General features: G+C 37.9%; 66 protein-coding genes and 10 pseudogenes (1 of these 76 running past the window's edge). 34 read left to right on the top strand and 42 right to left on the bottom strand.

Going from position 1 to position 56357, the window contains the following annotated elements:
- Both JCM13188_RS19295 and JCM13188_RS12855 read right to left on the bottom strand, forming a co-directional pair.
- Positions 1–214 carry the 5' portion of a hypothetical protein gene (locus JCM13188_RS19295; RefSeq protein WP_369405023.1) on the bottom strand. 32 nt of this gene lie to the left of the window's left edge, so the window shows 214 of its 246 coding nt (coding positions 1–214); its start codon is at positions 212–214; the stop codon falls past the left edge of the window.
- A gap of 605 nt (positions 215–819) precedes the next feature.
- The gene (locus JCM13188_RS12855; RefSeq protein ID WP_054754496.1) at positions 820–1239 is read right to left on the bottom strand and encodes a S41 family peptidase; all 420 of its coding nucleotides are present in this window, start codon (positions 1237–1239) and stop codon (positions 820–822) included.
- A gap of 245 nt (positions 1240–1484) precedes the next feature.
- Between JCM13188_RS12855 and JCM13188_RS12850 the strand changes: the two genes are divergently transcribed.
- Positions 1485–2381, top strand: coding sequence for a nuclease-related domain-containing protein (locus JCM13188_RS12850; RefSeq protein WP_369405028.1), 897 nt, complete (start codon positions 1485–1487; stop codon positions 2379–2381).
- A gap of 252 nt (positions 2382–2633) precedes the next feature.
- On the opposite strand, the gene JCM13188_RS12845 is transcribed toward JCM13188_RS12850, so the two are convergent.
- The 4 genes and pseudogenes from JCM13188_RS12845 to JCM13188_RS12830 form a co-directional block, all read right to left on the bottom strand.
- Complete coding sequence (locus tag JCM13188_RS12845) at positions 2634–3206, bottom strand: hypothetical protein (protein WP_054754494.1); 573 nt, start codon at positions 3204–3206, stop codon at positions 2634–2636.
- Positions 3182–3412 carry a hypothetical protein gene (locus JCM13188_RS12840; RefSeq protein ID WP_054754493.1) on the bottom strand — a complete coding sequence of 77 codons (231 nt, stop codon included), beginning with the start codon at positions 3410–3412 and terminating at the stop codon, positions 3182–3184. The genes JCM13188_RS12845 and JCM13188_RS12840 overlap by 25 nt, the downstream gene beginning before the upstream one ends.
- A 21-nt stretch (positions 3413–3433) precedes the next feature.
- Entirely contained in the window at positions 3434–4390 is a 957-nt protein-coding gene (locus JCM13188_RS12835) for a FecCD family ABC transporter permease (protein WP_369405022.1), read from the bottom strand.
- Positions 4391–4473: 83 nt separating this feature from the next.
- Positions 4474–5471 (bottom strand): annotated as a pseudogene (locus JCM13188_RS12830) (FecCD family ABC transporter permease).
- Between the two features lie 211 nt (positions 5472–5682).
- Here JCM13188_RS12830 and JCM13188_RS12825 point away from each other — a divergent pair.
- Together JCM13188_RS12825 and JCM13188_RS12820 are read left to right on the top strand one after the other, a co-directional pair.
- A pseudogene (locus JCM13188_RS12825) lies at positions 5683–6676 on the top strand (ABC transporter substrate-binding protein).
- A 325-nt stretch (positions 6677–7001) separates the two neighbouring features.
- Entirely contained in the window at positions 7002–7364 is a 363-nt protein-coding gene (locus JCM13188_RS12820; RefSeq protein ID WP_369405021.1) for an RNase H family protein, read from the top strand.
- 58 nt (positions 7365–7422) lie between these two features.
- Here JCM13188_RS12820 and JCM13188_RS21225 read toward each other — a convergent pair whose 3' ends face one another.
- The 11 genes from JCM13188_RS21225 to JCM13188_RS12780 all read right to left on the bottom strand — a co-directional run bounded on the left by JCM13188_RS21225 (position 7423) and on the right by JCM13188_RS12780 (position 14232).
- Positions 7423–7623, bottom strand: coding sequence for a hypothetical protein (locus tag JCM13188_RS21225; RefSeq protein WP_369405020.1), 201 nt, complete (start codon positions 7621–7623; stop codon positions 7423–7425).
- Positions 7598–8176, bottom strand: coding sequence for a Na+/H+ antiporter NhaC family protein (locus JCM13188_RS21220; protein ID WP_369405019.1), 579 nt, complete (start codon positions 8174–8176; stop codon positions 7598–7600). Before JCM13188_RS21220 ends, JCM13188_RS21225 begins: the two co-directional genes overlap by 26 nt.
- Positions 8170–8733, bottom strand: coding sequence for a Na+/H+ antiporter NhaC family protein (locus JCM13188_RS21215; protein ID WP_369405027.1), 564 nt, complete (start codon positions 8731–8733; stop codon positions 8170–8172). The genes JCM13188_RS21220 and JCM13188_RS21215 overlap by 7 nt, the downstream gene beginning before the upstream one ends.
- Before the next feature lie 244 nt (positions 8734–8977).
- Positions 8978–10003: a TDT family transporter gene (locus JCM13188_RS12810; protein WP_054754492.1), complete on the bottom strand. Its 1026-nt coding sequence runs from the start codon at positions 10001–10003 to the stop codon at positions 8978–8980.
- Between the two features lie 92 nt (positions 10004–10095).
- A complete protein-coding gene (locus JCM13188_RS12805; RefSeq protein WP_054754491.1) occupies positions 10096–11508 on the bottom strand; it encodes a glycoside hydrolase family 18 protein in 1413 nt (470 codons plus the stop codon).
- Positions 11509–11584: 76 nt separating this feature from the next.
- Positions 11585–11962 carry a hypothetical protein gene (locus JCM13188_RS12800; protein ID WP_054754490.1) on the bottom strand — a complete coding sequence of 126 codons (378 nt, stop codon included), beginning with the start codon at positions 11960–11962 and terminating at the stop codon, positions 11585–11587.
- Positions 11963–12241: 279 nt separating this feature from the next.
- Positions 12242–12427: a hypothetical protein gene (locus JCM13188_RS12795; protein ID WP_279401820.1), complete on the bottom strand. Its 186-nt coding sequence runs from the start codon at positions 12425–12427 to the stop codon at positions 12242–12244.
- 274 nt (positions 12428–12701) lie between these two features.
- Positions 12702–12968, bottom strand: coding sequence for a hypothetical protein (locus tag JCM13188_RS12790; RefSeq protein ID WP_279401819.1), 267 nt, complete (start codon positions 12966–12968; stop codon positions 12702–12704).
- Positions 12949–13710 carry an ATP-binding cassette domain-containing protein gene (locus JCM13188_RS12785; RefSeq protein WP_369405018.1) on the bottom strand — a complete coding sequence of 254 codons (762 nt, stop codon included), beginning with the start codon at positions 13708–13710 and terminating at the stop codon, positions 12949–12951. Before JCM13188_RS12785 ends, JCM13188_RS12790 begins: the two co-directional genes overlap by 20 nt.
- On the bottom strand, positions 13682–13852 hold the full coding sequence (locus JCM13188_RS21210) for an ATP-binding cassette domain-containing protein (protein ID WP_369405017.1): 171 nt from the start codon (positions 13850–13852) through the stop codon (positions 13682–13684). Before JCM13188_RS21210 ends, JCM13188_RS12785 begins: the two co-directional genes overlap by 29 nt.
- Positions 13849–14232, bottom strand: coding sequence for a GntR family transcriptional regulator (locus tag JCM13188_RS12780; RefSeq protein ID WP_054754487.1), 384 nt, complete (start codon positions 14230–14232; stop codon positions 13849–13851). The genes JCM13188_RS21210 and JCM13188_RS12780 overlap by 4 nt, the downstream gene beginning before the upstream one ends.
- Before the next feature lie 193 nt (positions 14233–14425).
- On the opposite strand from JCM13188_RS12780, the gene JCM13188_RS12775 reads away from it, so the two are divergent.
- Positions 14426–14803 (top strand): FixH family protein, encoded by a 378-nt coding sequence (locus JCM13188_RS12775; RefSeq protein ID WP_054754486.1) that lies wholly within the window; start codon positions 14426–14428, stop codon positions 14801–14803.
- Positions 14804–14937: 134 nt separating this feature from the next.
- On the opposite strand, the gene JCM13188_RS12770 is transcribed toward JCM13188_RS12775, so the two are convergent.
- Positions 14938–15390 (bottom strand): chemotaxis protein CheW, encoded by a 453-nt coding sequence (locus JCM13188_RS12770; protein WP_054754485.1) that lies wholly within the window; start codon positions 15388–15390, stop codon positions 14938–14940.
- A gap of 115 nt (positions 15391–15505) precedes the next feature.
- On the opposite strand from JCM13188_RS12770, the pseudogene JCM13188_RS12765 reads away from it, so the two are divergent.
- A pseudogene (locus JCM13188_RS12765) lies at positions 15506–15984 on the top strand (YaiI/YqxD family protein).
- On the opposite strand, the gene JCM13188_RS12760 reads toward JCM13188_RS12765, so the two are convergent.
- Positions 15943–16263, bottom strand: coding sequence for a hypothetical protein (locus JCM13188_RS12760; RefSeq protein ID WP_054754484.1), 321 nt, complete (start codon positions 16261–16263; stop codon positions 15943–15945). The pseudogene JCM13188_RS12765 and the gene JCM13188_RS12760 overlap by 42 nt on opposite strands.
- Positions 16264–16552: 289 nt before the next feature.
- Here JCM13188_RS12760 and JCM13188_RS19290 point away from each other — a divergent pair, with 289 nt between their 5' ends.
- The 11 genes and pseudogenes from JCM13188_RS19290 to JCM13188_RS12715 all read left to right on the top strand — a co-directional run bounded on the left by JCM13188_RS19290 (position 16553) and on the right by JCM13188_RS12715 (position 29438).
- On the top strand, positions 16553–16693 hold the full coding sequence (locus JCM13188_RS19290; protein ID WP_279401818.1) for a hypothetical protein: 141 nt from the start codon (positions 16553–16555) through the stop codon (positions 16691–16693).
- Between the two features lie 235 nt (positions 16694–16928).
- Positions 16929–17672: a S8 family peptidase gene (locus JCM13188_RS12755; protein WP_439646643.1), complete on the top strand. Its 744-nt coding sequence runs from the start codon at positions 16929–16931 to the stop codon at positions 17670–17672.
- Between the two features lie 104 nt (positions 17673–17776).
- Positions 17777–18852: pseudogene (locus JCM13188_RS21955) on the top strand (S8 family peptidase).
- Positions 18853–18890: 38 nt separating this feature from the next.
- Entirely contained in the window at positions 18891–20021 is a 1131-nt protein-coding gene (locus tag JCM13188_RS12745) for a S8 family peptidase (RefSeq protein ID WP_054754483.1), read from the top strand.
- Positions 20022–20392: 371 nt separating this feature from the next.
- Complete coding sequence (locus tag JCM13188_RS12740; protein ID WP_054754482.1) at positions 20393–20719, top strand: hypothetical protein; 327 nt, start codon at positions 20393–20395, stop codon at positions 20717–20719.
- Positions 20716–20856, top strand: coding sequence for a hypothetical protein (locus tag JCM13188_RS19285; protein ID WP_279401817.1), 141 nt, complete (start codon positions 20716–20718; stop codon positions 20854–20856). Before JCM13188_RS12740 ends, JCM13188_RS19285 begins: the two co-directional genes overlap by 4 nt.
- Positions 20857–20989: 133 nt before the next feature.
- Positions 20990–24640, top strand: coding sequence for a S8 family serine peptidase (locus tag JCM13188_RS12735; RefSeq protein ID WP_369405025.1), 3651 nt, complete (start codon positions 20990–20992; stop codon positions 24638–24640).
- Positions 24641–24654: 14 nt separating this feature from the next.
- Entirely contained in the window at positions 24655–25215 is a 561-nt protein-coding gene (locus JCM13188_RS12730) for a carboxypeptidase-like regulatory domain-containing protein (protein ID WP_279401816.1), read from the top strand.
- A complete protein-coding gene (locus JCM13188_RS12725) occupies positions 25209–25619 on the top strand; it encodes a hypothetical protein (RefSeq protein ID WP_054754479.1) in 411 nt (136 codons plus the stop codon). Before JCM13188_RS12730 ends, JCM13188_RS12725 begins: the two co-directional genes overlap by 7 nt.
- 20 nt (positions 25620–25639) lie before the next feature.
- Positions 25640–29203: a carboxypeptidase regulatory-like domain-containing protein gene (locus JCM13188_RS12720; RefSeq protein WP_054754478.1), complete on the top strand. Its 3564-nt coding sequence runs from the start codon at positions 25640–25642 to the stop codon at positions 29201–29203.
- A gap of 10 nt (positions 29204–29213) precedes the next feature.
- Positions 29214–29438: an Ig-like domain-containing protein gene (locus JCM13188_RS12715; RefSeq protein WP_054754477.1), complete on the top strand. Its 225-nt coding sequence runs from the start codon at positions 29214–29216 to the stop codon at positions 29436–29438.
- Positions 29439–29454: 16 nt separating this feature from the next.
- Here JCM13188_RS12715 and JCM13188_RS12710 read toward each other — a convergent pair whose 3' ends face one another.
- Positions 29455–30591, bottom strand: coding sequence for a DmpA family aminopeptidase (locus JCM13188_RS12710; RefSeq protein ID WP_369405015.1), 1137 nt, complete (start codon positions 30589–30591; stop codon positions 29455–29457).
- An 81-nt stretch (positions 30592–30672) separates the two neighbouring features.
- Positions 30673–31263: a CBS domain-containing protein gene (locus JCM13188_RS12705; protein ID WP_279401814.1), complete on the bottom strand. Its 591-nt coding sequence runs from the start codon at positions 31261–31263 to the stop codon at positions 30673–30675.
- 97 nt (positions 31264–31360) lie between these two features.
- Here JCM13188_RS12705 and JCM13188_RS12700 point away from each other — a divergent pair, with 97 nt between their 5' ends.
- Positions 31361–31675 carry a CHY zinc finger protein gene (locus tag JCM13188_RS12700; RefSeq protein WP_054754476.1) on the top strand — a complete coding sequence of 105 codons (315 nt, stop codon included), beginning with the start codon at positions 31361–31363 and terminating at the stop codon, positions 31673–31675.
- Positions 31676–31711: 36 nt separating this feature from the next.
- On the opposite strand, the gene JCM13188_RS12695 is transcribed toward JCM13188_RS12700, so the two are convergent.
- The 5 genes and pseudogenes from JCM13188_RS12695 to JCM13188_RS12675 all read right to left on the bottom strand — a co-directional run bounded on the left by JCM13188_RS12695 (position 31712) and on the right by JCM13188_RS12675 (position 34839).
- Complete coding sequence (locus JCM13188_RS12695) at positions 31712–32005, bottom strand: efflux permease Rv1217c-related protein (RefSeq protein WP_279401813.1); 294 nt, start codon at positions 32003–32005, stop codon at positions 31712–31714.
- Between the two features lie 7 nt (positions 32006–32012).
- Complete coding sequence (locus JCM13188_RS12690; protein WP_054754474.1) at positions 32013–33314, bottom strand: ABC transporter permease; 1302 nt, start codon at positions 33312–33314, stop codon at positions 32013–32015.
- Positions 33314–34209, bottom strand: a pseudogene (locus JCM13188_RS12685) (ABC transporter ATP-binding protein). The gene JCM13188_RS12690 and the pseudogene JCM13188_RS12685 overlap by 1 nt, the downstream one beginning before the upstream one ends.
- Before the next feature lie 15 nt (positions 34210–34224).
- Positions 34225–34503 (bottom strand): hypothetical protein, encoded by a 279-nt coding sequence (locus JCM13188_RS12680; RefSeq protein ID WP_279401812.1) that lies wholly within the window; start codon positions 34501–34503, stop codon positions 34225–34227.
- Between the two features lie 84 nt (positions 34504–34587).
- Complete coding sequence (locus JCM13188_RS12675) at positions 34588–34839, bottom strand: TetR/AcrR family transcriptional regulator (protein ID WP_054754472.1); 252 nt, start codon at positions 34837–34839, stop codon at positions 34588–34590.
- A 124-nt stretch (positions 34840–34963) separates the two neighbouring features.
- Between JCM13188_RS12675 and JCM13188_RS12670 the strand changes: the two genes are divergently transcribed.
- Positions 34964–35329 (top strand): hypothetical protein, encoded by a 366-nt coding sequence (locus JCM13188_RS12670; RefSeq protein ID WP_054754471.1) that lies wholly within the window; start codon positions 34964–34966, stop codon positions 35327–35329.
- A 50-nt stretch (positions 35330–35379) separates the two neighbouring features.
- The gene (locus JCM13188_RS12665) at positions 35380–35925 is read left to right on the top strand and encodes a hypothetical protein (protein ID WP_279401811.1); all 546 of its coding nucleotides are present in this window, start codon (positions 35380–35382) and stop codon (positions 35923–35925) included.
- A 70-nt stretch (positions 35926–35995) separates the two neighbouring features.
- Here the strand turns inward: JCM13188_RS12665 and JCM13188_RS19280 are convergent, their stop codons facing one another.
- The 3 genes from JCM13188_RS19280 to JCM13188_RS12655 all read right to left on the bottom strand — a co-directional run bounded on the left by JCM13188_RS19280 (position 35996) and on the right by JCM13188_RS12655 (position 37502).
- Complete coding sequence (locus JCM13188_RS19280) at positions 35996–36607, bottom strand: alpha-helical endospore appendage domain-containing protein (protein WP_279401810.1); 612 nt, start codon at positions 36605–36607, stop codon at positions 35996–35998.
- Positions 36608–36718: 111 nt separating this feature from the next.
- Positions 36719–36877 (bottom strand): hypothetical protein, encoded by a 159-nt coding sequence (locus JCM13188_RS19275; protein ID WP_279401809.1) that lies wholly within the window; start codon positions 36875–36877, stop codon positions 36719–36721.
- Positions 36867–37502 (bottom strand): alpha-helical endospore appendage domain-containing protein, encoded by a 636-nt coding sequence (locus JCM13188_RS12655; RefSeq protein WP_054754469.1) that lies wholly within the window; start codon positions 37500–37502, stop codon positions 36867–36869. Before JCM13188_RS12655 ends, JCM13188_RS19275 begins: the two co-directional genes overlap by 11 nt.
- Positions 37503–37641: 139 nt before the next feature.
- Between JCM13188_RS12655 and JCM13188_RS12650 the strand changes: the two are divergent.
- The 6 genes and pseudogenes from JCM13188_RS12650 to JCM13188_RS12630 all read left to right on the top strand — a co-directional run bounded on the left by JCM13188_RS12650 (position 37642) and on the right by JCM13188_RS12630 (position 41735).
- A pseudogene (locus tag JCM13188_RS12650) lies at positions 37642–38214 on the top strand (DUF2087 domain-containing protein).
- Positions 38215–38304: 90 nt separating this feature from the next.
- Entirely contained in the window at positions 38305–39519 is a 1215-nt protein-coding gene (locus tag JCM13188_RS12645; RefSeq protein ID WP_054754468.1) for an MFS transporter, read from the top strand.
- A gap of 135 nt (positions 39520–39654) precedes the next feature.
- A complete protein-coding gene (locus tag JCM13188_RS12640) occupies positions 39655–39861 on the top strand; it encodes a hypothetical protein (RefSeq protein WP_054754467.1) in 207 nt (68 codons plus the stop codon).
- The gene (locus JCM13188_RS12635; protein WP_054754466.1) at positions 39842–40165 is read left to right on the top strand and encodes a heavy metal-binding domain-containing protein; all 324 of its coding nucleotides are present in this window, start codon (positions 39842–39844) and stop codon (positions 40163–40165) included. The genes JCM13188_RS12640 and JCM13188_RS12635 overlap by 20 nt, the downstream gene beginning before the upstream one ends.
- Before the next feature lie 92 nt (positions 40166–40257).
- A complete protein-coding gene (locus tag JCM13188_RS21195; protein ID WP_369405014.1) occupies positions 40258–40434 on the top strand; it encodes a hypothetical protein in 177 nt (58 codons plus the stop codon).
- Complete coding sequence (locus JCM13188_RS12630; RefSeq protein ID WP_369405013.1) at positions 40431–41735, top strand: spore germination protein; 1305 nt, start codon at positions 40431–40433, stop codon at positions 41733–41735. Before JCM13188_RS21195 ends, JCM13188_RS12630 begins: the two co-directional genes overlap by 4 nt.
- Positions 41736–41864: 129 nt before the next feature.
- On the opposite strand, the gene JCM13188_RS12625 is transcribed toward JCM13188_RS12630, so the two are convergent.
- The 9 genes and pseudogenes from JCM13188_RS12625 to JCM13188_RS12590 all read right to left on the bottom strand — a co-directional run bounded on the left by JCM13188_RS12625 (position 41865) and on the right by JCM13188_RS12590 (position 48313).
- Entirely contained in the window at positions 41865–42794 is a 930-nt protein-coding gene (locus JCM13188_RS12625) for an IS3 family transposase (RefSeq protein ID WP_279401826.1), read from the bottom strand.
- Entirely contained in the window at positions 42692–43252 is a 561-nt protein-coding gene (locus JCM13188_RS12620; RefSeq protein ID WP_054754465.1) for a helix-turn-helix domain-containing protein, read from the bottom strand. Before JCM13188_RS12620 ends, JCM13188_RS12625 begins: the two co-directional genes overlap by 103 nt.
- Positions 43253–43323: 71 nt before the next feature.
- Positions 43324–44521: pseudogene (locus tag JCM13188_RS21855) on the bottom strand (DUF819 family protein).
- Positions 44522–44570: 49 nt separating this feature from the next.
- Positions 44571–45140, bottom strand: coding sequence for a class I SAM-dependent methyltransferase (locus JCM13188_RS12610; RefSeq protein WP_279401808.1), 570 nt, complete (start codon positions 45138–45140; stop codon positions 44571–44573).
- A 75-nt stretch (positions 45141–45215) separates the two neighbouring features.
- The gene (locus JCM13188_RS12605; protein WP_054754464.1) at positions 45216–45659 is read right to left on the bottom strand and encodes a ferritin-like domain-containing protein; all 444 of its coding nucleotides are present in this window, start codon (positions 45657–45659) and stop codon (positions 45216–45218) included.
- 358 nt (positions 45660–46017) lie between these two features.
- Positions 46018–46341 carry a carbonic anhydrase gene (locus tag JCM13188_RS12600; protein WP_279401807.1) on the bottom strand — a complete coding sequence of 108 codons (324 nt, stop codon included), beginning with the start codon at positions 46339–46341 and terminating at the stop codon, positions 46018–46020.
- 92 nt (positions 46342–46433) lie between these two features.
- Positions 46434–46919: a hypothetical protein gene (locus JCM13188_RS12595; RefSeq protein WP_054754463.1), complete on the bottom strand. Its 486-nt coding sequence runs from the start codon at positions 46917–46919 to the stop codon at positions 46434–46436.
- A gap of 48 nt (positions 46920–46967) precedes the next feature.
- Positions 46968–47198, bottom strand: coding sequence for an FAD-dependent oxidoreductase (locus tag JCM13188_RS19270; RefSeq protein WP_279401825.1), 231 nt, complete (start codon positions 47196–47198; stop codon positions 46968–46970).
- Positions 47199–47206: 8 nt separating this feature from the next.
- Complete coding sequence (locus tag JCM13188_RS12590) at positions 47207–48313, bottom strand: FAD-dependent oxidoreductase (protein ID WP_054754462.1); 1107 nt, start codon at positions 48311–48313, stop codon at positions 47207–47209.
- 152 nt (positions 48314–48465) lie between these two features.
- On the opposite strand from JCM13188_RS12590, the gene JCM13188_RS12585 reads away from it, so the two are divergent.
- Together JCM13188_RS12585 and JCM13188_RS12580 are read left to right on the top strand one after the other, a co-directional pair.
- Entirely contained in the window at positions 48466–49302 is an 837-nt protein-coding gene (locus tag JCM13188_RS12585) for a manganese catalase (RefSeq protein ID WP_054754461.1), read from the top strand.
- A gap of 166 nt (positions 49303–49468) precedes the next feature.
- Positions 49469–50124: pseudogene (locus JCM13188_RS12580) on the top strand (type 1 glutamine amidotransferase domain-containing protein).
- Positions 50125–50252: 128 nt separating this feature from the next.
- Here JCM13188_RS12580 and JCM13188_RS12575 read toward each other — a convergent pair.
- Together JCM13188_RS12575 and JCM13188_RS12570 are read right to left on the bottom strand one after the other, a co-directional pair.
- Entirely contained in the window at positions 50253–50696 is a 444-nt protein-coding gene (locus JCM13188_RS12575) for a 3D domain-containing protein (RefSeq protein ID WP_279401806.1), read from the bottom strand.
- The gene (locus JCM13188_RS12570; RefSeq protein WP_054754460.1) at positions 50644–51099 is read right to left on the bottom strand and encodes a LysM peptidoglycan-binding domain-containing protein; all 456 of its coding nucleotides are present in this window, start codon (positions 51097–51099) and stop codon (positions 50644–50646) included. The genes JCM13188_RS12575 and JCM13188_RS12570 overlap by 53 nt, the downstream gene beginning before the upstream one ends.
- 204 nt (positions 51100–51303) lie before the next feature.
- On the opposite strand from JCM13188_RS12570, the gene JCM13188_RS12565 reads away from it, so the two are divergent.
- Positions 51304–51810 (top strand): GNAT family N-acetyltransferase, encoded by a 507-nt coding sequence (locus JCM13188_RS12565; protein ID WP_054754459.1) that lies wholly within the window; start codon positions 51304–51306, stop codon positions 51808–51810.
- 17 nt (positions 51811–51827) lie between these two features.
- Positions 51828–52925 (top strand): mechanosensitive ion channel family protein, encoded by a 1098-nt coding sequence (locus JCM13188_RS12560; protein ID WP_054754458.1) that lies wholly within the window; start codon positions 51828–51830, stop codon positions 52923–52925.
- Between the two features lie 118 nt (positions 52926–53043).
- Here the strand turns inward: JCM13188_RS12560 and JCM13188_RS12555 are convergent, their stop codons facing one another.
- On the bottom strand, positions 53044–53379 hold the full coding sequence (locus tag JCM13188_RS12555) for a DUF3888 domain-containing protein (protein WP_054754457.1): 336 nt from the start codon (positions 53377–53379) through the stop codon (positions 53044–53046).
- Positions 53380–53492: 113 nt separating this feature from the next.
- Here JCM13188_RS12555 and JCM13188_RS12550 point away from each other — a divergent pair.
- The 5 genes and pseudogenes from JCM13188_RS12550 (at position 53493) to JCM13188_RS12540 (ending at position 55978) form a co-directional block, all read left to right on the top strand.
- Positions 53493–54749, top strand: a pseudogene (locus JCM13188_RS12550) (catalase).
- An 8-nt stretch (positions 54750–54757) separates the two neighbouring features.
- Positions 54758–54901, top strand: a pseudogene (locus tag JCM13188_RS21850) (catalase-related domain-containing protein); the annotation flags it as partial.
- Positions 54902–54913: 12 nt separating this feature from the next.
- Complete coding sequence (locus JCM13188_RS21845; RefSeq protein WP_439646641.1) at positions 54914–55042, top strand: hypothetical protein; 129 nt, start codon at positions 54914–54916, stop codon at positions 55040–55042.
- A gap of 310 nt (positions 55043–55352) precedes the next feature.
- A complete protein-coding gene (locus JCM13188_RS12545) occupies positions 55353–55643 on the top strand; it encodes a hypothetical protein (RefSeq protein ID WP_054754456.1) in 291 nt (96 codons plus the stop codon).
- On the top strand, positions 55613–55978 hold the full coding sequence (locus JCM13188_RS12540; RefSeq protein ID WP_054754455.1) for a hypothetical protein: 366 nt from the start codon (positions 55613–55615) through the stop codon (positions 55976–55978). Before JCM13188_RS12545 ends, JCM13188_RS12540 begins: the two co-directional genes overlap by 31 nt.
- On the opposite strand, the gene JCM13188_RS12535 is transcribed toward JCM13188_RS12540, so the two are convergent.
- Positions 55945–56202: a hypothetical protein gene (locus JCM13188_RS12535; protein ID WP_054754454.1), complete on the bottom strand. Its 258-nt coding sequence runs from the start codon at positions 56200–56202 to the stop codon at positions 55945–55947. The genes JCM13188_RS12540 and JCM13188_RS12535 overlap by 34 nt on opposite strands.
- Positions 56203–56357 lie beyond the last annotated feature (155 nt).

Below are 56357 nucleotides of genomic sequence, written 5' to 3'. Positions count from 1 at the left end.
AATCTAAAGCATGTTCCAGATCGACATCCCGTGTTAAGTGTTCTGGTGTCCACGGTATATATACATCTGGTAAAATACCTATGCCTGTCATGCCTTTACCTTCATCAACCCTTGTTAGTTTGGATGTAGGGTATAATAGCTCAAACTGGTTATCCCATCTCATACGGGCTAAGTTAGAGTAGTCGTTAACTCCCGCTGTACCGCGTCCAATCACGGTTACTTTGTTTGAAAATTTACAGAACTCAACGAAGACGCTCCTGCACTCCCGCAATATACATCACTAAGAACTGCTACTTTTTTTGGATTAGATTTACCCTCTATTAACTCTGGCTCTGGATTTAAATCTTGGTCAAATACAACAAAACCTTTACCTCGGTACTTTTTCCAAGTATCTATAAATGACTGTGCGTTCTTTTTTTACTTGTGGATCTTCAACGTTAGACATAAATTCCTGGACAGATCGAATAGTCAAATCAGAGCTGCGGTCAGTCGCATTGAATATTTGTGTATAGTTTTTCGCTAAATCTAGTTTTGTTTTACCTTCTGGAAATAGAAACGGAATTAGGGCCTGAAAAGCGGAATCTGAACCACCTAAATTTTTCTAACATCGAGAATTAAATAATCTGATGTGTTTAGTTCATGTTCGTGTTTCTGTATTAATTGATTGATCGAGTCAGGGTTTAAGAAATCCGTCATTTTAATGTAGCTCGTATCTGGTTTTAATTTTTCAAACGAATATTCAGGTTTATAGTCAGATTTAACATATCGTCGAATTCTAATCTGTTTTATATCTCCATTGGATTTTTTATAGTTGCTTCATTATACTTTTTTAAGAACCGGAAGCCAATTCTCACGTTCAGAAGGTTTGTCGTATAAATATTTGCTATAGATTTCAGATATTTCATTTATCCTAAGTTGGTCTAAAGCGACAATTCGATCACCTATCTCCAACCTTGTTTCACCTATTAGCTCAGTAACGTATAAGGCATTTTCATATCGACGCACCTTAAAACCGATGTCCAGCGCTTTTTCCTCTCCTATTAGTCTAAAGAACATATGTGGATCCTTTAAATCAGCTATATATTCTTCAACTAGTTCTACAAACTCATGAGCAGTAAGATTTTGATTGTATATTTTTTCTCTATACTTCTCTGGGTCATCCCACCCTCGTTTATCCTCACATCCTGCATAATCATGGTGTATGATGTTAACAATTTCTTCAAAAATTTGTTCATACATCATAACTCCCCCTCATTTAACCATTATCTTATCATAATTTGTCATATTTTTCTTAAAATTAACTTAAAAATTGAGTTTTCTTAAGGGGAAAGGCGTTTTGACAGATTAAAAGAAATTCAGTTTAATTTTATTAAAAAAGGAGTTAAGAGTAATGATTGTTAAGACAGATGATATTCCAATTCCTTTACTTCAACTAGCTGGTCTAAAAAAAGCGCGTCGAATCCGCACATCCTCAGTATCCAGTTATTATTGATGATCACGCTATTAACCAGTCCGGATACCGAGGAGAGTTAGCCTTCAATTACTACTTAAAAGCGGTTGATGACGATAACACCGCGATACTAAATGGCCTTCGGGTTCCTGGTCCTAACCCATTTCAAATGGACAACCTAATTTTGAACCCTTACTTTTTCACGATCGCAGAAGTGAAGAATTTTTCTGGGACCATTGAATTTGATCATGAATTCGGGCAAATGACTCAACATACAAACGGACGCACACGATCCTTTAAAGACCCAATTAATCAAGTCGATACACAAATTTTTCATTTACAAAACTGGCTCATGCAACATGGTTACTCCGCCATCCCCATCGTCGCCCTCGTCATTTTCGTCAGCAACCATGTTCATCTAACGAGAACAGACGCCAATGATGTCGACCCGCGCATCATACGACCAGGGAAATTTATCGAGAAATATCAAGAGTTGAAGCAGAAATATACGACTAAAATCCTAAGTGAACAGCAACTTCTTAACCTCTCCCGATTTTTAAAACAGCATCACCAACCATTGCGACTAGACGTATTAAAGAAGTATCACTTAACAGCAAAGGACATAAAACCCGGCGCACCATGTCCAGAGTGTTATTATTTACCGATTATACGCAACTACGGTAGGTGGTATTGTCCTCGTTGCAAAAAGATAAATAGAGAATCCCATCTATTTGCTTTTAAAGATTTTCAACTCTTGTATAAGAATTGTATCACCAACAAAGAAGCTCGATGGATGTTACAAATAGATGATTCGCATGTCGTAAGTAAAATTTTAAAAAGAGAAGGCTTTAAGTATAGCGGCAAGTTTAAGGACAGAGTATATTCATTAGATTTTGACTATCAAACGGATTACTATTATTTGATGAATTGAGTTTTGTCTAGTATTTCAAAAAATCTTCTAGTTAATTTTAAATTTTGTCTAGTAAATTTGCAGTTTTGTCTAGTAAAATCTTAAATTTGTCTAGTAGAATCGTGATTTTGTCTAGTACAACCCATAAATTGTCTAGTATACAGCAAAATAGTCTAGTAAAAATGCATCTCATCTAACTATAAACAAAAGCTTTTGCGCCTCTGCGCAAAAGCTTCCTGTTAGGAACCCCCCCGCGCTTACGCAGGGGATGTCTTATTTTTTAACCGTTTCAAACGGCAGTGGTTTAGATAGGTCTTCTTTTGCTTTCGGGCATGTCTTACAGCATTTACGATCGGAGTTAGCTCCGTAGTAAAAGCAGCAAGTACGGCGGATGCGGGTTCCATCTTCTTTGATTCGGCGTCCCCAGTAAAAGTTCGTGAGCTGGTTACAGTCGTCAGAAAATATATCTGATGACATGCCGAAGATTAAATATTGGTAATCAGAATCGACTCGTTCAGCCACCTCAGCAAAGCGTTCGTCTTTTAATTTCTTCTCGTATAACCAATAAACATAAATGGAGATGTTTTCCCATAAGTTCGGTTTAGGCACTCGTGATACCTTGTTAAACACATTGACTAGCTGATCCATTTTAGCAAAAAGTTCTTCCGTCAACTTGCGACGTTCATCTTCACGTAAAGATGGTTCAATGAGTTCAACTTCAAGGTCGTCCATATATAAGTTCGGAAGCCATTTGTCACCGACCCTATTTGGCACAATTGCAGCTCGGTTAAATGACAGATTAAGCTTCATATCATGAACGGTTAAAAGGTAAAGTGTTGGTAACACGATATTAAGCCTAATCGCTTCATGAGCTGCGACCCTGCAACAAATATGCTCTCTGTATTAAATTCACTTTTAATATCTTTTAAATACTGAAGTAAAAATTCCTCATCTAATAATTGATCAAGCGTAACCGTTACGTCTTCAGCATAATCAACCATCCTGAAATTGTCTTTGAGATAAATTTTTTCTGACTTCATCAGTTGTGTCACGTTAAACACCTCAGTTATTGGTTATTTGCGAGTTTTAAATAACAAGTAAATGAAATATGGTGCACCAATCAACGATGTGAACACCCCAGCTGGGATTTCAAGTGGTGCGAATGCCGTGCGTGCAATTAAATCTGCTACTAACACAATTAAACCGCCAATTAAGGCTGAGACTGGAATTAATGAACTAAAGACTGACCCCACTAAGCGTCTGGCGATATGTGGTGCCATCAGGCCGACGAATCCAATCCCACCGGCAAATGCTACGGATCCGCCCGCTAAAGCAGTCGCAAGAACTAATAATACTAAGCGATCACGTTGGACTCTCGCACCAGCATTAGTCGCAATGTCATCACCTAAGCCTTGCATGTTTAGCTGGGTTGTATAAAACATCAATATAATTCCTAGGCCAACAACCCATGGCGTGATTGTTCCAACTTGTTCCCAGGTGGCGCCGTTTACACTTCCTGTTAACCAAATATTAGCTCTGGCTGCTGTATAAATCGGTCCAAACGTCATAATCATGGTGGTGACTGCTTCAACCGCAGCAGAAAGTCCTACACCAATTAAAACCAATTTAACAGGCTGGACACCATTGCGGTTTGTTGCCAGCAAGTATACAAAGAATCCCATTAATACAGCACCAATTAAAGATGCTAATGGTAACCACTGAATACTTACAGTTAATGAACTACTACGGTCGCTAAATACCACTAAAAATCCTACAGTTGATAATGCAGCTCCAGCCGTAATACCGATAATGTCTGGTGATGCAAGTGGATTTCGTATAATTCCTTGTAAAATCGCACCCGACATAGCTAGTCCTGCACCAGCTAAGACGGCAAGCAAAATCCTTGGCATACGGAAGTCATTGACAACCAGCTTGTGCATTTCTTCACCATAACCAAAAATGGCTTTCACCACATCTATTGGCCATATAACCATTTGTCCAATACCCAAGCTAACAACGATGGCAGCCATGATAAGAAGTGTTAATGTAAAATAATCGCAAACGATTTTTGTTTATTAAAAAGCGTGAGCTTCCTAGCTTTAATTCCCAATACTTACTCATTTATGCCCCTCCTTGCGATGAAAATGAAGAAAGGAGCACCAATAAATGCCGTCATCACACCGATTGGTACTTCTGCTGGCATGATGATATAACGAGCACCAATATCAGCTGCTAGTAATAAGACTGCGCCGAGTAATCCGCTGTACGGAATTAACCAGCGATAGTCATAGCCAACTAACCAGCGCGCCACGTGCGGAATAATTAAACCGACAAACCAATTGGTCCCGCAATCGCTACGGACCCACCAGCTAAAAGTACAATGACTAATGCACCAATGACTTTAACTAGCCAAGTCTTCTGCCCTAACCCAACGGCTACATCTTCTCCCATGGTTAGCACATTCATCTTTTTACCTATAAAAAGAGACATAATCCATCCGGCTAATAAATAAGGTAAAACCCCAAGTAGTAATTCCAAATCTCGGCCTTGAACGGCTCCAGCAAGCCAAAATAAAACTTGATCTAAGGCTTGTTCATCTAAAGTTAAAATACCTTGAGTCATAGACGAGAATAAAGCGGCAATCGCTGCCCCGGCTAGGGTTAATTTGACAGGTGTTAGTCCGTCGGTCCCAACAGAGCCAAGCATGTAGACAACTACTGCGGCAATCGCTGCTCCGATAAACGCTAACCATGTAAAACCTGTAATAGATGTTACACCGAAAAAGCTAACACCTAATACGACAAAGAAACTAGCACCAGCATTAACCCCAAATATACTTGGAGAAGCTAATGGGTTTTTGGTTAGTCCTTGCATAATCGCACCAGCAATAGCCAAACTAGAGCCAACAGCTGCTGCTATTAATGCCCGTGGTATACGAGCGGATTGTATAATGATATGTTCATTTGATTCATCAAAATTTGTAAATGATTCTATGACCATTTGCGTATTTATTTTCGTCAAACCTAGGATCACACTCGCCCACATAAGGACAAGCACTGAAATGATGCCTATGATGATCCCAAAGGTCCGAGTAGACGTTTTCGTCAGCATAGTTTGTAATACCTTTCATTCCCTATATGTTGCTGCTTTTAGTCTAATCTAATTGATAATCATTGTCAATGAACTTGAGAATCGTTTTCAATTAATTGAGAAAAACCTATTGACTTTATAATTGATAACTATTATCATTTGTAATGTGATTGAAAATCATTCTCAATCAACTCAATTTAAATAAAAATTACATATTAGGAGGAGCGCAACTATGTTTAAATCAAACATTTGGAAGTTATCATTACTTCTTGTTGCCTTAGTGTTTGCATTAGCTGCTTGTGGCGGCGGATCAGATGACTCAGAAGAGACAACTGGTAACGAAAGTGAAGAAAATACAGGTGAAGTACAAGCTGAAACATATACGATTGAACATTCTATGGGAGAGACAACAATTGAAGGTCAGCCTGAACGTGTTGTTGTTTTAACGAACCACGGAACAGAAGCGTTATTATCATTAGAAATTAAACCTGTTGGTGCCGTTCAGTCATGGACTGGTGACCCTTGGTACGATCATATTACGAAAGATATGGAAGGCGTTGAAGTTGTCGGTACAGAAAGTAGCATTAACTTAGAAAAAAATTGCCGAATTAAAACCAGATTTAATTATTGGTAACAAAATGCGTCAAGAAGAGCACTACGAAAAATTAAGTGCCATTGCTCCTACTGTCTTTGAAGAGACTCTACGCGGAGATTGGAAAGTAAACTTCGAGTTAATCTCTAAAGCAGTTAATAAAGAAGAAGAAGGTCAGCAAGTTTTAGACGATTATCAGAAACGAGTTGAAGATCTTCGTGCGAAGTTAAAAGAAGCTGGAAAATTAGATACTAAAGTATCTATGGTGCGCTTCATGCCATCAGATGTTCGTATTTATCATAAAGATTCATTCTCAGGAATTATCCTTGAGGAAATTGGTTTAGCACGCCCTGAATCACAAGATGTTAATGACTTTGCAGCAAAAGGTGTAACGAAAGAACGTATTCAAGAAATGGATGGAGACGTCATCTTCTACTTCACGTATCAGCCTGAAGGTGAAGATGGTGAATCTGTTGAAAGTGAATGGGTGAATGACCCATTATGGAATAACTTAAGTGCTGTTCAAGAAGGTAAAGCTTATGAAGTAAGTGATACCATTTGGAATACAGCAGGCGGCGTTCGTGCTGCAAACTTAATGTTAGATGACTTAGAAGAAAAGCTATTATCTGAATAATTGTTATAACACTTTTAACCCCCTCGTTATAAATGAAAGGCTCGCGCATAGGTGCGCGAGCCTTTTTTTATCCCCTTCATGCCCATGCATCCAGTTAAAAATAAAACAAATACTAACATCATTATTCTCATTCAAACCCCTCCCATGATTGTGACGTATCATAAGAAAAAAGTTACATACCATTTCATCTCACATGTCTTTAACCTATAATGTTCTCAAAGGGGATGTTCACACGCGCGAGATAAAAGATTTTGAAACTCAACATTTTTAAAGAACAGAACCACAACTGGTTTTCTAGAATTAGTCTAAAAAGGAGCGTTCATGATTGATAGAAGTATATGTAGATGGAGCCTCGCAAGGTAACCCTGGATTAAGCGGAGCAGGTATTTATATAAAAGCTCATGGTAAGCAGCTCGAATTTGCTGAACCTTTAGGTGTCCATACAAGCCATAAGGCAGAGTTTTTAGCCGCCATCAAGGCATTGGATATATGTATGAATCAATATCCAGATGAGATTTTATCATTTCGGTCAGATTCTCAAATTGTTGTCGATGCTGTTGAAGCAGGATATACGAAAAATCCTTTGTTTCAACCTTTACTAAGCGAAATTATTGAAAAAGGCAATCAATTTCCTTTGTATTTTTCAAGTGGATTCCTAGTAAACAAAATCACCATGCGGATCGCTTAGCTAAGCAGGCGATTCACAAAAAAAGCTGACTCGCAAGTGAGTCAGCTTTTTTAAATCATTATCCTTCGTAATCTTCAGGCTTTACCTCTTCTCCATTTTTACCGTGGTAACGTAATCCCCATCCAGTAATGGCAGCGATTAGCATCACAATGAGTAAGCCCCAACCTTGGAATACAAATGGGAATACTTCAATTGGGTTCACCCCAGGAATACCATATTCATCCACGATACCATTAACTGTTGTATAGGCTAATAACACACCACCACTCCACGGGAATATGTACTAACGCAGAACTCACGGTATCTAAGAAGTTGGCACGACGATAAGGGTGAAGATTTGAGTTCTTACCAATCCTACTTACAAATGGAGCAGCTGCGATTTCTGCTGCTGTATTGATTGTAATAAATGAGTTTAAGAACGCTACAATCGCAAAGATTGATAACTCCGCACGTCTTGTAACACCTTTAATAATTTTGATGAAGAAGTCCATGATCCTATCCATTGTACCAGCTAATTCTAATAAATAAGAGGCCGATAAAATGAATAAAATTAAGATCGCCATGTTAAAGTACCCACTTAGACCGCCCATTAAGGCACCTTCAACAACGGCTCCTCCTTCACCTTCATAAATGTGAATAACTTCTGTAAATGGAATACCTACTACGAAGAATAGTGCAATGGACGCAACGATTCCCCAAGTTAAAGATGTCAGTAGGTGATGTCCAATTAAAGCGAGAACGAGCACAATCACGAATGGTATTAGGAATATGAGGCCGTTTGCCGTTACCTCCTGTTGTAATTCATTCAGCACTTGCTGTTCTCCTGCTGACGTGGAAGCGCCACCAAAATGACAAACAAAATTAAAGCTGGGATCGCCGCTGCAATAGAATATTTAAAACGCGAACGGACAACTCCTGGCACATCTGCTTCCTGCGTCGTAGCAGAAACGATTGTTGTATCTGATACAGGCGCTAAGTTATCACCAAACACCGCTCCGGATAGAATCGCAGCTAACATCATCGTCGGATCAGCACCTAACACAACACCTGCTGGATACATTAAAATACCAAACGCTGATACTGTTCCATATCCTGTACCAACTGCACTTGAGAATAATGCCGCTAAAACAAAGGTTAAACCTACAAACCAGCCCGCTTCAAATCCCGTTTGGAAACCAAACCAAATCAGACCATCTACTAAGCCGCCAGCCTGCAATAGTGTTGCGAACATCCCTGCCCAGAACCAGGCAATGATGGCCACGACACCAATAGGTTGTGACATTCCATCAAATAACCCTTGGGCGTAATCGCCCCATTTCGATTTTGTTAATAATAAACCTAAAATTAATCCGATGACCATTCCTAAAATTAGAGCTTGTTCTGATACTAAGCCCGTTACACTTAGGACAACTGCCCAAATAATGAAAAAGACTAGTGGAATGGTTGCTACAAATGGACCACCTCTAAATTCAAGCTTTTCGACTTTTTTTCGAGGCCGTCGCTTCGTTTAATTCTTCGTTGTTATTCCCCATAACATGTCCTCCTCTCTGAATTACTACATATTATACAAGATGTTCACAGAATATACAAAATTATTTTAAAAAAGCAAAAACTTATGAAAGATCTAATAAATCGACATTTTTTCGCGAAGTGGTTATAGAGTAAAATGACAACCAGATCTCTAATATAAGTGTTAATAAAACGACCTTAGCCCATAAAGGAAGCAAGATTAATTGAAAATGAATGAAGTATTCAGGAAAATTATAAACAGAGTTCAAGTTCATCGCTAACGTAAATGCGAAGAACATGCCAAATGTAAAGTTTCTAGACCACTGAGAAATATGATACGTCCATACACCCTTAATAAACCCTAACTTCTTAATACGTTTATAAGCACGTATTATTTCAATTACCTCAACGATTACAAGTAGGACAAATACAGACATCCAAAACCAGATCATAAAGCCGGTTGTCATTAACCCGCCTGTCACCATTGCAAGGCCTGTAATGGACAACGCTCCATGTATAATACAATTCGTATTCTTCCAATCATCAATCAAAGTCCATTTCGTTGTTAAATATCGTCTTGCTAGCAAAAATACACCTACTATATAGAATAAGACCCCTAACAGGACAAGCGATTCAAAAATAATTTCTGGCACCCAGGTAAACAAATTCTCTAACAAAATCACTATTGACTGGGTCCCAACCGTCGATAATAAAATAACTCCATGAATTGAACTGTTCTTCTCTTTTAGTAACGTCTTGAAACTTTTAATCATTGTAACGAGAAAGATTGCCCATAAAGCAATATTAATAATAGACATTACCTGCAAAAAGAGCAGAGTTTCAGGGAAATATTTTAATAAAACATTACATAATACTGAGACCCCCGCTATCCATGTGCCTATCGTAAAAGATTGAATCGGATTATTAAGAAAAGGAAGCAAAAAATCCTTCTGAAAAAATTGCACCGTTAGTCGTAAATAAATTCCAGTCCAGGCTATAAATAATAAAATTGCTAACACTTCACCTAAATATTGATCTATATAAGGAAAGGCTTGTATGCCACCGTACAAAAAGATCCCATTCGCCATAATAATCGCACCTGATGCTGGATCAATTCTTCGCATTAACATGATTCGACACCTCACTAACTAATATATTTTAGCAAGATATCCGCCCATGACACAAATAATGCCCGATTCATTAGCTAGAATCGGGCGATTATTCATTCATTTTTAACCCTAAACTCACTTTCTAATACTGGCCAGTTTTGCATGAATGGTATTCCTAATACCCAATAACTCACACCTCTTAACCCATAATCTTTAACCGTTTCATACTTAGCTTGAACACTTCTCGCATCCTCGAACCAGACTTCATGTCGTTGGCCCGTTTCATCCGTATACTCAAAATAAGGTGACTGATGCTTTGGGTGAAAGTTTATATTCGCTCCGTACTCCGCAGCTAGACCAATGGCTTCATCTAGATTAACCGTGGTCGCGTACGTGCCTTGCACCCACGGAATTTTCCAGTCCCTACCGTACAACGGAACCCCCATCATAATTTTCTCAGGAGGAATAACGGTCACTGCATAATCCAGAACTTCACGAACCTCATCTATTGGTGCAATGGCCCATGGTTCACCACCTGACCAGCCCCATTCATAAGTCATGATGACGACAAAATCTACAATCTCACCGTGAGATTCATAATCATGACCTTCATATAATAAGCCTACTTGATCTCCGGAATCTTTAGGCGCTAAAGCGGATGAGACGATATATCCCTGTGGTCGTAAACGTTCAACCACTCTTCTTAGAAAATTATTATAACCTTCACGATCTTCCGGATAGACATACTCGAAGTCAAAATTAACACCTTGATACCCTTTTTCCTTCATGACATTAAGCATATTATTAATTAAAGTGTCCTGCAGGTTAGGGTTATTAAACAAAATTGAAGCTAGCTCTGAATCAAATGTGTCATTAACATAATTAGTTAACACAAGTAACGGTACGGTATTTGTGTCATAGGCGGCATTAATAACCGCCTGCTCGTTAAAACTAGTCAGACTTCCATCCTCACTAAACCCATAAGTAAATGGCGTTAAATACGTTAAGTGCCTGCCAACCTCTAACACTTCTCGCCTTCCTTCTTCTTCAGTCTGAGTGATATAAGCATTGACCTCCGTTAAAGGCAGAGGCTTTACTGGAATTCTAATTTTTTGATTTGGATAAATCTGCGATGGATTGTCAATATTATTGATTCGAACAATCTCTGAAACAGTTGTTCCATACCTCTGCGCGATCATCCATAATGTTTGGCCGCTTTGAACTGAATGAGTGCGGTAAGGCATTTGTAACATATCACCGACGTGAATGACACTTGGGTTCGCGATATTATTATGTTCAGATAGTTCATTTAAAGGAATGCCGTACTCTTGAGAAATTCGCCATAACGTATCACCTGGCTGAACGACATATTCTACAGCGGGGTCTGGTACAACTAACGCCTGACCAATCACCAACACGTCCAAGTCTTCTAAACCATTTACATAGGAAATTTGATCAATTGTTGTATTATATCTCCTCGCAATGCGCCAAAGAGTATCACCACTCCTTACGACATGAATATTCATCGCGATATAACCTCCTTCTGGTTTACCTATATCTATCCTATTCATGTCGTGTTTGTCCTATGGGCTAAAAATAACCCTAGTACTCTACTTCGGCTTTAACACCTTTAGGCACTTCAACGATAATATGCTGCTGATAAAGATCGTAATCTAAATTATAATCATCGCCCATAATGGATGTACCTTCCATTTGTCTCATCGGAAACTCTTTGTAGGCACCCCGGACAGTAACATATTCACTATTTTCCTCAATAATTAACTCTCCAGTTTCTTCTTGAAAAAAGACTTTTGCAGATGGAATTTGATCCACCACTGGGTGGTCAATATTCATCATCAATTGAGTCACTTTAATTTCTCCAGGTTGACCACTATTTTTAACCACAATTTTAATTGCAGAAAATACATCTTGAACTATTAATTCTTCTAAATCCGTATTAAACGTCCACTCATCGATCACCTTGATAGCTTCATCATTTAGTTGATTTTTCTCATACGCAACTCCAAACTCATTTTTAGTTCTTCTTCATTTGAGACTTCAAACCCTTGTACGTGCTCTACCGATTGCAACGTAATAAAATAAATAATACTCATAGTCGTTAGTACCCCTAAATAACCGTATAACAGGGCACTATGTCTTCTTGCAAAAATTATTAGGGGAATAAGAACGTTTACTCACGATTGAAACCACAGCTGTGACTATTATTAATAATAAAAGTATAAAGATTATTGAAGTCATTTACTGCACCTCCAGTCGGCGCGAGAAAACGACTGCTAATCCAAAGCTGATTAAACTCGTCAGCAGCACTTTTGTAATAAATAATACAAGGTGTGATTCTTGACCGAAGAAAATGAACACTGGTTCAAGCCGGCTTTCTTGTAAGAAGATCATCCCACCAACAATTGCGATAGTTGCTACTTTCATGATCTTACCTTGCCTCATAATGCTACCAATTAAATATCCTGCGCCACTAAACAAAATTAAGTAGAAGAAGGTAGTTAAAAAGAACGTGATTAAGCCAGGTAATGTGTATTCTCCAAAAACACAAAGGCATCTAAACCAAATATCCAAATGTGAAGTATTTTCACACAGAAGCTTGCCATGATCACTGATATTGCTCCAATCGCATTCGAAACCCCAATGAACATAATATTCGACAAGTGATGACTCATAGCATTACTCACAAATATTTGTTCAGCTAACCTGTTATCCATACGATCAATTGCAAGCGCAATAAAAAGCCCAAATACACGTAAAGAAAAAAGACGATATCACCCGAAACATACTGAACATTTAGATGAAAAGCACCCGATCCAAAACCACCATTTCCTACTCCTAATAGCGAGAAAACAATCGCAATAATCTGTACGATAATCAAACCTTGAAACACACTTTTGTAACTTATCCATTTATACTTCCATTGTTTATTTACGACGTTCCATAAATTAGGATGATGTAAAGACATCATCAATTCCCCCCTTTGTTTCACTCGTCAAGTACATCGACAAATCTGCGGCGTCTACCTTTGTTATACTAACGCCAGCTTCACTTAATTGTCGCTTTTCTATTTCACTTAATGACTTTCCAACAACGTTGTAGACTTGTTTCTTAATTAAATGTTTCCTATAAATTATGTCTTCCCCATTTACGACTGATTGGATAGACTCTTCATCTCCAGTAAGACCTGTTGCAAATTCTTTAAAGTCTTCTATTGAGTTATGAAGGATACACGAACCGTTTTTAATCAAGACTATTTCTTCTAAAATGGTCTCTAATTCATTTAGTAAATGACTTGAGATAATCATTGTTCTAGGATGAGCCATGTAATCTTTAAGTAGCGCTCGATAGAAATCTTGCCTAACCGAATAGTCCATGCCTGTTGTGGGTTCATCGAACATTGTTAGCGGGCATCTTGAAGCCAACCCGAAAATCGCATTAAATGTTGATGCCTTACCTTTTGATAATTGATCGTGGTACACATCAATAGAAATTCCGAAGTAATCAATTAATCGATCAGCTAACGTTTGATCCCAGTTTGGATAAAACATATTCGCCGCCGTTAGAATTTCTTTAATAGTCATCTCTAAAGAGAAATTCATTTGATCATCCACATAAATTGAATTGACCGATACTTTTAAATTGTTAAAAGGTCGTTCACCAAATACTCTTACCTCTCCACTAGTCGGGACAATTTGGCCAGCTAACATTTTTTAATAACGTTGTTTTACCTGCCCCATTACGGCCAATTAACCCGATTAATCTATTCTCCTTAAGCTCAACAGATAATGAATCAAGGGCGAGATGTTTGTTATACTTTTTCAACACATCTTTGCACACAACGACATTCATGAATTTTCCCACCTTTCTTTTTTAACCTTTTCGATTAATTCCATAAGTTCCTGATCTCCAATATTTAAGTAATCTGCTTCTTGTAAAAAGTCATGAATCATTTGTTTTAAGTTTTCATTTTTTCTTCTTAGTAAAATTTGGTCTTTGGCTTGTTCCTGTACAAACATCCCAAGCCCTCTTTTTTTATAAAGCACATCGTGTTGTGCCAAAATATTAATTCCTTTCGCTGCCGTTGCAGGATTTATATTAAATAAATCAGCAAGCTGGTATTGTGAATACATTTTTTCATTTGCATTAATATTGCCATTTATGATTTCTGTTTCTAACCATTCCGCAATTTGGATATAAATAGGCTTAGAACTGTCGTTGTTTAAAACCAATAGAATTTCCACCTCCTATGTGGAATAGTGCATTAGTGATGTAATGTACTAATCTTATTATATGCTAATTTCCATCTTTTGCAATACTAAAATGTTCAAAGTTTTTTCAGATAGTAGTCACATTTGAACGGTTTATAGGTTGTTAGGTTATGTTAGAGTAGGAGATAGAAGAAATTGAATAGGAGAAAATTCAATGAAAAAAATAATGTTTATAACTTTAATCATGTTGGTTTCTTTATTAACTGCTTGCGGAGGACAATCAGAAGCTGAACAAGAAGACAACCATTCTGAACATGGTGAAAACCAAGATAAGAAAGACGATTCATTAATACCGGTTGTGGTTGAAATTTTAGTTCAAGATCAAACAGAATTAGGTGAACAAACGCTTCAAGCGCAGGTCACACATGATGAAGAACCAATCGCTGAAGCAGAAGAAGTCACGTTTGAGGTATGGAAGAAAGGTCATGAAGATGACAGTGAAAAGATTGAGACAACCTATACCGAGACGGGATTTATGAAGCAACGTACACATTTGAAGAAGATGGTACGTATCAGATGTACGCTCATGTAACAGCTAAGTCACAGCACGTGATGCCAAAACATGAGTTTGAAGTAAAAGCAAAATAAACCGTATTATTGATAGATGAACCTCCCCCTTTATGTAATGAAGAAGGCATTCAAGCTTAAATCGCTTGAATGCCTATTTTATGCCTCAACGGCTTCTTTAACTTCTTCAATTTGGTGTACATTTAATATCTTCTCTAAATTAACTAACACTAAAAGCCGATCATCTTGCTTTGAAACTGCTGATATGTACTCTTGATCAATTCCACCTACCATTTGTGGTGGGTCCTCCACTGTTTCAGTATCTATACCTAGGACTTCTTTGGCCTCATCGACCATAAGACCTAAATGTAACCCATGCAAATTAATTAATAAAATTCGCGATGATGCATCCTTTTTTACTTCTCCAACCTGAAGTAACTCTTTTAAATCAATAACAGTTGTCACTTCATTTCGGATATCAGCGATTCCTTTCACATAATTAGGTGCCTGAGGAACCCTCGTTATATCTGGAACTTTCTCAATAGCCTGTACTTGTTCAATCGGCACACCATAATATTCTTCACGCATACGAAAGACCACAAATTGGTCCATAGTTGCCACCGCCTTTAGCTTAAATGGATATTTTTACTTATTAAAAAGCCTAACCCAACCATATAGTTAAGTCAATGTTATGAAGACATGCTACAATTATTAAGGGTGATAAAAAATGAAAATTTATGTAGATGCAGACGCTTGTCCTGTCAAAGACATTATTATAGAGGAAACTAAAAAAGAAAGGCTTGAGGTAATTCTAATTAGAAGCTATTCTCATTTCTCTAACAAGGTTGAAGACCCACATGTAAAAACGATTTACGTTGATTCTGAAAACGAAGCAGCTGATTATAAAATTATGCAACTCGTAAGTCAGGGAGATGTCGTTATCACCCAAGACTACGGACTGGCTTCTCTTTTACTCGCTAAAAATTGCACAATCCTCCACCATAAAGGGTTTATTTACACAGCTGAAAAAATGGACACTCTTTTGAATGCGCGATATGCAAGTGCTATGGAACGTAAAAGCGGCCAAAAACTAAAGGTCCAAAAGCAATGACAGATCAAGATCGCGACAAGTTCAAACGAATGTTTAAAAAAAGTCATCTCTTCTTAGTACAATCTAATTGCCGTATACACATACCATCCAGATAGGCAAACAATCACTGTTGTCATTAGGATGGTATAAGTTCTTGTCTTAAAGTGCTGAATATATTTTTGGCCGAACTGCCAAGCGATTAAATATACTGGTACTGTCATGATAACTGCTAACAACGTCAATCCTACTGTGAATAATGGTACCTGTAACCAACCATCTACATTATGCCCACTACGGTTCACAAAACCAACCACCGCAATCGATATATAGATTGGATAAAGGTTCAAAAGGCTTACAACTATAAAGTAAAAAATCGTAAGTAAGTTCTTTTTCATCCTATTTTCCCACCTTTTAAGTGAAAATCACCCATTCCCCTACCCTTAATTTACACTAAACACCCAATTAAATCTAGAATTTTCCAAATAATGGTAGAAAAAATTATGCCTCTTCGTGCTTTTTCGATTTAATTCGATAAAAAGTTACCCCTTAAGCACTATTTACTATAAATTTTAAATAATGATAATATTTTATCAATTCAGACACTATCAAGAATAATCAAACGTTCAAGGCAGTATATTTGTGATTGTCGTGTGAAAAATTCAATTTTTTGAAAGGGGAAATGTTGTGAAAAAGTTAATCGTCTTGATCGGTGTGTTAGCATTCTTGCTCATACCACTTCAAACCGTATTTGCAGATGATGCAAGTGCATCTGCAAAACAAGAGTATTTAGTTGAATTTGACGGCCCTGCCAAAAAGGTGTCTTAAATGCCTTTGGTGTTGAGGAGTCAGATATCTTACATGAATTTCAGGTATTACCTGTATACCACGTAAAACTTACGGATAAACAGGCAAAAGGGTTATCTAATAACCCGCACATTAATTTGTTGAGGAGAATGCAGAAGCTAAAGCCACTGCACAAACTGTTCCATGGGGCGTTCCACATGTCCAAGGAACAACTTCTCAAAGTTATGGTTACACTGGTAACGGTGTAAACGTTGCGATTCTTGATACTGGAATCGCTGCTTCACACGGCGACTTAAATGTTTCAGGTGGTTATTCTGTATTTGGTGATTCACCTTATAACGATGGAAATGGGCATGGTACACACGTTGCTGGTACCGTTGCAGCCTTGAACAATAATTCTGGTGTCTTAGGCGTAGCTCCTTCAGCTAACCTATATGCTGTAAAAGTGTTAGATGGTAATGGAAGCGGGTCATATGCTGGAATTGCTGAAGGAATTGAATGGGCAATTCAAAATAACATGGATATTATTAACATGAGCTTAGGAGGATCCCAAAGCTCTTCTATTCTAAAGGATTATGCAGATTATGCTTACTATAATGCAGGTATTTTAGTTGTTGCAGCTGCAGGTAATAGTGGTAACTCTTGGGGCTGGAGTGACACAGTTGGCTACCCAGCTAAGTATGACTCTGTCATCGCAGTTGCAGCTGTAGACCAAAACAACAACCGTGCTTCATTCTCAAGCCACGGTCCTGCTGTTGAGCTGGCAGCACCAGGAGTTAATATTTATAGCACGATGCCTGGAAACAGCTATGATTCCTTAAATGGAACATCAATGGCATCACCTCATGTAGCTGGGGTTGCAGCACAGGTATGGCAAGCTAAACCACATCTATCAAACTCTCAATTACGTTCACTGTTAAACAACACAGCACAATATCTAGGAAACTCAAATTATTATGGTAACGGCTTAGTTCAATCATTTGATGCTATTGCAAATTAATTAATTCAGTAGGGATGAGGCTACTCCTCTTCCCTACTGATCAAAATTTTAGGAGGCTAATTTTGAAAAAGTTTCTAGTTCTAATAACAACATTATTTTTATTAATGGTTCCATTACAAACAAGTTTCGCTGATGAAGCGAAAACTCAAGAAAAAGATGAATATTTAGTACAATTTGATGGTCCTGCCAAAAAAGGGTTGTTAAAAGCATTTGGCGTACAGAGTCAGGATATCGTTCATGAATTTAACCAATTGCCAGTCTATAACGTTACACTTACTGAAAAGCAGGCAAAAGGACTTAAAAATAATCCTCAAATTAAGCACGTAGAAGAAAATGCTGAGGCGCAATCTTTTGCCCAAGAAGCACCGTGGGGAATTCCTCATGTTCAAGGAACAGAAGCCCAAAACAACGGTCATACTGGAGAGGGCGTTAAAGTTGCGATATTAGATTCTGGTGTAGATGCATCCCATGAGGATTTAAATGTCGCTGGTGGATACTCTGTTTTGGTGATTCACCTTATAACGATGGTAATGGCCACGGGACGCATGTTGCTGGTACAGTCGCTGCCCTCGATAATAATCTAGGTGTTGTTGGCGTAGCACCTGATGCTGAAGTGTATGCCGTTAAAGTTCTTGATTCTAGCGGTAGTGGCTCTTATGCCGGCATTGCTGAAGGTATTGAATGGGCGATTAATAATGATATGAATGTTATTAATATGAGCCTTGGTGGGTCTGTAAGTTCAGATGTTTTAAAGGAGTTTGTCGACCTTGCATATCAAGAAGGAATTTTAGTAGTTGCGGCTGCTGGTAATAGTGGTACTTGGTTAGGATGGTTCGATACGGTTGGCTATCCAGCTAAATATGAATCCGCCATGGCAGTAGCAGCAATTGATCAAAGCAATAACCGCGCTTCATTCTCAAGTGCAGGTAACGCAGTTGAAATTTCTGCCCCAGGCGTAGGAGTGTTAAGTACTGTTCCAGGTAATAGTTATGATTCTTACGATGGAACCTCTATGGCATCGCCTCACGTGGCAGGTGTCGCAGCTCAAGTTTGGGCAGCTAAGCCTAATTTAACGAACGTTGAATTACGTGAACTACTTAATAATACAGCAGAAAACCTTGGTAGTTCATTCCATTATGGAAATGGTCTTGTACAATCTTTTGAAGCCATTTCCTATTAATCTAGCGTTTAATATAAAAACCCTTTAGGAGGTCTATAATGAAAAAGATACTGTTCATTTTAAGTGCATTGGTTTTACTACTAATGCCGCTTCAAACAGGCTTCGCACAAGAAGTCGAGCCACAATCTAAATCAGACTACTTAGTAAAATTTGACGGTCCAGCTGAAAAAGGTTTACTAAAAGCCTTCGGTGTTGAAGACCAAGACATCAAACATACTTTTACTAAGCTTCCAGTAGTGGCACTAAGTCTTTCCGATAATCAGGCTAAAAGTTTACTCAACCATCCTCAAATTGAGGCAGTTGAAAAAGATGCTAAAGTTAAGGCTTTTGCGCAAACAACTCCATGGGGCATCCCACATGTTCAAGGCACTGATGCTCAAAATGACGGACACACAGGTAACGGCGTTAAAGTTGCTGTACTAGATACGGGTATTGATTGTTCCCATGAAGATTTAAATGTATCTGGTGGTCACTCAGTATTTGATGATGCTGAAAATAGTGACCCTTGTAATGATGGGAATGGTCACGGTACTCACGTAGCTGGTACAGTGGCAGGACTAGATAATGGATTAGGTGTGCTAGGCGTTGCACCACAAGCTTCTTTATATGCGGTAAAAGTATTAAACAATGATGGTAGCGGATCTTATTCTGGTATCGCTGAAGGAATTGAATGGGCTATTAATAATGACATGGATATTATTAATATGAGCCTAGGTGGATCACAAAGCTCTTCTATCTTAGAAGATTTTGCAAATCTAGCATATGATGAGGGTGTGTTAGTGGTTGCAGCAGCAGGTAATAGCGGTAACAAAGGCGGTAAAAATGATAGCGTTGGTTACCCTGCAAAATACCAATCTGTTATTGCGGTAGCTGCGGTTGATCAAAATAATCAACGCGCAAGCTTCTCGAGCACAGGGCCTGCTGTTGAATTATCAGCACCTGGTGTTAATATCCTAAGCTCTGTTCCTGGTAACAGTTATGATTCTTATAACGGTACATCAATGGCGTCACCACACGTAGCAGGTGTAGCAGCTCAAGTTTGGGCAGCTAAGCCAGGTTTATCTAATGTTGAACTTCGTCAGTTATTAAATGATACCGCACAACCTTTAGGTGATTCTGGCCAATATGGCTTAGGTTTAGTTCAATCATTAGATGCCATTAATCAATAATTAACTATAAGAGCTGTCCTAAAAGTCATAATTAATGACTGATGGGCAGCTTTTTTTAGTTCTTTCTGCAAGCACAACGCGGGTTTCACAAAGCGCACTTCGTTTGTGATCTTAACTCCCCCTCTTCTATATTCCTACTATTTTTTATTAAATAGCACAAAAATCGATCTGATTTTTGATGTAAAAACAATATCTGACTTCATTTATCTCCTTCGACAAATTTCCGCAAAAACAGTCAGTCGTTCGTACCACTAGCCTATCAACCTTATTTACCATTCCTACCCAACTAAAGACTTATTTATTTCATTTCACAGAGGTATTCATTAAACTTTGCTGAAATAAGATGCAATAAATTAATTGGGAGGGTGTGTATGAGAAAGTATTTAAAATTAAATAGGAAATTATTACCTATTACGATGATTCTACTAATGCTTTTTTCGACATGGGTTAACACAGGACTTATAACTTCGATTCATGCTGACAGTGATGTTGAAAAAAGCGAATTAGAAATTGAGAAGGAACGCGAGAAAGCCTTTGAAGAGCAAGACAACGAGCCAAATGAATCAGAGGAACTTAAAAACATCCTGTCAGGCCTCGGATTTACACCTAAGCTTGCCGAACAAACGCCACGAGAACCAAATGCCCCACCTAAAATTGATAAACAAATTTCAAAACAACTCCAAGAAAAGAACAAGTGAATGTTATTATTCACTTAAAAGACCAAACGAATTTCCAGTCCATATACCAAAATATTAAAGGTAAAACGAAAGCTGAGCGTGCTGAACACGTTAGAGAAACCTTAAAGACAAAAGCTCAAGCATCGCAAAAGGGTTAAAGCAAGCTCTATCTGCACTAGAATCAAAAGGGCAAGCTGCTGTTAAAAATGAACTTTGGATTAATAATAGTATTGTCGCAAGTATCAATAAAAAGCGTTAAAGTCTCTTAAAGAACGTGAAGATGTCGAACGTATTCAGTTAGATGAAACATTAAAGGTCCCTAAAGTAACTGTTGAAAGTACCCCTAATCTACCAGAGTGGGGACTTGAAAAAATTAATGCTCCTCAAGTATGGGGAGATTATGGAATTACTGGTGAAAACATAGTCGTTGGAATTATGGATACAGGCGTAGATGGTAATCATGAAGCTCTTAGACATAATTACCGCGGTAGAAACGGTGATCACGAATCATCATGGATTGATCTCTCTGGTGACGGTTACGAGACTCCAGGTGATGGACATGGTCATGGTACTCATGTTGCCGGGACAGCAGTCGGCGGGGGTGAGGGTGAACCAATCGGTGTTGCTCCTGGTGCTGAATGGATTGCCGCAAAGATATTTAAAGATAGTGGTTCTACTACTCTATCAGCGATTCACGAAGCGTTTCAGTGGTTTATGGCTCCTGGAGGTGACCCAAGTAAAGCACCTCATGTCGTTAACAATTCTTGGGGTAACTCAAATACTTATACTTTAGAATTCTACGACGATGTACAGGCTTGGATTTCAGCAGGTATTTTCCCATTATTTGCAGCCGGAAACGATGGGCCAGGTGCTCAAACGATTGGATCTCCTGCTAGTTTTGTAGATTCATTTGCGGTCGGTGCTACCGATCGTTACGACCAGATTGCATCTTTCTCTAGTCGTGGTCCAGTATATTGGGAAAACGAAGATGGTGAAATGGTCAGTTATATAAAACCAGACCTTGCGGCACCTGGTCATGAAATTTATTCAGCTTGGCCAGGTGAAGGTAAGTATAACACAATTAGCGGTACCTCAATGGCTACACCACACGTAGCTGGGTCCATTGCGCTACTTTTAAGCGCAAAGCCTAATCTTAGTGTTCAGGAAATTGCTGATCTATTAAAAAATACAACCCGAAAAGAAGCACATATGGGTGAATTGCCTAACACTCAGTACGGCACTGGTATTTTAAACATTTATCAAGCTGTAACAGAAGCTGCTTTTGCCGGAACATTCACAGGAGAAATTACAAATGGAGACGGCGAAAAGATCTCTGGTGAAATTCTATTACCAGATTTAAACCAAACGATTGAGGTTGAAGATGGAAGCTTCACTCATAAGATCCGTGAAGGGGAACATGAGGTCATCGTTCAATCATTTGGTTATGTGGACTTTGAAACAACCATCACAATTGAAAAAAATGATACAACTGAAGTGAACTGGACATTAGATCAAGCCGAATCGTATACCGTAACCGGGCACGTATTAAACAGCGAATCAGGTGAACCGGTACCTTATGCATTCATTCGAGTTAAAGATACACCGTTAAATACGATTCGCACGGATGAAAATGGAGAATTTACCATCGATCACTTACCTGTTGGCTCTTACGAATTACAATTAACAGGTTCAGACATATTAGGCACAACTAAAACGATTGAGCTAACTCAAGATACAAATATTGATATTAACGTTGAACCAAACCCTAATCCTGGTGAACCAAATTGGAAAACAGCAAACCAGAACTTTGCTCGTAATGCCGTATCAACTAATAGTATTGATATCGAGCAATTAGAAAATAATTGGTCTTATAACACCGATACAAAAGGGCAGATTATATTCTCTTCCCCTTCAGCAGCTGAGAATACAATGGTTTTTACAACTGATCGCGGCTGGGTGACAGCTCTTAATATTAATACACAGGAAGAGTTATGGAGTATACGTTTAGGTGATACGTTACGCTCTACTCCAACTATTCACAATGGCGTTGTTTATGTATCAGGTGGTTCAGATCAATCCATTTATGCATTAGATCTTGAAACAGGACGCACACTCTGGAGTCAAGACATCGGACAACCAGCAGTATACGAAGCTCCAATTGTTAAAGATGAAACCGTGTACGTAGGGTCTAGTATGGATACTGAAACAACAGTTTATGCTCTAAGTGCCCATACGGGTCAAGTAGAATGGTCGGTTGATATCAATGCCTCGTCATTCTTTAACCCTACTCTTGGAGACGAATATTTATACGTCGGAACGTTTGAAGATAAAACATTAAGAGCATTAAACCTAGACGACGGTTCCACTAGTTGGAGCTATACTCTAGAAGAAAATGAAGGGTTTTTATCCCATCCCGTATATAAGGACGGTAACGTTTATGCATTGTCTTCAAACATGGGTAGTAATGGAACTTTACACGCCCTAAATGCGAACGATGGCTCGCTTATATGGAAAACAAACCAAGTTGGCGATTCGCAAGCTAACTCCCCTATTGTTTATGGTGATATGGTCATTGTTAGCTCAGCGAGTCAGCCAATCGTCCGCGCCTTTAACGTTCAAAATGGCGAAGAAATATGGTCTAACGATCAGACAGGGACGATTTTAAACAATGGTGCTATTACTAGTAACGGTATTCTAGTCATTTCAAACACAAATGGCACCCTTATGTGGATGGATGCTTTCACAGGGGAAATCCTAAAGAAAGGGTCACTTCCAAATTACAGTACGTCAACTCCTGTTATTATGCCAGGATCAGTCTTCATTCCTCATTTATCTGGAATTGAACAATTTATTGCTCCCGGAATATTAACTGGTGTGATTCAAGATGATGCTGGTCAAGGAATAGAGGCTAACGTTTCCATAGAAGAAACAGGGCAAGCTACAACAGCGAGTGGGCAAGGTGAGTATACATTCAAACATGCCCCAGGGGAATTTGAGGTCAAAGTCAGTGAGTATGGTTATGAACAAATCACTGAAACGATCACATTCGTCTCTGGTTATGAAATCAATCAAGACTTTACACTACAAGAAGCAGAAGCTGGCTCACTAAAGCTAACCGTTACAAACGAAAGAACAGGCGAAGCGATTGAGAATGTTGAAGTCGAATTAAAAGATACTCCAGTAAATGGAACAACAGATTCAAATGGTTTATTTGAACAATCTGAAGTTTATGCTGGAACTTATGATGTCACACTTAATTTAAATGGGTTTGAAACTAAAACGGAAACAATTGATATTACAGCTAATACCCTTAATGATTTCGAATTTACATTAAAGCCAATTGGCATCGCTGTTTTGAATGACTATGAATCAGAAATCACTGAACTCCTCAATTTAAATGGATTCCTAGCTGAGGAACGTGATTGGGATATTATTGAGGACATCAATCGTTACGATATCGTTTACTTAAATGGTGCTTATACCACAGACGGACAACCACCTGATGAAGAAACCTTTAATGAATTAGTTCAAAAAGCAAAAGAGTTCGATGTGAATCTAGTATTCGCTGATACTTGGGGCCAGAGTTATGGAAGTATACACCATTTAACTGATTATTATGAGGACCCACAAGAGCTTCTTCATAATTATGGGTCGGGAACAGTATCTTTAAAGGTAAATGAAGAACATCCTATTTTTGAAGGTTATGAAGTTGGAGATTATTTAGAGTTAAGCAGCCGAAGCGGCGACTTCGCATGGTTCAATCAATATTCAGGCAGGGACCTTGCAGAAATTGGATCATCCGAACTTGGATTAGTCGGTACAGGTGTTGCTTATAAGCCTGTTAGTGAGAATAGTGCGCACTTGTTACTATCGACACATTCGGCGTCACCATGGTCTTCTCCTTTCCAAAGCTGGCAACAAGATATGCAAAACGTTTCTTAAACAGTATGAATTACTTGTTATCAGCTGAATTCGGTCAGGTCACCGGAACGGTTAAGAATGAGGAAGGCGATCCGCTTAACGCTACAGTTGAAGTTGTCGAAACAGGTTATCAATACAATGATCAAAGCGACCTTAATTTCTATCATGATGTAGGGACGTATACCCTGAAAATCAGAGCATCTGGTTACGAGACAAAGACGCAAGAAGTTGAGGTTAAAAATGGAGAACCTGTTAACTTAGATATTGTATTAGTCTCAACGCAAGGTGGTTCGGTCACTGGCGAAATCATAGATTCGCTGACAGGTGCACCTTTAGCAGGTGTTGATATTACACTCCATCAGGAAGGAGAAGTCGTTTCAGAAACAACTTCTGGCGAACAAGGATACTATGAATTTTTAGATTTAGATGAAGGCCACTACACGCTCAAGCTTAATAAAGAAAATTATATACAGGAATCCACCAGACTTGAAGTCGGTTCTGTACCTATTGAACAAAATGTGGAACTTACACAAGTTCCATCTGTAGCAGTACTAGATGATTACTATTCAAGTGAACGTAGTTCGAATCGGTGTTAGAAGAAGTCGGTATTCCAGTAGAAGAAGTTTCTGATGATGAGATTATAGATCGTTTAGATGAATTTGATGTCGTGTTTGTGAATGGTCTAGGTCTTGACCTTAGAGATCAGATAGATCAATTACTTCATAAAGCCGATCAATCGAAGACAAGTGTCGTATTTGGAGAAACGTATTATACATCATCTCCTTTAAATCAATTAGTCGAAAGACGCGGTGATCCATCTAGTCGAAACAGAGCTGACCATTCATCTAGCACAGAATATGTCGTCACTGAACCACATGAGATATTTGGTGATTTAGAAGCCGGGGACACCATTGAAATTCTACCACCTGGAAGTGGACGCATTGCTGCTTATGGTGGATATAGTGGTTATAATATCGCCGACATTAAAACCGAGATTTAAACCAACCTTATGGACCTGGAATGGGTTATAAACCTAGGACAGAAAGCAGCGTTGAACTATTACTTGGAGGGTACGGTTTTACTTTTAGTCATGATGCGGATGACTACACAGCAGAAGGTAAAGAACTACTTATTGATAGCATCGTTTGGGCAGCTCATGCTGAATTCCCGACCATTAATGGAACAGTGGCAGACCAAGAAGGGAATCCTCTTGATGCAACTGTTAAAGTCGTTGGCGAAAGCTTTGAAACTACCACAAATGATAATGGCGAATACTCCATTGCATTACTAGAAGGTGATTATGAAATAGAAGTGGAATCATTTGGATATGAATCTCAAACCATTTCAGCATCTGCTAGTCATGGCAATGAACCTGTTAACGTTAAATTAGAGGTACACCAAGAAGCAGGATCTATAAGTGGTGTAATTGAGAATGAACAGGATGGCCAAGCCATTCAAGATGTTAACATCAATGTTGATGGAATTCCGCGAGAAACGACAAGCAATACTCAAGGAGCATTTAACATCGATCGAATGGAGCCTGGAGAATACACATTAACCTTAACAGCAGATGGTTATGTTACGAAAGAACTTAACATTTCTATAAATCCAGGTGAAAATTTAGATCTGACAATTAGAATGAAGCCTTCTCCTCTTGTGGGGATCATTGTAGATAACCAATCAAATGATGAAACTCTAGCTAACTATTTAGAAGGTCGAGGCTTTAATACAAAAGAGCTATTCTATACTGATTTGGATCAACTTAGTGATTTAGATTTAGTCATTGCTAACTCAGACTATAATCGTGACCTCGAACCGACAGAGGAAGAATTTGATCGTTTCCTTAAAGCAATTGATCAAGAAAAATTATCTGTTATTTGGACAGGACATGTAAATGGTCGAGGCGGCATACGCTTTTTACATCAGTATGAGAATAATCCGCAAGTTGAAATAAGAGAACGAGACGCTGATAAGACAATTAAACCTATTGCTGAACACCCAATTACAGCTGGATTAGAGGTTAATGACACTTACTCTTTCGAAAGTCGTTCAGATTACTATTATGCATTTGATGAGTACGATGGTCATACCGTAGCTACAGTCAACCATCCAACTGAAGGTGACCTAGGTGATTTAGCCGCGTATAAAGGAAGAACGACAGATTCCGTTGAAGTGCTACTTGCTAATACAACATTCGGGTATCAGTTTAGCCCTGATGAGCCACGTTACTTCAATGAAACGCTTGTCAAGCTCATTAATAACTCCATTCTTTGGACATTAGACAATGAAGAATCTTTAGCAGCCGACGTTAATGGTGTTATTAATAACGATTTAGGTACGCAAATTGCAGGTACGGTGACGGTTAAAGAAACAGGGAAAATCATTGAATCAAATGCTGATGGTGAGTTTTTCTTAGGGTTACAAGAAGGCACTTACACATTAGAAATTGAAGCATTTGGTCATCAAACTGGTGAATTTTCTATAACGGTTGAAAATGGCGAAGTTTATAATGAAACTTTCACTATACAATCTAACGACATCGGAACATTAAGTGGTCAAATTTTAGATGGTGAAACTGAAGAGCCTATTTCCGGAGCAACCGTTAACATTTTAGGGACACCAGCTTCTGTTGAAACAGATGAAAATGGAGAATTTGAATTAACCCTCCCTATTGGTAGTTATGACTTGCAGGTCATGGCTGAAGGGTATATGACCACAACAGAAACAAACATTGACATCAAGCATAATGAAACTACGGACGTTTCAGTCTTCATGCCTTACTCCGAAAAAGTTGCTGTCATTACGATGTCATCTCGGTTTGATGAATTTGAATCAGTCATGACAAATGCTGGGTACGATGCCGATTACATTAACTATACAGATTTAGATGAGTTTATTTCAGAAATTCCAAATTACGCTTTAATTATCTATAACAATCACTCTTATTATACGAGTGATGAACTGTTTACCGATTTCATTGAAAAAACAGACGAGCATGAAGTTAGTGTTATCTTCGCATCGCAATATGGTGGTGGCACGATTGGTGATTTAAGTGATTTACTCGGCGACCCTGCTGATGTTGAGCATGGTTTTGTGCCAGGTCACATCAATATTAAAACGATGCAAGATCACCCACTATTTGCTGGTATTCAGGATGAAGAGTTCCGCATATTAGATGATGGCGACAATAATCAGCAGTATGCGATTTACGAAGATTATAGCGGTACAACTATTGGCTCCATTTCTCATGATCAAGAGGGTGTTATTGGGGATGGTATCGGCTATGATTTCCGAACTGCGAATAGTGTGCACCTACTACTGTCTGGGTTTCAAATTGGCAGCTACTCAGATCCAACATCGAACTGGACAGATGAGGCTCACATCTTCTACCAGAATGCTATGAACTGGGCGCTAAATGCTAGCATTGGTGAGATTCGTGGTACAGTAACTGATGTTAATGATGAACCAATTGCAAATGCCACTGTTAGTATTCCGGGTCTCGACATTGAGACGACAACCAATGCTAACGGCGAGTACCAAATCGGTATTGGTACTGGAACTTATGACGTGAGCGTATCAGCTCGTGGTTATCATGAAGACACCAAATCAGTCACAGTAGAATCTCAAGGACATTCTGCTGAACTAAACTTTACGCTTGAGGCCATTGAAGGTCAACCAATTACTGGTCAAGTTATGGATGCTGAGAATGAAGGAACATTATCTGGTGCGACTGTTGAGCTATATATTGGTGATGAAACAGAACCAATTGAGACAGTTGAAACAAGTGAAGATGGCCAGTTTAATTTCGATCAACTTTTACCAGATGATTATGTACTGAAAATTAAACGGGATGGTTATTTAAATAAAACGATTGAAACAGTCCTTGGAGATAAACCAATTACTGTTGATGTTCTTCTAAATGACATAAAAGTTGCTGTCGTAGGAGATTTTAAAAACAAACTTCAGACTCTATTAAATGACCATGACTTGTACGCTGAAGGACGAGATTGGGATGTTGCTCAAGATGTCACTGAATACGATTTGATTATTCTTAACTCAAGTGAAGGAAATCCGGAGCAGCTTCAAGAATTAATCGATGCCACCGATGAACATGATGTTAGCTTAGCCTTCCTTGGTACATGGGGGGCGAATCGTGGCTCAATTCCTACTCTTAAAGATACAGTAGGTTACCCAGAACGTGGAGATGATGGATACGACGAAGGAGAAGTCATTCTTAACGTCAGCGATTCAGAACATCCAATTTTTGAAGGATTGCCAGATGAGATGACAATTCATAGTGAGAAGAGTCCATACTCTGCTTTTGTTAACTATCCAGGACATCAATTAGGAGATCTTCAAGTGGATGGTGAAACTAAAGGGACTGCAGTCGCTTATAGTTATCGAAGTCAGCAGTCAGTTCATTTATTACTATCTTCATTTGCAGTCAACAATATGATCGGACCTGGTTACGGATGGACAGAAGATGGACAAGCACTATTTGTTCAAGCTATGGACTATGCTCTAAATGCGGAGCAAGAACCTCCAAGTACTCCTGCTTGGGATCAGAAACGGTTAAAAAACTGATGAATCACTTGTGACATTAACTGGACAAGCAGAGCCATTTACTACTGTTAATATATATGAAACTAAAGGAAATAAAACAAATCTAGTTGGCTCAGGTAAAGCTAATTCAGATGGGGAGTTCGCTATTGAAATTGAATTCTCGAATGGAAACCACTTCTTAAAAACAGAAGCCGAAAACTTCGCAGGAACATCTGACTTAAGCGAACAGATGCAGCTGATTGTAACAAGTGAATAAATTAATAAAGGGTGGCTCATAACTGAGTCACCCTTTTTATAACTTGACGATAATTTAAAAAAAAGTTATCGTAACATCCATAATACTTAACGTAACAATCACTAAAACTTGCCGTTAAGTCATCGGTAAAAAAGTCCCTCAATGAGTAAATCTTCTTCCCGCCTCTCCCTACTGTGGTTTTAGCAGTGACCATTGAATTTAATATAGCCTCCTCTGTCGCTTCACTTACAGCTTGAAACGCTTGATTGATGTCATCCTCATGTATCGCTTTAAAACTTTGAAGACCATTACTAGAGTTATGCGGAACTTTATTGTCAGTTGAAAACCCAATGACAATATCCCCGCTTCCATTACCGTAAAAAGATCCCGTACGTGAAATGCCTGCAGCTGATCGTTTAATCACTCTTCTCAGTTGTCTGTGGCTAACCGGTAAGTCTGTTGCGACCACCACCATAATAGAACCCTTATCTGGTTCTGACGTAACATCAAGTTGCTGCTTTAAACTTTTACCGATATCTCGGCCATCTATGCGAAACTGATCGAGTTGTCCAAAATTTGATAAGACAAGAACTCCTAGTGTGTATGTACCATGCTCATACTGAATGATTCTTGAGGATGAGCCTATTCCTCCTTTTAAACCAAAGCATGACATGCCAGTTCCGGCCCCAGTGGCTCCTTCCTCAAAATCTACACGTGCTTTGTTAAGAGCATGATGGGCATCTTCTTTAGTCAAAGCCATGGCACGTATATCATTTAAGATCATATCATTACATTCACCAACAAAAGGATTAACCGTTCCAGTAGTGCGCCCAATTTCAGGGTTCTGTTTTAACGTATACTCAATTAAAGCCTCCGAACAAACTCCAACATTAAAGGTATTAGTGAGTAAAATCGGGGTTTCAATTGTGCCTAATTCATTAATCTGAATAGAACCAACTGTCTTTCCAAAACCATTTATGACATGTGTTGCCCCAACGACTTTTTCTTTAAAAACATTTCCATTATGGGGAAAAACAGATGTAACGCCTGTATGAAGATCACCTTTAGCGAACGTTTGATGACCGACTTTCACACCATGTACATCTGTTATTTTATTAAGTTTACCAGTGTTCATTGTTCCTATTTTATAACCATAGTCTCGAATCCGTTTCACCAATGCCTCCACTCCTTTTCTTTTTAGTTTAACTTAATTAAAAAACCGTTTCACTCATCTCTGAGTAAAACGGTTGATTATTTATTGATAATTTTGTGGGCCTTGGTTCTGTTGGTTTTGTTGCTGTTGCTGCTGAGCCTGCTGTCCCATTTGAGCTTGTTGCTGGTTCATTTGCGACTGCTGTTGCTGACCCATTTGGGCTTGGCCTTGTTGAGCTTGATTAGCCTGTTGACCTTGCTGAGCCATCTTGTTATGGGCTGGGAACGATATGTTTGATAAAGCTTGACTCGCTTCATTTTGGAATATGTTTTGAGTGGCTAGGTCACCAAGTGATAACATCCCAGCTAATTGACCATTTTCTGTGACCGGTAAACGACGGATTTGTTTCTCTGCCATTAATTGTGCTGCTTGATGAATATCCATGCTCGCATCTGCTGTAGTGAGCTGATCACTCATGCACTCACCTACTGTACAGTTTCCGTCCTTATCCATTGCCGTTGCACGCGTTGTAATATCACGGTCTGTAATAATTCCTCTTAACGCACCATTCTCAACAACCGGAATAGCGCCGATATCGTTTTGCACCATTAATTCAGCCGCTTCTTTTAAAGATTGCTGAGGGGTAACAGATACAACATTTGTACTCATTAAGTTTTTGATTGAATTTTGCATAATAAAAAATCACTCCTTTTACCATTTATATTTAGCAAAAGAAGTGATATTATGCACAGAAGATATAATAGACAAAAAGGCTACTGAGGTGAACTTAATGGAAGTTTTCGGTTCCGTAATCGACAAGCAAACACGTTGTAAGCACTATCATAGTAAATATGATGTGATTGCTATTAAATTCAAATGTTGTAACGCTTACTATCCATGTTATAAATGCCATGAAGAATCGGTCAGTCACTCTATTGAACGCTGGGAACCAGAAGAGTTTAATCAAAAAGCGGTTCTATGCGGCATCTGCAGGCATGAATTAACGGTGAATGAATATTTGAATTCTGCTAACCAATGCCCAAATTGCCAAGCAAAGTTTAATCCTGGTTGTCAGCTTCATCACGATTTATATTTTAAGGTTTAGTATATCTTGTCGCCTAATTTGGCGACAAGTCATCATCTAACCCTCCACATCTCTTCTTCTATATAACCATAAACCAAACACCATAAAGACCGCAGCAATCACACTGAGAATCAATGAACTCATAAACTCAAAACTTTCTATGGGATAGTCCACAACATGTTCAAAAGCGGAAATGTTTCGCACAGCATCCGAAAATTGAAGTAGATCTCCCATATAAATGACTATAAATATAAATCCTAAATAGATCCACCCTAAACTATTCAATCTACCTAAACCTATAAAAATACTTGCTACACCAATCATGATCCATGAAGCAGGCAAAAATACCATAATTGAATTAAACAATTCCATAAAACGTTAAGTCTTCCTCAATTACCCAAGCCCCAGCGCTACTAAGACCTAACGCACCTGCTCCTAACGTTATAATACTTGTAAAGATCGCAACTAAAATATAGTTACCAAATAGTTTGACCCTTGGTAAAGCTGTTGCTAGTAATTGTTCTGTTCGATTACGTTTTTCCTCTTTCCTCAATTTATTAACAGCCATAACAGCTGGAATGGTTGAAAGTACAGCCATAATGGATGCGATCATCGTAATAAACTGTAGCGTCATGGATACGCCCTCTTGAGTCGCCATAACTTCCTTCATCATTTCAATCTCAGCAAAATACGTGTCTGTATCACCTAGGACAGATCCATAGGTAGCACCAAATACATAAGCCACAACTGCCCAAGAAATAATCGATGTTTTCTGTAATCGTATTGTTAAGCCTAAATGTGATTTCGTCAAAGCCCCTGCGTCACGCTTTCCTCTCTTTGAAGGTAAAAAGCCTGCTCCTAGATCTCTAATTGAATTTAAATACATAGCAATAATCACAATGACTATTGACAGCAAGAATGTCATCATAACGGGCCACCAATAGTTATTGACATATACTTCTGATCTCAATACCCAACCAAAGGGTGAAAACCAGGAAATAGTATCATTGACCACATCACCAATCGCTCGAATGAGGTAACTTAATCCAACTAGTAAAAATGATAATCCAACAGCCCCTTTAGAGGTCTGGGTTAACTGAGCGAAGAAAGCCGTTGTTGCTGAAAAAAATAACCCGGTAACACCTAATGCTGCTCCGTATAACATGGAACCATTAAAACTCATGCTTTCAATACCAAGAGCATAAAGACCAAAACCTGTTGCTAAGCTTAATATGATATAAATCATCGACATGACTAAAAGAGTTGATGTTAAATTTGACAATCTTCCGCTTGGTAAGGCACGTATGAGTTCTATTTTCCCTTCCTCTTCTTCTGCACGAGTGTGGCGTACAACTAATAAGACACTCATAACAGCAATAATGAGTAGCGTGATTGCCAACATCTGATGGGCCATCATGGCTCCAACCGTATAATTATCTAACCCAAACCCCGGTCCTAATAGAGCAGTAATAGCTGGATTCTCCATCGTCGATGCCACTTGTTGCCGTTCTGCTTGTGAGGCATATAAATCTTTATATGCCCAGGCCGTAAGTATCGTCATCGTCAAAAAGCCAAATAGCCAAATAATGAAACGTAAACGATCACGTCTAATAATCAGCTTCATTAACATTCCAGTTTTTAAAAATTGGCCACTCCCCATTATTTCACACCTCCAGCTTCTCCTTCATAATGTCTCATAAATAAATCTTCTAAAGTTGGTGGTGCACTCTCTAACTTAATCACTCCCGCTTCGCTTACTTGTTTCATAACACCGTCTAATTGATCCGCATCCACTTGAAAACGGTACTTATTACCGTCACTTTCTAAATCATGTATTCCATCTAGGTGGTCAAACGATAGTGGATTCTTGGTTTCAAGTAGAATTGTTGTACGAGTTAAATGTCGCATTTCGTCTAATGAGCCTGATTCAATCATCTCACCATTACGAATAATCCCAACTTGATCACATAATTTTTCAACCTCAGATAAGATGTGACTTGATAATAAAACGCTTTTCCCTTCTTCTTTCGCTTCTAAAACGCATTCTTGAAATACACGCTCCATTAATGGATCAAGCCCTGATGTCGGTTCATCTAAAATATATAAATCAGCATCTGCTGCAAATGCAGATACAAGTGCAACCTTCTGACGATTTCCCTTAGAGTATGTTCCGCATTTTTTAGTAGGATCTAGCTGAAATCGTTCAATTAACTGCTCTTTTCTGTTAGTATCGATTTTTGCACCTCGCATTTTAGTGAAAAAATCAATGACTTCCCCGCCTGTTAAATTAGACCATAAATTAACATCGCCAGGTACATAAGCTATTCGCTTATGAATCTCAACAGCATCATCCCAAACATCTTTACCAAAAATCGTCGCTTTACCTGATGAAGCTTTTAATATGCCTAACAATATTCGAATTGCTGTTGATTTACCTGCACCGTTTGGTCCAATAAACCGTAAACCTCCCCTTCACTTAATTCGAGATCCACTCCTCTTAACGCTTGAACTTTTCCGAAATGTTTCTTAAGCCCCTCTGCCTTTAGCATAACCATCTTTCAATCCCCCTTTTATTTGTAATAAGCCTTCTTCAAAACTTCAAGATATTCCAAAAACTCTTCGTGATAATGTTTATAATCAAACTTAGAAAAATCAATTCCTTTTAGTCTATCAATCAGAGTATTCGCATAACCATCCATGGACCATTGAATTAACTGAATCGATTTCTCTACATCTAAATCCTGCCGAAATCTAGAATAATCTATATTCTGATACAATTTAGCGAAACCTTCTATACGCAAAGTATTAATTCGTTCCTTTTGATCATTTGGCAAATGTGCATCTTCCATTACAAACACTTCACTCATAAAATAAACAAATATTCATTTTGGAAATGAACTTTCATCTTAAGCTCTACAATTTGACTAAAACGTTTAAAAATCAGTCTCATTAAGGTCAAATTGTTCAATATAATCATGTTCGATTGCATCTAAGCTGTTTCTAATTAAAAATTCAAAGAGCTCCTGTTTATTCTTAAAATAATAATATAGCATTCCTTTCCCTACTCCAGCTCGTTTTACAATTTGGTTAGTGGAAGCTAATTTATAACCCTTTTCAGCGAACTCTTTAAGTGCTGCATTTATAATTTTCATTTGTGTATCTTCCTTAATGTGATCAAATGCCATTTATTAGACAACCTCCTTGACCGCATTGGTCAATATCATTATAAATGTATTAGACCACTATGGTCAATATGCATAATTTCAAAATTTTACTATTAATCTTATATAAGATGTGATATTATATTTTTTGAAAACAAAAGGGAGGAATTTACAGCATGCTAAAAAAGTCGCCTTAAGTAGTTTGTTGTTGGCGCTATTGCTTGGAGCTTGTTCTTCAGGGGAATCTAAAAGTGATAAAGAAGTTGTGATTGATACATATCAATCAATGATGGAAATGGAAAAAGTAGATTCAACAGGTACTCTAGACGTTAATGTAGAAGCTGATGTTCAAGACCCCATGATTAAACCTTATATTCAAATGGTTAATGATATGGAATTCAGTGTTGATCAGCGTATGGATATGACTCAAAATCTTCAAGAGATGGTTGTTCACTTGTCAGCTACCATGAGTCCTATGACGTTAACATTGATTTACCAGTATTACAAGACTTAGAAAATCAAACGCTTTACGTTGAGACTGATAGTTTAGTTGATAATTTAGGCATGTTCTTAGGGAATACTGAACAATTGAAAGGTAAACTATTAAAATTAGATATGAATGAGTTAGAAGGTACGGAAGCCCCGCAAGTTGACTATCAAGAAATGCAAGAAAAGACAACTACAATATTAACTGACTTTTTAAATGAAAAAAGTGATGAGGACTTTACAAAAGAAGAAAATACGTATATCACAACTTTTTCTAAAGATGAATTAATTGAAATGTTCTCTAAATTAGTGACTGAATTTGACGACAGCATTCCTGAAGATGAACTTCAGCAAGGTGTTGAAGAAATGAAGACAGCACTTAAAGATGTTGACTTAAATACATTTGAGACACATGTCACTTTAGAAGATGACCAACTTAAAAGTCAGAAGTTCATTTTAGACTTAGCTTTTGATTATGAAGGCACTCCTGTCAAAATTAACTTACAGTCAGACACTGTCTATAACAGCATTGGTGAAGATGTAGAATTCACCATTGATCCAGAGAACAGTGAGTTAATTGAAATGCAAGAATTAAACCAAATGATGAATTCAATGGGATATTAATATATTAGACATTCAAGCAAACGCTTGGATGTCTTTTTTGATTTAAAAACACCCTTTAATTCGGGTGTTTTCAATCAAGATATTCTCGATCAGGCTTTTGATCGCAGTCACATATATCTTTATCTTTGTCACAATCGCAATGGGATGGTTCATCATGCTTAAAACAATCACATGGTTCATGCCAACCGCAACCACACTTCTTCTTCCTTGGTTCAATACAGTGACACTTACGTCCTTTGAGTTCTGCAATTTGGCATTCTGAACAACTACATTTACAAACAGGACGATGTCTCTTAGGTTTATGTTCATGATGTTCATAGTGATCATGGTGATCACAATCGTCATGTTTATGATGACAATGATTACTGCTGTCATGAAACAATGTCGTGACATTTTGAAGTTTCCTTAGCAATAACCATTCTTTCATCACCAAAGTTTCAAGAAACTGATTGACATTACGATTGAATTTTATAATTTCCTCATTTGTTGGATCTGATGGAAAATCACAACAATCACCTACGAATGCCTTCATCTTCTCTGCTTCAGCTTTCATTAAATTAGCTAAAGCAATTTCCTCCAAGGCAATTGATTCTAACAGATCAATTACCACATCGTTTTGTCTGGCCTGTGAGGCTCCGGTGGTATTGTGGGCATACTCATAAGTTACTTCCCTCCTCTTCAAGCAACATCTCTAGACAGGTGTTCTTTCTCATGTTTATGTTTTCTAAAGCAATTCTGTGTGGATGTAAGTATGATTTAGGTATATGTAAAAAGCCGGCTTTTTGCCGACTTCTTATTCATTCAGTAAACATTCTTCGACTACAGCTAATAACTCAGTATCAGTTAGCTGTGCTGAAAGCGATAGAAAATCAGCATCTGGATTATCAGTAATTGCGATGAAGTTTAATTGATCTCCTCCATTAACGACTTGAAGCGTAAAGTTATAAAACAATATTTGCTCTTCTAATCGTACCAACCAATATTGCTTCATTTGCTGCTTCGTCACAGTTAACGACTTGTGTCACGCGCCCTTGAGTTAGATTAATTTGTCCACCCAATTGTGCAATGTCAAAATTAAAGTTTAAATTGTTAGATGTTGGATCACAATTTTCACAGAAACGAATTGTGTACTCAGTATTGATATCTTCAAAAGTTGTTCCGTCAATGGTTGTAGTTGAAGTAATTGGTTGGTTAGATACACCATTCACCGAACACTCACACTGAGTAACTGGTCCATTGCCATTGCCATTTTCACCTTCTTCAAAATCAAGTAAATCCTCTAGTTTCATTAAGAGTAGAAACTCTTTAAAAGCTGCTATTTTTAATATTTTACTAGCATTTCGATTTAACTGAAAAAGTTCATCAATAGATTCGCCTACTAATGGTGGAAAGTAGTGAGTTGGCAGATCACCAGTTGTCCCTGGTATCTGCAATGTTCCTAAGGCTCTTTGAATTTTTTCCGCTTCTGCATTTACTAAGTGGGCCAAGCTTAACTCTTCTAGCCCAATAGAAGCTAACATAAGATTGATTGAATCCTGGTTATTCAAATCAAAATCAGGTATTTCAGGCATTCCCATCTATTACACCTCACCTTCTTATTTCTATTCTATTTATATAGATTTAATTGGTAAGAGCAAATGTCATTATAATTAATTTGTCTTTTTACTCTAATTAGATTATAATCTAATTAGATGATAATCTAATGGAGGGTGTTTCATGCAATTAGATCGGTTGGTTAATTTTCATAAAACGGTTGGTGACAAAACAAGACTAAGGATCATTGGCTTACTTAAAGAGGGGCCGCTTCACGGTCAAGCGATTGCTGGAAAGTTAGGACTGACTCCACCAACGATTTCTCACCACATTCAAAAACTAAAGGAAATTGATATCCTTTATCAGCGTCGTGATAAAATACAATCTACTATCATTTAAATGAACCTAAACTAGCTCGTTTAGCTAATGCTATTACAACGTTAGGGGATGAGGAAATGAACGAAGAATTCACGGTTACAGACGAAGAGAAACACAAAATTTTATCAAACTTCATCGGTTCGGATGGCCGACTAAAATCAATACCAGCACAGCTCAAAAAAACGCCTGATCATACTAGAACATATGGTTAGCGGTTTAGAGCCAGGTGTGACATATCCTGAACCTAAAATTAATGAACATATAAAGAAATACCACGATGACTTTGCAACCATTAGAAGAGAGTTTATTATGCACCACTTCATGACTCGCGATAAAGGTTTTTATGAACTGAACCCACGAGAGTTATGGCTTATTTAAGAACAACTCTTAACAAGCTGTACTCAGTACAGCTTTCTTTTTAGACACCTAATTAGATAATCATCTAATTAATTGAAATGAGTGTTAATCATGGATAACTGGAAAGTTTGGAAAAAAGAATCAGAATATCATAAACTATTTTTCTCTGGTGTTATAAATGGGATTGGCAACCGCTTTACACAAGTTGCTATTCTTGCGCTCATTTATGACATAACAAACTCAGCATTTGCCATAGGTCTATTATTTTTAATCAGGTTACTTCCTTTTTTAATGATGGCGCCACTAGCTGGAGCTTTAGCTGATCGACTTTCAAAGAAAACAATCTTATTGACCACCGAGCTCATTAGAGTCCCAATAGTTTTATGGTTGATTTTAGGGAATAACTTAGAACAACTTTGGATCATCTATGTCAGTTCCTTTTTACTAGCTCTAGGTGAAGCAGTGTATGCGCCAACCAGAAAAGCATTAATCCCAAATTTAGTACGCCGGGATCACTTACTAAGCGTAAATGCAATCGAACAAATCATTATGGGGCTTGTCTTAATAATCGGTTCAACCACAGGAGGCTTTATTTCATACTTATTAGGTAATAATATAGCGTTTAGTTTAAATGCGCTAACCTTTTTAATGTCAGCAATATTTTTAAAGTACTTAAAGATGCCTAACCGACAATTAGATCATTCAGTCAAACCGCCCTCACCTGCGATATCTTATAAGAAATTTCTAAAATCACCAGCGTTATTCGTGTTTTTATTCATATGCCTTACCATGCCAATCGCAAACGGAATTGATAACGTCTTAATTAGTGTTTACGCACTAGAAGTATTTAACATGGGAGACCTAGGTGTCGGTTTAATTTACGGTGGTTTAGGAATAGGTATTGTCTTAAGTTCTTTTTCTTCTCATTGGATCAAAGGCAATCTAGTCGGTGTGACTGTCCTATTCATTATCTTTGAAGGGATTGGTCATTTCCTGTTAAGCGTATCACCTACCTTTCCAATCGCCCTAGGTGCGGTTCTTGTTATGACCTTCTCTGGAGGGGTCAGTAACATTAGTTTTGATACGTTAGTTATGAAAACCGTTCCCTCACATAGGCAAGGAACCTTCTTCGGCTTAACTGAGATGATTTCAAACGTGACATTAGGTGCTTTTATTGCGATTGGAGGTTTAATTTTAGAATTTATTGAACCTAGAATTTTAGGTAGTTTAGTTGGTCTGTTATACTTTTGTTTAGCAATCATTTATTTGTTTTTATTCAAACGAATTAATTTGTTAAAAGAAAAGCGAAAACTCCGCGACATTTAAATCAAATTAAAGCCATATACTACCTCTAACGACTGTGTAGTAACGATCTGCATGCCACAGTTTTAAAGGTGGAATGAGCATTGATGAAAAACAGCTAGTATAAATTAATTACGATACAGGATTGGATGAGATGTCATGTTTAATAAAACAAAATATTTACTCATCATATTAACCGTGACGCTACAAATCAGCGCCATTGTCGCGATTTTTTATAACACAACACTTGCTGTTACCTTAGCAGTCCTATATTTGGTGGCGCTTATATTACTTATTTTACTATTTGTTTATGAACGACGAATCGAGAAAAAGGGGGAACTCAATTATGATGATCTCGACTACTGAAACGGCACCCGGATATGAGATTGAAGAGTTAATAGGATATGTGAAAGGTAGTACGATCCAGTCAAAACATGTTGGACGCGATATTACGGCAGCGTTAAAAGGGCTTGTCGGCGGTGAAATTGGTAGTTACAACGAGATGATGACAGAAGCTAGAAAGCTTGCCGTTCATCGGATGGTAGAAGATGCAGAATCTAAAGGGGCTAATGCTATTTTAGCCATGAGAATGCACACATCCTCTGTCATGGGCGGCGCAGCTGAAATCATAGCATATGGCACAGCCGTTAAGGTGACTAAAACAGTCTAAAATATAGGCTGTTTTTTCTTTTGTTTTACATAATGTTCCTAAACCATGCAATACTAAACGAATATAGGATGCATGTGAAGGAAGTGGTGTTCTTGGGAAAAGACGGAAACCAAATACCAGTCAGTAAATACTTTGAACGAAATATTGAATACTTGAATAAAGAATTAAGAGTCGAAAAAACATTCGATTTAATTCATCATAAGATCGAGCATGGTGGCATTAAAATCGGCATGTTTTTGTTGATGGGTTCGCTGGCGGAAACGCGATGATTGAGATGCTGAAGCGACTTCACGAAATTGAAGATCGTGATATGCGCCGTGACCCAATTAATGCATTAACAAAATCAATTATCCCCCATCAAGAAGTTGGTACATCAAAGGATCTAGAAGAAGTCATTGTTCAAGTGTTAGCTGGTCAAGCAGCTTTAATCATAGAAGGATGCGAACAGGCTGTATTAGTTGATACGCGTGAGTATCCAATTCGTTCCCCTAAAGAACCCGATTTAGAACGAGTGGTTCGAGGACCACGTGATGGATTTGTTGAGACGATTGTTTTCAATACAGCATTAATTAGACGACATGTTCGCGACCGTTCTCTCATTTTCGAATACTTACAGGTTGGTCAGCGGTCAAAAACTGATATTTGTTTATCCTATATAGATAGCGTAGTTGACCCTAGGTTAGTCAAACGAATTAAAGACAAAATTGAACAGATTAATATTGATAACTTATCCATGGGTGAGAAAACGCTAGAGGAATTTATTTTTGGTAAAACGATGAATCCTTTTCCTCAAGTTCGATATACTGAGCGTGGTGATACTGCTAGTGTTCATTTAATGGAGGGACACGTTCTAGTTATAGTAGATGGCTCTCCAAGTGTGATGATCTGTCCTGCAACATTCTGGCATCACCTGCAACACGCAGAAGAGTATAGACAAAAACCAATTGTTGGAGCTTTCCTACGTTGGGTACGATTCGTCGCTGTTTTTTCAGGTTTGTTCTTACTTCCGTTATGGTACTTATTTGCCACACACCCTGAACTGTTGCCACCCAATTTCAGTTTTATTGGTGTAAATGAAGAAGGTTCGATTCCTCTCTACATACAGTTTTTAGTAGCAGAGATTGGTGTAGAGATTTTAAGAATGGCTGCGATTCATACACCTAGCGCCTTAGCTACCGCACTAGGTTTAATAGCGGCCTTAATGATCGGTGATATCGCCATTAAAGTCGGGCTTTTTACATCTGAAGTTATCTTATATTTATCCATAGCTGTTTTAGGGAACTATGCGATGCCGAGTTATGAGTTATCACTTGCTAATCGAGTGATTAGATTAGTCTTTTTGAGCGCAACTGCCCTTTTCGGGGTTAAAGGCTTCGTACTTTCAATATTTGGCTGGATCATTCTTTTACTGACCACTAAAACACTTAACACACCATACCTCTGGCCTTTTATCCCATTTAATGCTAAAGCATTTTTACAAACCATAATCAGATCGCCTATGCCACTCATTAAAAGTCGGCCAAGTGTTCTAAATACCACAGACAATTCAAGTCAATCTAAAGACTCCTAACCAGCTGATTAGGAGTCTTTACCTTCTAGACGCGTAAAAACTGTATTATGAGGCAAAAACTGCACTTCATCTCATTCACAAAAAAAAGACCCCCATCATGGTGGTGACCCCAAAAAGTTAGAGTTTTAATTATGCAGCTGATTGGCTGGTTTGAATTCGGTATTTAACTGGACTTAAACCAGCCAATTTTAATTTAATTCGATCGTTATTATAGTAATAAATGAATTCCTCGATTTTTGTTTTTAGTTCATCATAAGATTTTAATGCCTCACCATAATACATTTCTTGTTTCAAAATTCCAAAGAAATTCTCCATTGTGGCATTATCTGCACATGTCGCTTTCCTAGACATACTTTGAAAAATCTTGTTTGTCTTTAATGTGTTAACCCATCTTCTATATTGGTAATGCCACCCTTGATCTGAATGGATGGTCGTTCGATACTCGGCTTTATTAGTGATCATCTCTACTGCTTGATTAAGTGGTTGAAGCACAAAATCTAATGTTGGTTTCTTAGACATACCGTAAGAGATGATTTCGCCATTATATAAATCTAATATTGGACTTAAATAAAGTTTCTCATTTCCAGTACACTTAAACTCCGTAACGTCAGTAACTAGCTTTTGAAGAGGTATAGATGTGTTAAATCTACGATTTAAACGATTTTTCGCTACCTTACCGACGGTTCCTTTATAAGACTTGTAACGAGATTTTCGTGTGAATTTTTCACACTTTAAGCCGAGCTCTCTCATGATTCGTTGGACTTTCTTATGATTTATTTGGTAGCCTTTCGCTTTTAATTCTAAATGAATACGACGATAACCATATCTCTCTCCATGTTTTTGAAACAATTCACTTATGATTTCTTTCAGTTCTTTATCAGGATCTTCTCTCTTCAATTGATGAATGTGATAATGATAAGTTGCTTCTGGTATGCCTATTACTGCTAACACATCTTTTAATTTGAATCCTTCTTCTTTGAGTTCGAATGCCAAGACTGTTTGTGCTTTTCGAGGTAGGCATTCGGGTTCTCCTGAAAAGCTTTTAACTTTTTTAAGTATGCATTTTCTAAACGAAGAAGTTCATTTTCATGTTCTAATTGTTCCTCGCGAGACATTGCCTTTTCTTGTTTTGACTGTTTCGATTTTCTTTTCGACATAGGAGCCCGTCCTTTCGGTTTTTCTTTGAGCCCTTCTATCCCTTGGTTAAGAAACAATCTCTTCCAGTTCGCAATTAGAGAAGGATTATTCAGCTTAAATTTTATTGCAGTATCTATATAAGAAGCGCCCGTTTGTCTCTTAAAGTTTAATACATCCAGCTTGAATTGAACAGAATAAACAGTATTAGAACGCTTACTACGTAAACCATCTTCACCAAATGACTTATATGAATTTACCCACATTCTTATTTGTTTCTTATCCGAAACTCCGTATTTTTGAGCTAACAAACCGTAGCCTAACGGACCTTCAAGATATTCTTTAACAACTTTTAATTTGAAATCGAAATTATATTTTGCCATACAAAAACACCCCAAAAGAGATTTTTTACTCTAACTTTTGGGGTGCAGTACCCATGTGGAGGTCAAATTGCTTACATTAATAAATAGTAAACCATGCTACCTAGATAGTTTCCTATGACATACCCAAGCGTTCCGACAAGCATGATTGGCGCGATCAGTTTCGTCCAACCTTTCGCAATCGCAAAGGCCGCAGCTGTTGTTGGACCGCCAATATTTGCATTACTTGCTACAATCATCTCTTCTAAACTAAACTTAAATACTCTACCTACTGTAAATGTAATTAGCATATTAAATAATACAATGATCGCCATAAAGACAAGTAGTAACGGAGCATTTTCAATTAATAATGGTAGAGATGCCGGAACACCAATGACGACAAAGAATATATAGATTAAGTACGTTCCTATTTCCTGTGCACCATGTATGTTTTCGAAATACTTACCAAATACCGTAACAGCAATGACGGTTATGGTTGTTAGCATTAAGTATCCATCACCAAACAAACCATTTAATAAGTTTAAGAAAAAGCCAACATCTTCACCTGACGGAATGACATTGCCTATAATTTCTGCTAATTTAAATGATACGGCTACGCTGTTCCGATCGCAAAGGCAATGTCCTTTAACGAAATGCCTTTTCTCTTCCAATAATCTGCAACTGTATTTTCATTAGAATCTCCGGCACTCTTTTCTAACTCATCTACATATGGCGTACGATATTTCCTTCTAAAGAAAGCAACTGTTGGCATGATAATTAAAACAAAGAAATATAAAGCCATTAAAATATTATCCGCAACAATAGCAGATGACGCTAGTTCACCCGGGACTTCTAGCTTAGCCGATAGAGCAGCAAAGTTGACGCCACCACCGGTATACGAACCCGTTTCGAGGCCCGCTAACTTTTCAGGCTCTGGAACTACTTTCTGCAGAGCAAAAAATGCTATAAATGCACCTACGACAGTTCCAATTGCACTTATTAAAAAGAGCACTAACATTTTACCGCTCTCGTTCCAAATCTTACGAAGGTTCGCTTGGAACAATAATAGTGGAATAGCTAACGGAATGACATAGGTCCAAACTGCATCATAAGCAGGAGCCTGTACAGGTATGACGTTAATGTTAACTAAGATCATCGCCCCTACAAGTGCAATGATGGCGCCTGTCACTTTGGAAGCCCATTCATATTTTTGCTCCAAATAAATACTAAACGCTGCCCACCCGGCTAAAACCCCACAAGCCAAGTATCTTCCGGCTTAATTAAGCTATTCATTTTTCCACTCCCTTTTTTAATTCTATATTATAAAATATTTTGATTCTTTTTAAAAATGAATCTTAATTAAATAAACCGCTTCATTTAAGTGCTCTAAATGTGGTTCGTAACCTTGCCTTTTTAAAAAGTCCCCCAGATCTGAAGATGCAATACGCTCATGAACTGGAGGGCCTGATTCTGATTCAACTGCTTCCCAGTCAATGATGATTAAACTTCCGCCCTTTTTAATGATTCGTTTAAATTCATTAAGTGCTACTTCCATATTCGGAATCTCATGCATAACAAATGCAATAATTCCTTTATCGGCAAGTTCGTGATCAAGAGCAATGTCTTGCAAATCACTTTCAACATAATCAATATTGGTAAGATTTTTAGCTTCTGCATGTTCTTTGAGTAACTCCAACATTTTAGGCTCTATATCGATGGCTAAAACTTTATCCACTTGTTCCGCAAACGGAACTGAAAAGAAACCATTTCCTGCTCCAAAGTCCGCAATGACATCACTTGATTTTAGTGACATCAAATCCATAACACGTTCAATATCAATACTTTTTCGTCTTTCATCACTTAATAGCTTGTCTGCCTTTTCTGGGTTAAAACGATGCCCATGTCCATGCATAAGATTCACTCCTTAATAATTGTTTCTTTAGCAGTATTCCCATTAACGAAAAGAGGATAACCTATAATTATCCTCTTAACGCATTGCTCCTCTTCGGAATGCCTCCAAATGATTTAACGAAGCATTACGTAACTGAGTAAACACCCGTCTAACATCATTAGGTAAATCTAAATTTAAGAAGCGATTATACATTGATATATTATCAATCTCACCTTCTACACCTTCATTGAATGCCTCTTCTAAAGATATAGGAACAGTAATATACTGTAATGAATCATCTTCCGGGATAGGTATTTGATAACGGTTAAACAAAGGTAGTAAAGCATTAATATGTCTAACTTCTGCTTGCTGGATTTGGGTAAAAGGTCGAACTGCACCGAATTCCTGAAGCACAACTTGATATCTTGATTGGGCTAAATACTCATCTTCTAATGCATAGGTCAGCATTTTATTTAAATCTAGTGCTGAATCAGTTAGAGCGCCTTTTGCTCCATAATTACTAGCGTCTTGACGTTCCATTCTACATCCTCCTAACTACATAAACCTACTTTAAATTATGTAGTTGCTAGGAAAACGTGTAATAAGAAAAGCGCGGGGCGCCCGTTTAACCACGCAGTGACTGGACCGACTAAACTGAGATAAAGGAAACACGATGAGCATCGCGAATCGATGTTGACTTATCGTAGGTTTAGACGGGAAGTCACCCAGTGGTTGGGCGTCTCGCGCTAGACAGTGAAATCAAACATAATTAATTGGTGCGTATAAATTTTAATGCTTTATTATTTTTCAGAAAAGCGCCCCTCTATGGAGCGCTAACAATTAATCTAACGTTTCAACTTCCCAGTTTTCATTGACATATAGCCCTAAGACTTCCATATCAAATCCCCCAAGTATTAATCTTTTTAATAGCTTGTTTGATTTGGGCTGCTTTCTCTTCTTTATTAACAGGATTACCTGCACAATCGTGATGACCCACCATTGCGAGTACTTTTGAACCATGCTTGCTATAGGAAATATCAACTTTTGATTTTAATGAATTGACTTGATCCTCATTACCATCTAGTAAATACTTATTCGGACCAGCTTCCGTAATCATATCGACATAATCGACTTCATATTTTGATTTCATCCACTTAATTACTGGTTCTTGGACTCGTCCATCCATACAATTAATCGCTGTTACAAATGTTCCTTCTGCCATGTTCAAAATCTCCCTTCAAGTCTTTTTATCTATTTTAACATATCACAAAACTAGTTATGTTGGATAATTTATAGTCTTGCTTAAAACCAGTCTTAACTAATCGCATCCATCCTAGATTCTGTAACTGCCCACTCTTCCCCATTATTCTTAACTTCAATAGTTAACCAAATAGCACCAAGTCCTGACTTGAATTTATGTCCTTTAAAAACGTATTTATTACTAAATTTCTGATCTATCTCTTCAAATCGTAGTAACACACCATCTAAAGACATCGTTTCCTCATCGAAATGGCCTTGTTCTTTCAATTCTTCAAGGGTAGCAATTTTCACTTTCGTATTATATTGATTAGAAAAATAATTAACGATTTTTTGCTGTTTTTCCTCATTCAGCTTGAAATTCTCCATATTAATTGCAATGAATTTTTGACCGTGATTAAGGGCTTCATCTGTTTTCATTAGTTCATCTAATGCAACAATATATGCTTCCTCAACTGAAGAGCTATTCTCCCCTTGTACCAACGTTCCGCAACCACTTAATACCAAAAGTGAAGTAGCTAATAATACTTTTATAATTTTCAATAATAACACCGCCTTTTAAATTAATTAGACGGTCTTGTTATTCAAAGGTTACAAGGCTGATTTAGTCATTTCGTCTTCAACAATTTTAGCTGCAATTTCCCCTGATTCAACTGCACTTTCCATCGTGGCAAAGTTCGAGGTTTTAGTATAATCACCAGCTAACGTCAAACCTTTTATAGGAGTGTCTTGATCAGGTCGCATCCAATCATGTCCTGGTTCAAGACTATAAAACTCTTTTGGGTGTTTGACGACTCTGTAGTCTACAACATGACCTTCAATTTCAAGACCTAGTTTTTTGCATCTTTTATGGCGATTTGATAAATATCTTCCGACTCCATATTTATAAACCTTTCAGCAGGAGCTAATATACAAGACATGCGACCAGGGACATGTTTAAAAGTGGTCCTTGATTGTTCTGTAAAAGAAGCAAGCGAGGTACCAGCTCCAAAAGTCGTTCGGTCATATGGGGTTGCAGGTCTATCTAGTTCGAATTGGATCGTGACGGCAGGGACATCTGGTAATTGAAGTAAGTTATTAAAACAAGCATGCTCCACAGACGAATCTGTAATTAACTTTTTTGCTGCTCCTATTTCGGTCGCAAGAACCGTCTCGTCAGCATAAAATTCTTGACCTTCTGCTACCACGCCCTTTACCCTACCATTTTCATAGATCATTCTAGTGACTTTATGATCCCTCAATATAGTTCCGCCTTGTTTTTCAATTACACGCGCTATAGGATCTGAAAACAATTCAGACATGCCTCCTAAGAATCCTCCCATTCTCATCTTATAAAAACGCGGGAGTGACGGTGCAAGTAACCCGAAGAACACATAAGCAGAAAACCTCTCAGGTGGTAAAAAGAAAATACCAGCCGTTAATGGAACTAACACTAGGTGAAATGCATTATTAGTGACATGATGTCGTTCAGCGTATTCCTTAACACTCACTTGATCAAGTTGGTCAGGCTTTTTCAAGTAATCCTTCATACCATTTATAAAAAACGGAAATAAGGACATTCGGTCTTTATATGAGATGGTATCTGTATTTCCAAACATCCCTTTTAAAAGTTTAAGTGGTCCGTGTACTGGAGCCATTCCAAATGTCGTCACGTCTCCTTTTCTAGCAGAACGGAAATCCATTACTTCTTCCCACATAACTATCTTATTCATATTAATACCAGCTTTTTTAAGAACTCTGGGGAAGTGTTTATAATAACCAATGACTCGGTGAAAACCGGATTCCACCTTCATCCCATCTTCATCCCACGAAGCTGTCCGCCCTCCTACAAAGGGTTTCTTCTCTAGAATTAACACACGGTAACCTTTTTTTGTTAATAAAAGTCCTGCTGTTAATCCTGCTAAACCTGACCCAATAATAATGACATCATATTTCACTCACATTCCCTCCGCACGCATACATTTAATTTTAGATTACCCGAAATTAACTTAATCATGACATAAGCCCAAATCTAAAATAATTTGGGACATTCAACTAGTCCTAAACATATTGTATGTGCAGATACCTATAGACACTAAGGAGTGACAATATGTTTTATCATGTAAAAGAGCTACAGTACGATGCCAAGCCAGAACGTCCAGATCCCCTTTTTGCTAAACAATTGCAAGAAATATTAGGTGGACAATACGGGGAAATTTCAGTTGCGATGCAATACTTATTCCAAGGGTTTAACGTACGTATGGAAGGAAAATATAAAGACTTACTCATGGATGTTGGTACGGAAGAGTTAGCGCACGTCGAAATGTTAGCTACCATGATTGCAAGATTACTTGAAGATGCCCCAATTGGAGACTTAGAAGATGCTGTTGAAGATCCAGTATTAGGTGCTATCATTGGTGGAATGAATCCTCAGCATGCAATTGTATCAGGCTTTGGAGCTATGCCAGCTGACAGTGTTGGAAACAGATGGACAGCGGAATACATTGGTGCAAGCGGAAATTTACTAGCAGACTTCCGCGCTAATGTCACAGCTGAATCACAAGGCCGTCTTCAAGCAAGTCGATTATACGCAGCTACATCTGACCCTGGTGTTAAAGATATGTTAGCCTTCTTAATCGCACGCGATCGTTATCACCAGAACATGTGGCTTGCAGCGATTCAAGAGCTTGAGGAAAAAGAAGGCGTCATCGTACCGTCCACTTTCCCACCAGAGCTAGAAATTCAAGACGTTTCATATGAGTTTTATAATTTATCAAAAGGTGATGAGAGCAGTAAAGGACGCTGGGCAAGTGGACCTAGCATCGATGGTTGCAGCACGTTTGAATATGTAGCAAACCCTAAACCAATGGGCGGTTTACCTACGCTCGAACCTGCTCCTGCGTATTCATTTAATACCAACTTTAGTATCCCTCCTCAAAAATGTTAAACATACAGCCCCTCAGGTAAGTAGGGGCTTTTTGATGTTTTAATACTTGTTTATGAGGATATGGTAATAATGTAAGGACATTCTATCACTTTAGTACAAGCAGATTTTTTTGCGACATAAAATTTACAGGTGATATAAATAATAATGCAGAAGGAGGAATGTCATCATGAGTAAAAAAATATTAATGGTTGTAACAAACCACACAAAAATTACCGATGATCATACAACTGGACTTTGGTTAGAAGAATTCGCCGTTCCTTATAACGTATTTAAAGACAAAGGATACGAGATCAAAGTCACGAGTATCGAAGGTGGTCAGGTGCCACTAGATCCAAACAGCATTGAAGAACGAGCTGAGTGGAAAGAAGCAGAAGCTGAGTTAGAAAAAACGCATAAACTAACAAAAAGGATGCTACTGGATTTGACGCTATCTTTCTACCAGGAGGACACGGAACTATGTTTGATTTTCCTGATAGTAAGACATTACAGTACGTATTACAACAATTTGCTGAAGAAGGCAAAGTCATCGGCTCTGTCTGTCACGGCCCATCAGGTCTAGTCAATGTAACTTATCTTGATGGAACACCGCTTGTAAAAGATAAAAAGGTATCTGCTTTTACTGACTCCGAGGAAAAAGAAATGCAATTGGACGAGCATATGCCATTTATGCTTGAATCCAAACTTCGTGAAAAAGGTGCCAACTTTGAGCATGGTGATAACTGGGAAGATTACTCAGTCAGAGATGGTAACCTTGTAACTGGTCAAAACCCACAATCCAGCCGTTCAGCTGCAGATCAAGTAGTTGACGCATTAGAAAGCTAATCAATATGACACTACCCCACATACGGATGATTACGTATGTGGGGTTTTTAATTTTACACAAACAAAGCACCCCTTCACGCAAACTGCGAAAAGGGGTACTTGTGTAGGGGTCATTATTTAATAATTAATTAGTCTAAAATTTTTACTTCTACTGTTCTTACGCCCCAGTCATAAGCTTTTTGTTTTGTAGGGACGTGAACATCAATACGGTTACCATTAATAGCACCGCCAGTATCTCCAGCGATTGCTTCGCCGTAACCTTCAACCCATACTTTTGTTCCTAATGGAATCACGTCTGGGTCAACTGCGATTACTTTCTTGTTAGGGTTCTCGTTTAAGTTGATGCCTGTTGCTGTAATTCCTGAGCAACCTTCACAATCAGCTGTATAAGCTGTTGCTTTTACAGTTAATGTTTCAGCTGCTTCTTCTGTTTTGTTTGCTTGTTGAACTGGTTGTTCTTCTTTAGATTGATTAGCTGTTTGTTTCTCGTCTTTTTCAGCTGATTCATTAGATGTTTGTTTAACATTTTTTCTCTTTATTTGATTCTTGTTTTTGAACAGGAGCTTGTCCATTACGTTCAGCTACAAATTCATCAAAGTTTTTAAGAGAATCTATTGAAAGATCTAACTTTAAATCTTGTCCAATGACAATTGTGTCTGAATCTAGTTTGTTCCAATCTTTGATGTCATTTACGTCTACATCTAGATCTCTAGCTAGTTCGCTTAGTGTATCTCCTTTTTGAACTTCTAATACTCTTCTGTTATCTATTTTTAGTTTGTCTCCTGTTACGATAATGCTAGATGATAGGTTGTTTAATTCTTTGATGTCCTCTGTCGTTGTGCCGTACGTTTCGGCTATTTCACTTACTGTATCACCCTTTTGAATTTTGTAGTCTGCTTCAGCTGATACAGATGATGTTACAGCGAATCCTGATAATAGAATTCCGCCTGCAAGCGATATGACTAATTTCTTCATGTGTCATTCCCTCCTTATTTACTTGCAAGAGCTATCTTAACACGGAAGTACTAGATTTGTGGTTACACAGAGGTTAAGAGTCTATAACGAAAGTAATAGTTTTAAGGACATTTGTAATAGATTATGAGTATTTTGTAATATTTTTTGATAATTTGTAAAAAACTTGGGTATATATACAGTAAAAGCTTACAAAGGAGTGTCATCATGTTAATTAGAGAAGCTATTTTATCGGACTATAGTGGTATTGCCAAGGTGCATGTTGATTGCTGGTTAAACAGTTATCAAGGTGTTCTACCAAAAAACTTACTTCAAGATTTGAGCTACAGAGAGCGAGAAGACCTCTGGAAAAAGATTCTCTTGAATGATAAAGTATGGATAGTAGAAAATGATGATAGTGATATTGTTGGATTCGTTCACGGAGGCATTAAGCGTACGAGTCAATATGAACAATTTCAAGGAGAAATCTATGCCTTGCATATTTTAAAAGACTATCAAAACCTCGGTTTGGGAAGAATGCTAATAAGAACCTTATTAGATGACTTAAAAGAACACAATATCTCCTCCCTCATGATTTCGGTCTTTGAAGAAGATACTCACTGCACGTTTTATGAAAACTTAGGTGCTGAACGAGTAGATTGTATTGATGTAGAATTCGACGGACAAATCATAAAAGAGGCCGTATATGGTTGGGAGGCTCTCACTCAAATCTAGCTTAGGAGTTAAAGATCATGGAGTTTAACTGGAAATTTTGGCAATACATTAGTGAAGAACAATGGATAGATATTGGCTTTGCAATTGGAATATTACTGTTATTTCATTTATTAAGAAAAATCTTTACCAAGTATGTTTTTTACTTTATTAGAAGGTTTTTTAATCGTGATAAAACAGAATTAATTAAGCAAATTCTAGATGCTTATGAAAAACCAATCCGATGGTTATTTGTTATCATCGGATTGTACATAGCAGTTGACTTTTTCCCCTATTTAAGCAATGAAAATGGAATCTTTTTAAACATAATTCAAGCTTCTCTAATTGTGTTAATTGCATGGGGACTTTATAACTTATGCTCAACGTCGTCACTCCTTTTTATGAAACTCAATGATGGTGTTGGACTTGAAGTCGACCAAATACTTATTCCTTTCTTATCTAAGGCTCTAAGAATCATCATCATAACTATTACCATCAGTCTGGTTTTATCGAAATTTGGATTTGATGTAAATGGATTTGTTGCAGGTCTAGGTATAGGTGGTCTTGCATTCGCCTTAGCAGCTCAAGAAGTGATTAAAAACTTCTTCGGCGGGGTAGTGATCATCACCGAAAAACCTTTTACATTAGGTGACTGGATCAGAACACCAACTGTTGAGGGAATCGTTGAAGATATTAATTTTAGAAGCACCATTATTCGCACATTTGCTGAGGCACTTGTCACAGTTCCTAACTCTACACTTTCTAACGAAGCGATTACGAATTGGAGTAAGATGGGCAAGCGTCAGATAACTTTCAACCTCGGGGTTGAATACAGTACTCCGAAAGAGAAACTTGAAATTGTGGTCGAACGAATCAATGATATGCTAAACAATCATGATGAAATTCATAAAGAAACGATCTTTGTAAAATTTGATAAATATAACGACAGCAGCCTAGATATATTCTTATACTTCTTCACGATTTCAACTCAATGGGAAAAATTCTTAAATGTGAAGCAGGATATTAACTTCAGAATCATGGAGATCCTTGAAGAAGAAGGCGTTTCTGTTGCTTTCCCATCTCGTACGATTTATATGGATAACGGCAATGTGGCCGTTACAAATGAAAAAGAAGAGTAAAAAACTCGCGGGTAAGTCCCGCGAGTTTTTTTATATCGGTAATTTTATTTCCTCATAAATCTGAAAAATTCCTCATAAATTTTATTTTTTCTTATAAAATTAAAATTTTCCTCATAAGTCATTCACTTTTATGAACATAATCTACGATGGTGACATTACCGTTTCTTACATCGATAGAAATCTGATCTGTTACGTACGGTGGCTCCAAACTTTGAATTTGCGTACGCACTTCAATTGTTGCTAAGAAGCAGCCTTGACAATCATCCAATTTTTCCAGTTCCACGATATTTTCTTGATCATAATCTCTCGTTTGCCCATAAAATTCCTCAATTGCGTCTTCAACATATGGCGTTAATAGTTCTAAAATTAAGCTTTCCTCCAAATTCGATTCAGCTGATACATTGCCGTAAGCTGGGAAAAGAAGAATCCCAACTAGTAATAAGACCTTTCTCATTCAAATCACCTCTTTACTTACTAAACTGAACTAATTTTCATTAATTATGAATGCTGTATGATTTTTCTCCTGTTGGCAAAAATAACATCTGAATGTGAAAGGAGGAATTTACAATGAGAGAACACCCAAAAGACAAAGAAAACAGGCAAGAGATGACGAACCAGCAGGGCCATCCTGTTACGGATAACCAAAATACAAGATCTGTTGGTAATCGTGGTCCATTAGTCCTTGAAAACTATGATTTTCTAGAAAAAATCAGTCACTTTGACCGAGAGAAAATTCCAGAGAGAATTGTGCATGCGCGTGGGGCTGGAGCGCATGGGTACTTTGAATCTTACGGGGAAATTAATGGTGAGCCAATCTCAAAGTACACCCGCGCTAAGGTTTTGAGAAAGGTAAACGCACTCCTGTATTTACTCGTTTTTCAACGGTAAACCACGGAAAGCATTCACCTGAAACATTGCGTGATCCGCGCGGTTTTGCGGTGAAGTTTTATACAGAAGACGGGAACTGGGATTTAGTCGGGAATAACTTGAAGATATTTTTCATACGAGACCCACTAAAGTTCCCAGACTTTGTACACTCGTTCTTCCCTGACCCAGTGACAAACATACAAGATCCAGAGCGTCAGTTCGACTTTATTAGTGCATCTCCAGAAGCGACACATATGATTACATTCTTATTTTCACCGTGGGGAATTCCTGCAAACTATCGTCAAATGCAAGGTTCTGGGGTACACGCTTACCGATGGGTGAATAAAGAAGGAAAAACCGTGTTAGTCAAATATCACTGGGAGCCTGTTCAAGGTATTAAAAACTTAACTCAAGCAGAGGCTAACAAATTCAAGGTATGAACTTCAACCATGCAACGCAGGATTTATATGATGCGATTGAAGAAGGCAACTATCCAGAATGGGAGCTATATGTTCAAATTATGGAAGACCACGAGCACCCAGAGCTTGATTTTGATCCGTTAGATCCTACCAAACTTTGGTATAAAGACCAGTTCCCTTGGCATAAGGTCGGTAAAATGGTCTTAAATAAAATCCTGAAAACTACCACGCAGAAGTAGAACAAGTGGCCTTTGGTACAGGGGTTTTAGTAGACGGACTAGACTTTTCAGATGATAAGCTGCTTCAAGGCCGCACGTACTCTTATTCTGACACTCAGCGTTACCGTGTTGGTCCAAACTATTTGCAGTTACCAATTAATAGTCCGATCAAGCGTGTTGTCACAAACCAAAATGGTGGTCAAATGGATTATCGAATGGATTATGCTGAAGAGAAGAATCCTCATATTAACTATGAACCTTCAACCCTTAACGGTTTAAAAGAAGCTAAAACCCAGGTGTTGAAAACACACCTCATGTAGAAGGAAATATTGTTAGAGAGCCCATCGAGCGTCAAAATAACTTCGGTCAGGCTGGGGAAACCTATCGTCGTTTAAATGATTGGGAACGTGAGGATCTAATCAATAACTTAGTTGGAGCATTATCTCAATGTCGTAAGCCAATTCAAGATAAAATGATTGAAAACTTGACACAAGCCGATGAGGAATACGGAAGACGTGTTAAGGAAGGCTTAGAGAAAATGAATACGAATAATGAAAAAGAAGAAGCTGTTCACGATGCGCAAGAATTAGGTCACGTTTCAGATCCATATTAATCATAAGGCAACTGTCCGTATCCACGGATGAATTGTCCGCATCCAGGGGAAAGCTGTTCGTATTTTCAAGTGGTTTGTTCGCATCTAAAGCCGGATTGTCCGCATCCTAAAGAAAACTGTCCGTATTTTGGGTGGACTGTTCACATCAGAAAAATACTCTGAGGCATAGTTAAACAAAATTTTTCTTTTCTGAGCGCTAACTGGCTATAATCCAGTTGGTGCTTTTCCTTAGGTAAAAGTTGGAATAGAAGGACTGCTTAAACTATTATAGAATGTAGTAAGTAGAGACAATTTTTCAGGAGGAGAAATAATGGGTTCGAGAATCATGCACGCGATCATTGCACATCAAGTGGGGAAATACTTTGAAGTTAATGATTTAGACTCCTTTATTATTGGCGGTATAGCAGCAGATGCAGCTCTTACAAATAAAGATGCTTCTCATTTTTATAAAGGTAGTATGGAGGACTTTTCCAAAGAAATTGAGGTTGAACGCTTCGTTTCAAAATATAAAAATCAATTACATAAGCCGTTTATGTTAGGTTATTATACGCACTTAATTGCCGATGATAATTGGTACATGGGTTTGCATTATCTTGGTTAAAAAACCGCTTAGACCATGATGATGAAATCTTCTACAGATATCATAATGATTTTCGCTTGTTAAATGCTAAATTAATTAAGCACTATAATTTGAAGACGACTTTAAAACAGATTTTCTTAAATGCTAGAATTAATCAGGAAACGGATGAAGTATCATCGGATGATATTAGGACATTTATTTCATACATACTAAAGGACATCGATTATCCAGAACCTGACTTATATGAAGATTTACAAGTTTTTACCTTTGACCAACTATTAGGATACGTTGAGACCTCTATTCAGAAAAGTATTTATCACATTCAAAACAACTTTTTAATGTCATCTAAATCTTGAAGAATGAGCTGAACTTCTACTTCATTTAACTTAACAAGTATTTGATCATTTAAAGATAGGATCTGTCCACCTTCATCTAAGTGAGCTGACAGATAATCATGGAGAAGTCCTAACTCCTGTTCTGTAATAGTTGATTCAGTCGATAAATGCTTAATACTTTTAATTGAAAATTCATGATTCTGGCGATCATAGTCTCCAGAGATAATTTGACCATCCATGTGCATAACCCTTCACCTCTTAAGGTTAGTTTGCACTAAACTGTGTGAATCATGAAATAAAATGCACACCCTTCTTACAGGGTGTGCACATTTTTTATTTAAAAATGGAACGTTCCTTTTAAAACTTCCAAACCATTCTCAGCCATACGAACTGAAACATG

The sequence above is a fragment of the Piscibacillus salipiscarius JCM 13188 genome, from assembly GCF_001311865.1.
Lineage (GTDB): Bacteria > Bacillota > Bacilli > Bacillales > Alkalibacillaceae > Piscibacillus > Piscibacillus salipiscarius.
This window is presented reverse-complemented; position numbering and strand designations above follow the sequence as displayed.

Excerpts from the sequence above, each read along its gene's own strand:
- JCM13188_RS12855 (WP_054754496.1), bottom strand. The coding sequence starts at position 1,239 with ATGTATGAACAAATTTTTGAAGAAATTGTTAACATCATACACCATGAT.
- JCM13188_RS12835 (WP_369405022.1), bottom strand. The coding sequence starts at position 4,390 with ATGGCTGCCATCGTTGTTAGCTTGGGTATTGGACAAATGGTTATATGG.
- JCM13188_RS12810 (WP_054754492.1), bottom strand. The coding sequence starts at position 10,003 with ATGTTAATGCGAAGAATTGATCCAGCATCAGGTGCGATTATTATGGCG.
- JCM13188_RS12805 (WP_054754491.1), bottom strand. The coding sequence starts at position 11,508 with ATGAATATTCATGTCGTAAGGAGTGGTGATACTCTTTGGCGCATTGCG.
- JCM13188_RS12795 (WP_279401820.1), bottom strand. The coding sequence starts at position 12,427 with ATGAAAGTAGCAACTATCGCAATTGTTGGTGGGATGATCTTCTTACAA.
- JCM13188_RS12790 (WP_279401819.1), bottom strand. The coding sequence starts at position 12,968 with ATGTCTTTACATCATCCTAATTTATGGAACGTCGTAAATAAACAATGG.
- JCM13188_RS12785 (WP_369405018.1), bottom strand. The coding sequence starts at position 13,710 with ATGTTAGCTGGCCAAATTGTCCCGACTAGTGGAGAGGTAAGAGTATTT.
- JCM13188_RS21210 (WP_369405017.1), bottom strand. The coding sequence starts at position 13,852 with ATGAATGTCGTTGTGTGCAAAGATGTGTTGAAAAAGTATAACAAACAT.
- JCM13188_RS12775 (WP_054754486.1), top strand. The coding sequence starts at position 14,426 with ATGAAAAAAATAATGTTTATAACTTTAATCATGTTGGTTTCTTTATTA.
- JCM13188_RS12770 (WP_054754485.1), bottom strand. The coding sequence starts at position 15,390 with ATGGACCAATTTGTGGTCTTTCGTATGCGTGAAGAATATTATGGTGTG.
- JCM13188_RS12760 (WP_054754484.1), bottom strand. The coding sequence starts at position 16,263 with ATGAAAAAGAACTTACTTACGATTTTTTACTTTATAGTTGTAAGCCTT.
- JCM13188_RS12745 (WP_054754483.1), top strand. The coding sequence starts at position 18,891 with ATGAAAAAGATACTGTTCATTTTAAGTGCATTGGTTTTACTACTAATG.
- JCM13188_RS12740 (WP_054754482.1), top strand. The coding sequence starts at position 20,393 with ATGAGAAAGTATTTAAAATTAAATAGGAAATTATTACCTATTACGATG.
- JCM13188_RS12720 (WP_054754478.1), top strand. The coding sequence starts at position 25,640 with ATGGGTTATAAACCTAGGACAGAAAGCAGCGTTGAACTATTACTTGGA.
- JCM13188_RS12705 (WP_279401814.1), bottom strand. The coding sequence starts at position 31,263 with ATGCAAAATTCAATCAAAAACTTAATGAGTACAAATGTTGTATCTGTT.
- JCM13188_RS12700 (WP_054754476.1), top strand. The coding sequence starts at position 31,361 with ATGGAAGTTTTCGGTTCCGTAATCGACAAGCAAACACGTTGTAAGCAC.
- JCM13188_RS12695 (WP_279401813.1), bottom strand. The coding sequence starts at position 32,005 with ATGGTATTTTTGCCTGCTTCATGGATCATGATTGGTGTAGCAAGTATT.
- JCM13188_RS12690 (WP_054754474.1), bottom strand. The coding sequence starts at position 33,314 with ATGGGGAGTGGCCAATTTTTAAAAACTGGAATGTTAATGAAGCTGATT.
- JCM13188_RS12680 (WP_279401812.1), bottom strand. The coding sequence starts at position 34,503 with ATGGAAGATGCACATTTGCCAAATGATCAAAAGGAACGAATTAATACT.
- JCM13188_RS12675 (WP_054754472.1), bottom strand. The coding sequence starts at position 34,839 with ATGGCATTTGATCACATTAAGGAAGATACACAAATGAAAATTATAAAT.
- JCM13188_RS12665 (WP_279401811.1), top strand. The coding sequence starts at position 35,380 with ATGTTCTTAGGGAATACTGAACAATTGAAAGGTAAACTATTAAAATTA.
- JCM13188_RS12655 (WP_054754469.1), bottom strand. The coding sequence starts at position 37,502 with ATGGGAATGCCTGAAATACCTGATTTTGATTTGAATAACCAGGATTCA.
- JCM13188_RS12645 (WP_054754468.1), top strand. The coding sequence starts at position 38,305 with ATGGATAACTGGAAAGTTTGGAAAAAAGAATCAGAATATCATAAACTA.
- JCM13188_RS12640 (WP_054754467.1), top strand. The coding sequence starts at position 39,655 with ATGTTTAATAAAACAAAATATTTACTCATCATATTAACCGTGACGCTA.
- JCM13188_RS12635 (WP_054754466.1), top strand. The coding sequence starts at position 39,842 with ATGATGATCTCGACTACTGAAACGGCACCCGGATATGAGATTGAAGAG.
- JCM13188_RS12630 (WP_369405013.1), top strand. The coding sequence starts at position 40,431 with ATGATTGAGATGCTGAAGCGACTTCACGAAATTGAAGATCGTGATATG.
- JCM13188_RS12620 (WP_054754465.1), bottom strand. The coding sequence starts at position 43,252 with ATGGCAAAATATAATTTCGATTTCAAATTAAAAGTTGTTAAAGAATAT.
- JCM13188_RS12610 (WP_279401808.1), bottom strand. The coding sequence starts at position 45,140 with ATGCATGGACATGGGCATCGTTTTAACCCAGAAAAGGCAGACAAGCTA.
- JCM13188_RS12605 (WP_054754464.1), bottom strand. The coding sequence starts at position 45,659 with ATGGAACGTCAAGACGCTAGTAATTATGGAGCAAAAGGCGCTCTAACT.
- JCM13188_RS12600 (WP_279401807.1), bottom strand. The coding sequence starts at position 46,341 with ATGGCAGAAGGAACATTTGTAACAGCGATTAATTGTATGGATGGACGA.
- JCM13188_RS12585 (WP_054754461.1), top strand. The coding sequence starts at position 48,466 with ATGTTTTATCATGTAAAAGAGCTACAGTACGATGCCAAGCCAGAACGT.
- JCM13188_RS12575 (WP_279401806.1), bottom strand. The coding sequence starts at position 50,696 with ATGGACAAGCTCCTGTTCAAAAACAAGAATCAAATAAAGAGAAAAAAT.
- JCM13188_RS12570 (WP_054754460.1), bottom strand. The coding sequence starts at position 51,099 with ATGAAGAAATTAGTCATATCGCTTGCAGGCGGAATTCTATTATCAGGA.
- JCM13188_RS12565 (WP_054754459.1), top strand. The coding sequence starts at position 51,304 with ATGTTAATTAGAGAAGCTATTTTATCGGACTATAGTGGTATTGCCAAG.
- JCM13188_RS12560 (WP_054754458.1), top strand. The coding sequence starts at position 51,828 with ATGGAGTTTAACTGGAAATTTTGGCAATACATTAGTGAAGAACAATGG.
- JCM13188_RS12555 (WP_054754457.1), bottom strand. The coding sequence starts at position 53,379 with ATGAGAAAGGTCTTATTACTAGTTGGGATTCTTCTTTTCCCAGCTTAC.
- JCM13188_RS12545 (WP_054754456.1), top strand. The coding sequence starts at position 55,353 with ATGGGTTCGAGAATCATGCACGCGATCATTGCACATCAAGTGGGGAAA.
- JCM13188_RS12535 (WP_054754454.1), bottom strand. The coding sequence starts at position 56,202 with ATGCACATGGATGGTCAAATTATCTCTGGAGACTATGATCGCCAGAAT.